Origin of the sequence: Microbulbifer discodermiae, assembly GCF_040742695.1 — a bacterium.
In the GTDB taxonomy this organism is placed as follows: Bacteria; Pseudomonadota; Gammaproteobacteria; order Pseudomonadales; family Cellvibrionaceae; genus Microbulbifer.
This window is the reverse complement of record NZ_JBFLAB010000027.1, coordinates 1-57671: the sequence shown is the minus strand read 5'-3', so window position 1 is coordinate 57671 and position 57671 is coordinate 1. Positions and strand designations below refer to the sequence as shown.

46 protein-coding genes and 2 tRNA genes are annotated in these 57671 nt (G+C 55.4%); 41 read left to right on the top strand and 7 right to left on the bottom strand.

Annotated elements, in window-relative coordinates; translation table 11 throughout:
- The first annotated feature begins 298 nt into the window (after window positions 1-298).
- The 10 genes from cysC to AB1S50_RS11380 all read left to right on the top strand — a co-directional run bounded on the left by cysC (window position 299) and on the right by AB1S50_RS11380 (window position 9677).
- On the top strand, window positions 299-925 hold the full coding sequence (gene cysC, locus AB1S50_RS11425; RefSeq protein WP_367150828.1) for an adenylyl-sulfate kinase: 627 nt from the start codon (window positions 299-301) through the stop codon (window positions 923-925).
- A 276-nt stretch (window positions 926-1201) separates the two neighbouring features.
- Window positions 1202-3565 carry a DUF6351 family protein gene (locus AB1S50_RS11420; protein WP_367150826.1) on the top strand — a complete coding sequence of 788 codons (2364 nt, stop codon included), beginning with the start codon at window positions 1202-1204 and terminating at the stop codon, window positions 3563-3565.
- 117 nt (window positions 3566-3682) lie between these two features.
- Window positions 3683-3758, top strand: a tRNA-Val gene (locus AB1S50_RS11415).
- 28 nt (window positions 3759-3786) lie between these two features.
- Window positions 3787-3863 (top strand) — tRNA-Asp (locus tag AB1S50_RS11410).
- 197 nt (window positions 3864-4060) lie between these two features.
- On the top strand, window positions 4061-4426 hold the full coding sequence (locus AB1S50_RS11405) for an antitoxin Xre/MbcA/ParS toxin-binding domain-containing protein (RefSeq protein WP_367150824.1): 366 nt from the start codon (window positions 4061-4063) through the stop codon (window positions 4424-4426).
- Window positions 4423-5208: an RES family NAD+ phosphorylase gene (locus AB1S50_RS11400; protein WP_367150823.1), complete on the top strand. Its 786-nt coding sequence runs from the start codon at window positions 4423-4425 to the stop codon at window positions 5206-5208. Before AB1S50_RS11405 ends, AB1S50_RS11400 begins: the two co-directional genes overlap by 4 nt.
- 5 nt (window positions 5209-5213) lie before the next feature.
- The gene (locus tag AB1S50_RS11395; protein ID WP_367150822.1) at window positions 5214-6161 is read left to right on the top strand and encodes a 1-aminocyclopropane-1-carboxylate deaminase/D-cysteine desulfhydrase; all 948 of its coding nucleotides are present in this window, start codon (window positions 5214-5216) and stop codon (window positions 6159-6161) included.
- Window positions 6162-6716: 555 nt separating this feature from the next.
- A complete protein-coding gene (locus tag AB1S50_RS11390; RefSeq protein ID WP_367150820.1) occupies window positions 6717-7541 on the top strand; it encodes a hypothetical protein in 825 nt (274 codons plus the stop codon).
- A 411-nt stretch (window positions 7542-7952) separates the two neighbouring features.
- On the top strand, window positions 7953-8423 hold the full coding sequence (locus tag AB1S50_RS11385; RefSeq protein ID WP_367150818.1) for a phytanoyl-CoA dioxygenase family protein: 471 nt from the start codon (window positions 7953-7955) through the stop codon (window positions 8421-8423).
- A gap of 204 nt (window positions 8424-8627) precedes the next feature.
- The gene (locus tag AB1S50_RS11380; RefSeq protein ID WP_367150817.1) at window positions 8628-9677 is read left to right on the top strand and encodes a Kelch repeat-containing protein; all 1050 of its coding nucleotides are present in this window, start codon (window positions 8628-8630) and stop codon (window positions 9675-9677) included.
- 232 nt (window positions 9678-9909) lie between these two features.
- Here AB1S50_RS11380 and AB1S50_RS11375 read toward each other — a convergent pair whose 3' ends face one another.
- Window positions 9910-10869, bottom strand: a complete 960-nt coding sequence (locus AB1S50_RS11375; protein WP_367150816.1) for a hypothetical protein — start codon at window positions 10867-10869, stop codon at window positions 9910-9912.
- Between the two features lie 889 nt (window positions 10870-11758).
- Between AB1S50_RS11375 and AB1S50_RS11370 the strand changes: the two genes are divergently transcribed.
- Together AB1S50_RS11370 and AB1S50_RS11365 are read left to right on the top strand one after the other, a co-directional pair.
- On the top strand, window positions 11759-12040 hold the full coding sequence (locus AB1S50_RS11370; protein ID WP_367150815.1) for a type II secretion system protein GspG: 282 nt from the start codon (window positions 11759-11761) through the stop codon (window positions 12038-12040).
- Between the two features lie 95 nt (window positions 12041-12135).
- On the top strand, window positions 12136-13044 hold the full coding sequence (locus tag AB1S50_RS11365; RefSeq protein ID WP_367150814.1) for a leucine-rich repeat domain-containing protein: 909 nt from the start codon (window positions 12136-12138) through the stop codon (window positions 13042-13044).
- 98 nt (window positions 13045-13142) lie between these two features.
- On the opposite strand, the gene AB1S50_RS11360 is transcribed toward AB1S50_RS11365, so the two are convergent.
- A complete protein-coding gene (locus AB1S50_RS11360) occupies window positions 13143-13430 on the bottom strand; it encodes a hypothetical protein (RefSeq protein WP_367150813.1) in 288 nt (95 codons plus the stop codon).
- A gap of 172 nt (window positions 13431-13602) precedes the next feature.
- Here AB1S50_RS11360 and AB1S50_RS11355 point away from each other — a divergent pair, with 172 nt between their 5' ends.
- The 5 genes from AB1S50_RS11355 to AB1S50_RS11335 all read left to right on the top strand — a co-directional run bounded on the left by AB1S50_RS11355 (window position 13603) and on the right by AB1S50_RS11335 (window position 18819).
- Entirely contained in the window at window positions 13603-15234 is a 1632-nt protein-coding gene (locus tag AB1S50_RS11355; RefSeq protein ID WP_367150811.1) for an alpha/beta hydrolase, read from the top strand.
- Window positions 15235-15309: 75 nt separating this feature from the next.
- Complete coding sequence (locus AB1S50_RS11350) at window positions 15310-16551, top strand: lipoprotein-releasing ABC transporter permease subunit (protein ID WP_367150809.1); 1242 nt, start codon at window positions 15310-15312, stop codon at window positions 16549-16551.
- 15 nt (window positions 16552-16566) lie between these two features.
- Window positions 16567-17322, top strand: a complete 756-nt coding sequence (lolD, locus tag AB1S50_RS11345) for a lipoprotein-releasing ABC transporter ATP-binding protein LolD (RefSeq protein ID WP_367150808.1) — start codon at window positions 16567-16569, stop codon at window positions 17320-17322.
- Window positions 17315-18577 (top strand): lipoprotein-releasing ABC transporter permease subunit, encoded by a 1263-nt coding sequence (locus AB1S50_RS11340; protein WP_367150807.1) that lies wholly within the window; start codon window positions 17315-17317, stop codon window positions 18575-18577. The genes lolD and AB1S50_RS11340 overlap by 8 nt, the downstream gene beginning before the upstream one ends.
- A gap of 47 nt (window positions 18578-18624) precedes the next feature.
- Window positions 18625-18819, top strand: a complete 195-nt coding sequence (locus AB1S50_RS11335; protein WP_367150806.1) for a hypothetical protein — start codon at window positions 18625-18627, stop codon at window positions 18817-18819.
- Window positions 18820-18983: 164 nt separating this feature from the next.
- Here the strand turns inward: AB1S50_RS11335 and AB1S50_RS11330 are convergent, their stop codons facing one another.
- Window positions 18984-19511 (bottom strand): DUF2062 domain-containing protein, encoded by a 528-nt coding sequence (locus tag AB1S50_RS11330; RefSeq protein ID WP_367150805.1) that lies wholly within the window; start codon window positions 19509-19511, stop codon window positions 18984-18986.
- Between the two features lie 356 nt (window positions 19512-19867).
- Between AB1S50_RS11330 and AB1S50_RS11325 the strand changes: the two genes are divergently transcribed.
- The 6 genes from AB1S50_RS11325 (at window position 19868) to AB1S50_RS11300 (ending at window position 28267) form a co-directional block, all read left to right on the top strand.
- Entirely contained in the window at window positions 19868-20539 is a 672-nt protein-coding gene (locus tag AB1S50_RS11325) for a GntR family transcriptional regulator (protein ID WP_367150804.1), read from the top strand.
- 3 nt (window positions 20540-20542) lie between these two features.
- Complete coding sequence (gene prpB / locus AB1S50_RS11320) at window positions 20543-21421, top strand: methylisocitrate lyase (protein WP_367150803.1); 879 nt, start codon at window positions 20543-20545, stop codon at window positions 21419-21421.
- Window positions 21422-21458: 37 nt separating this feature from the next.
- On the top strand, window positions 21459-22589 hold the full coding sequence (prpC, locus tag AB1S50_RS11315; protein ID WP_367150802.1) for a bifunctional 2-methylcitrate synthase/citrate synthase: 1131 nt from the start codon (window positions 21459-21461) through the stop codon (window positions 22587-22589).
- A 144-nt stretch (window positions 22590-22733) separates the two neighbouring features.
- On the top strand, window positions 22734-25346 hold the full coding sequence (acnD, locus tag AB1S50_RS11310; RefSeq protein WP_367150801.1) for a Fe/S-dependent 2-methylisocitrate dehydratase AcnD: 2613 nt from the start codon (window positions 22734-22736) through the stop codon (window positions 25344-25346).
- Window positions 25346-26530: a 2-methylaconitate cis-trans isomerase PrpF gene (gene prpF, locus AB1S50_RS11305; RefSeq protein ID WP_367150800.1), complete on the top strand. Its 1185-nt coding sequence runs from the start codon at window positions 25346-25348 to the stop codon at window positions 26528-26530. Before acnD ends, prpF begins: the two co-directional genes overlap by 1 nt.
- Window positions 26531-26770: 240 nt before the next feature.
- Entirely contained in the window at window positions 26771-28267 is a 1497-nt protein-coding gene (locus AB1S50_RS11300; RefSeq protein WP_367150799.1) for a bifunctional 2-methylcitrate dehydratase/aconitate hydratase, read from the top strand.
- Window positions 28268-28613: 346 nt separating this feature from the next.
- Here the strand turns inward: AB1S50_RS11300 and AB1S50_RS11295 are convergent, their stop codons facing one another.
- Complete coding sequence (locus AB1S50_RS11295) at window positions 28614-29546, bottom strand: CsgG/HfaB family protein (RefSeq protein WP_367150798.1); 933 nt, start codon at window positions 29544-29546, stop codon at window positions 28614-28616.
- Between the two features lie 1651 nt (window positions 29547-31197).
- Window positions 31198-32145 (bottom strand): porin, encoded by a 948-nt coding sequence (locus AB1S50_RS11290; RefSeq protein WP_367150797.1) that lies wholly within the window; start codon window positions 32143-32145, stop codon window positions 31198-31200.
- A 286-nt stretch (window positions 32146-32431) separates the two neighbouring features.
- Between AB1S50_RS11290 and AB1S50_RS11285 the strand changes: the two genes are divergently transcribed.
- From AB1S50_RS11285 to AB1S50_RS11225, 13 genes are all read left to right on the top strand, one after another.
- The gene (locus AB1S50_RS11285; RefSeq protein ID WP_367150796.1) at window positions 32432-34927 is read left to right on the top strand and encodes a DNA internalization-related competence protein ComEC/Rec2; all 2496 of its coding nucleotides are present in this window, start codon (window positions 32432-32434) and stop codon (window positions 34925-34927) included.
- Window positions 34928-35260: 333 nt separating this feature from the next.
- A complete protein-coding gene (locus AB1S50_RS11280) occupies window positions 35261-35881 on the top strand; it encodes a MotA/TolQ/ExbB proton channel family protein (protein ID WP_367150795.1) in 621 nt (206 codons plus the stop codon).
- Window positions 35882-35896: 15 nt separating this feature from the next.
- The gene (locus tag AB1S50_RS11275) at window positions 35897-36316 is read left to right on the top strand and encodes an ExbD/TolR family protein (RefSeq protein WP_367150794.1); all 420 of its coding nucleotides are present in this window, start codon (window positions 35897-35899) and stop codon (window positions 36314-36316) included.
- 70 nt (window positions 36317-36386) lie between these two features.
- Window positions 36387-38216, top strand: coding sequence for a lipid A export permease/ATP-binding protein MsbA (gene msbA, locus AB1S50_RS11270; RefSeq protein ID WP_367150793.1), 1830 nt, complete (start codon window positions 36387-36389; stop codon window positions 38214-38216).
- A gap of 9 nt (window positions 38217-38225) precedes the next feature.
- Complete coding sequence (lpxK, locus tag AB1S50_RS11265) at window positions 38226-39251, top strand: tetraacyldisaccharide 4'-kinase (RefSeq protein WP_367150792.1); 1026 nt, start codon at window positions 38226-38228, stop codon at window positions 39249-39251.
- Window positions 39248-40012, top strand: coding sequence for a 3-deoxy-manno-octulosonate cytidylyltransferase (gene kdsB / locus AB1S50_RS11260; protein ID WP_367150791.1), 765 nt, complete (start codon window positions 39248-39250; stop codon window positions 40010-40012). Before lpxK ends, kdsB begins: the two co-directional genes overlap by 4 nt.
- A 3-nt stretch (window positions 40013-40015) precedes the next feature.
- Complete coding sequence (murB, locus tag AB1S50_RS11255; protein WP_367150790.1) at window positions 40016-41032, top strand: UDP-N-acetylmuramate dehydrogenase; 1017 nt, start codon at window positions 40016-40018, stop codon at window positions 41030-41032.
- A gap of 132 nt (window positions 41033-41164) precedes the next feature.
- Window positions 41165-41809 carry an alpha-ketoglutarate-dependent dioxygenase AlkB family protein gene (locus AB1S50_RS11250; protein ID WP_367150789.1) on the top strand — a complete coding sequence of 215 codons (645 nt, stop codon included), beginning with the start codon at window positions 41165-41167 and terminating at the stop codon, window positions 41807-41809.
- Window positions 41810-42039: 230 nt separating this feature from the next.
- Entirely contained in the window at window positions 42040-42693 is a 654-nt protein-coding gene (locus tag AB1S50_RS11245; RefSeq protein ID WP_367150788.1) for a response regulator, read from the top strand.
- A 79-nt stretch (window positions 42694-42772) separates the two neighbouring features.
- Window positions 42773-44596 carry an excinuclease ABC subunit UvrC gene (gene uvrC / locus AB1S50_RS11240; protein ID WP_367150785.1) on the top strand — a complete coding sequence of 608 codons (1824 nt, stop codon included), beginning with the start codon at window positions 42773-42775 and terminating at the stop codon, window positions 44594-44596.
- 102 nt (window positions 44597-44698) lie between these two features.
- Window positions 44699-45259, top strand: a complete 561-nt coding sequence (gene pgsA / locus AB1S50_RS11235) for a CDP-diacylglycerol--glycerol-3-phosphate 3-phosphatidyltransferase (protein WP_367150783.1) — start codon at window positions 44699-44701, stop codon at window positions 45257-45259.
- 613 nt (window positions 45260-45872) lie between these two features.
- The gene (locus AB1S50_RS11230; protein ID WP_367150781.1) at window positions 45873-47921 is read left to right on the top strand and encodes a ricin-type beta-trefoil lectin domain protein; all 2049 of its coding nucleotides are present in this window, start codon (window positions 45873-45875) and stop codon (window positions 47919-47921) included.
- Between the two features lie 560 nt (window positions 47922-48481).
- Window positions 48482-50062, top strand: a complete 1581-nt coding sequence (locus tag AB1S50_RS11225) for an arylsulfatase (protein WP_455363750.1) — start codon at window positions 48482-48484, stop codon at window positions 50060-50062.
- A gap of 67 nt (window positions 50063-50129) precedes the next feature.
- Here the strand turns inward: AB1S50_RS11225 and AB1S50_RS11220 are convergent, their stop codons facing one another.
- On the bottom strand, window positions 50130-51155 hold the full coding sequence (locus AB1S50_RS11220) for an HAD family hydrolase (protein ID WP_367150777.1): 1026 nt from the start codon (window positions 51153-51155) through the stop codon (window positions 50130-50132).
- A gap of 228 nt (window positions 51156-51383) precedes the next feature.
- Here AB1S50_RS11220 and AB1S50_RS11215 point away from each other — a divergent pair, with 228 nt between their 5' ends.
- Window positions 51384-53063, top strand: coding sequence for an NAD-dependent malic enzyme (locus AB1S50_RS11215; RefSeq protein ID WP_367150775.1), 1680 nt, complete (start codon window positions 51384-51386; stop codon window positions 53061-53063).
- Window positions 53064-53147: 84 nt separating this feature from the next.
- Here AB1S50_RS11215 and AB1S50_RS11210 read toward each other — a convergent pair whose 3' ends face one another.
- Entirely contained in the window at window positions 53148-54452 is a 1305-nt protein-coding gene (locus tag AB1S50_RS11210) for an MgtC/SapB family protein (RefSeq protein ID WP_367150773.1), read from the bottom strand.
- A 422-nt stretch (window positions 54453-54874) separates the two neighbouring features.
- Between AB1S50_RS11210 and AB1S50_RS11205 the strand changes: the two genes are divergently transcribed.
- Genes AB1S50_RS11205 through AB1S50_RS11190 form a run of 4 tightly spaced genes read left to right on the top strand, consistent with a single transcriptional unit; the run spans window position 54875 to window position 57378 of the window.
- Window positions 54875-55315 (top strand): MarR family winged helix-turn-helix transcriptional regulator, encoded by a 441-nt coding sequence (locus AB1S50_RS11205; protein ID WP_367150771.1) that lies wholly within the window; start codon window positions 54875-54877, stop codon window positions 55313-55315.
- A 33-nt stretch (window positions 55316-55348) separates the two neighbouring features.
- Complete coding sequence (locus tag AB1S50_RS11200; protein WP_367150770.1) at window positions 55349-55723, top strand: antibiotic biosynthesis monooxygenase family protein; 375 nt, start codon at window positions 55349-55351, stop codon at window positions 55721-55723.
- A 30-nt stretch (window positions 55724-55753) separates the two neighbouring features.
- Window positions 55754-56299 carry a cytochrome b gene (locus tag AB1S50_RS11195; RefSeq protein ID WP_367150769.1) on the top strand — a complete coding sequence of 182 codons (546 nt, stop codon included), beginning with the start codon at window positions 55754-55756 and terminating at the stop codon, window positions 56297-56299.
- Window positions 56296-57378, top strand: a complete 1083-nt coding sequence (locus tag AB1S50_RS11190; protein ID WP_367150767.1) for a CDGSH iron-sulfur domain-containing protein — start codon at window positions 56296-56298, stop codon at window positions 57376-57378. The genes AB1S50_RS11195 and AB1S50_RS11190 overlap by 4 nt, the downstream gene beginning before the upstream one ends.
- Window positions 57379-57671: the final 293 nt, after the last annotated feature.

Sequence of the window (57671 nt, the reverse complement as noted above, 5' to 3'; positions counted from 1 at the left end):
TCTGTCAGGCCGCTGAAAAAACCTTTACCAGCCACCTGTTGGTCGCCCCGCGACTATGGCTCCGGGGCAGCGGGCGATGGGCACCGGCCTTTACCGACAGTGCCTCATATCGGATAATGTCGCCCCTGGTTCCCTGCGACTGACCTGGCAACCCGGCCCTAACCTAAGGGGTGGTGGCCATCGGGATTTCTATGGATAGGCCCACCATTTGTTTCCAAATGTCTGTCTCAGGTTATTTATAGCGGTTGGTTATATTTGTATGCCCTATGGGCATAAATAATAGTTTTGGGAGTTGTCGGTGACATTATCAGCGGTAGAGCGCAAAGCCACCAATATCCATTGGCATAAGGGTAAAGTGACCCGCGAGGATCGCGCGGGAATATTGGGTCACAAGGGGGCGACCCTCTGGTTTACCGGCCTGTCTGGCTCCGGCAAGAGCACCGTGGCTGTAGCACTGGAAAAGGCATTGATGGCCCGCGGTGTTCTCTGCTATCGCCTGGATGGCGACAATATCCGCTTCGGGATCAATGCCAACCTGGGTTTTTCCGCCGAGGACCGCAAGGAGAATATTCGCCGTGTGGGGGAGATCTCGCGGCTGTTTGCGGACGGTGGTGTGGTGGTGCTGAGTAGTTTTATCAGCCCCTATCGCGAAGACCGCGAACTGGTGCGGCGTATGCACCTGGAGAGTGATCTGCCGTATCTGGAGGTATTTGTGGACTGCTCCCTGGAGGAGGCGGAATCCCGCGATCCGAAAGGTCTCTATAAGAAGGCCCGCGCGGGTGAGATCCGCGGTTTTACCGGTGTGGATGACCCCTACGAGGCACCGCTGGCGCCGGAATTGCACCTGCATACGGACCAGATGAGCCTGGAAGAAGAGGTGGAGCTGCTGCTGGAAAATCTGCGCTCCGGCGGCATTATCGACTGACGACCGCAAAGCCGGTTCCCGCTTCCCGGGGAACCGGTATCTCCCCATTCCCTTTCTCTAAAAACCCACCCTTTACCACAACCCTATAGGCCGGCACTCCCACCCCAAAAGCGCTGGCTTGCCGTTGTGCCGGCTGGGCAAGCACACCCCGCCGAGACTGGGCGACTCTCAATTCTGCACTGATGTCTAGTTAGCCGCCATCTGGCGTCCGGTCTGAATATCCGCACATATACTCAATCTATACCTGGATCGCATCTTGCCAGTTTGGAGGCGGCTATGTCGGGAAGGGGAGCGCGGGTTCTCTATGCAGTTGTAGTTGTAGTTGTGGTGTTGGTTGGAGTTGGTGGCTGGTCCGGCTATAAACACCTCCCGAGAATCCCCGGCATTCCCCCGGCACCGGTGTTGGGAGTGCCCGATGGCGCGCTGCTGCATCAGCCATACCCGGCTTATAGCGGTCCCCATCCGCGGGTTCTGGAAAGGCCTCCGGAGTATTTCCCCTTTCCGATTTTGAGCGGCGAGGTGGGACCGGTGGAAACACTGTTCGCCGGGCCCTCCAGCTATCCTTTCTATTGCGGGGAAAACAAGATCAGCGGCCGGCAACCAATGGTCGACAATCAAAAGGGTGAAGGCGTTCCGGTTTTCGCGCTGGATGATCGGGGGGCACAAACCCAGCAGATCATTGGTTTCAGCCGCGACTGCAGTCATGGCACCCGGGTCAATTATTTTTACCGCAGTATTACCGACGGCCGTTTTCATCCCCTGGAAAAGGCCAGCGGTGATATAGACCAAGTGACAGTCAACGGCAAGACGATCGACTTTGTGGTGCGGGTGGAAACCGGCACTATCAACCGCTATTTCTACGCGATTGCTGTTTTGCGTGGCGAGGGGGAAACCCCCGAGCGGCCCACCGCCACTAATTGGAATAGGCGCTTGATCTACCAGTTCCGGGGCGGAGTGGGCATTGGCCGTCGCCAGGGGGATATCAGCAAGGGCGACGTGGTGACGCGACGCCTGGACCAGCTGGCGCGGGGCTATGGGGTTGTCTACTCCACGGCCAACCAGACCAGCAATCACTACAATATCTGGCTGGCGGAGGACACGGCGCGGCGACTGAAAAAACAGTTTGAATCGCTCTATGGCGAGCCGATGTATACGGTGGGTGTGGGGGGCTCCGGCGGTGCCATTCAGCAGTATTTACTGGCGCAAAATGCCTCTGACCTACTGGACGCCGCCATTCCCCTTTACTCCTATCCGGATATGGTCAGCCAGATCATCTATGTATTCGACTGCGAGCCGCTGGAGTATTTTTTTGATGTGATCGACGCGGACAATCCGCGTTGGCGCGAGGCGTCGGAGCGCTCGGTTATTCAAGGGCTGGCGGCGAGTTCGGATACAGAGAGCCGCTTCCGGGTCCTGAAATTGGTGGCGGCACTGTTCGATGGGCGCTACCGGGATGGCGTCAAAGGGGCGACGGAGTGCACCCAGGGCTGGCGGGGTCTGGTGCCGCTGATCAACAATCCCCGCTTTACCCACTTTATAAAGAATTACGCGGATGAGGTGGCGGCCAACACCCACTGGACCCACTGGGAGGATTTGCGCCAGTTTTACGGGGTCGGGGAGAGTGGTTTTGCCAACAGTGTCTGGGATAACGAGGGGGTCCAGTACGGACTTGAGGCGCTGGTGGCCGGGCAGATTTCCCTGGAGACTTTTCTCAAACTGAACGCTTCCATCGGTGGTTGGAAAGCGCCTGAGAATCAGGACGATGAAAAGCTTTGGTTTCTCAACGGGGACCTGGTTCCCCCCAGGCTGTCGGTCTGGAGTGAGCACAATATGAATCTCGGCGGGCTGGATAATCCCGCCAAACGGAGCCGTGCCAGTATTGAGGCCATAGAGGGTATATACCGCTCAGGGCATGTGTTCCTGGGAGACGTGGAGATCCCGATCATCGATCTGCGCCACTATCTGGATGGCGAGCTGGACATGCACCACAGCCTGGCGTCGTTTACCAGCCGTGAGCGTATTCGCGCCGCCCGGGGGCATGCGGACAACCAGCTGATATGGGTGAGCCACAAGAAATACACCCCCCTGGATGAGGCATTGGATACCATCGATCAGTGGATGCAGAATATCATGCGCAACCCCGGGGCGGGGGTGGCCGCCAACCGGCCGGAGGAGGCTCGCGACCAGTGCTTTGACCGGGACGGCAATATCCTTGCAGCGGGCGCAGGTGTCTGGAATGGAGGCTGGAACCGGGAGCCTGCCGGGGTTTGTATGCAGGCATTCCCCATCTATCGCACTTCGCGCCAGGTAGCCGGCGCGCCCATCTCCGATGATATTTTCAAGTGTGCGCGGCAGTCGGTTGCGCGGGCCCTGGCCAATGGGGTCTATGGTGCGCTGACGGAGGCGGTCGGCGAGCGTATCGAGGATATGCAGAGGATTTTCCCCACCGGTGTGTGCAATTACAACCGGCCGGACCTGGCGCGGCCGGCTGAGGATTTGATTCCATCGCCGGGCCCGGTGCGTATCGCCGGCCAGTTGGTGGAACCGGACTACCGGGTGCCTCTGGATCAGCTGGCGGAACAGCCACAACCGCCGGTGGAGGTACCGGTGTCCGTATCCCTGGGCGGGGAGGGCGACTGATTTGATGCAATGGCGCCTGGCAAAACGGGGGTTGGCGTCTATTGGGTTATTGTTGACAGGTCCCTTCAATCCGGTATTATGCGCGTCGCCCGGGAGCCAGGCCCCCGGTGCTCTGAGGGGTGGTTAGCTCAGTTGGGAGAGCGACGGCCTTACAAGCCGTAGGTCACAGGTTCGACCCCTGTACCACCCACCAGCTCTCCATAGGGAGAGGCGTTCACTGCGGACCGGTAGTTCAGTTGGTTAGAATGCCGGCCTGTCACGCCGGAGGTCGCGGGTTCGAGTCCCGTCCGGTCCGCCATATACGCGAGGCTCACACGAAAGTGTGGGCCTTTTTCGTGCCCGCTCGATTTTCCGCCCCGGTTCGGTCTGCGGTAGCGGGGTTGGGAGCCGGCCTCAGGGGAACTGGCGATTTAGCCTGACTTGGCCCGATTGAGCCTTTGCATGATGTCCGATAAGAGTGTATATTCGGACATATAGGCAACTCCTGGAGGCAAAATGACTGCGCCATGTTCCAATCAGGTTGAGCCGAGTGATGGGGTGGTGCTCCTGGAAGCGCTGATGAATACGGGTGCCCAGCTGGGATTGCGCAAGCGGGAGCTGGGGGAGATTGTCCATTTGGATGATCGCACCCTGCGGCGCAAGAGTGAGCTGGACCCCTATAGTGCCCCGGGGCAGCTGGGGCTTTTACTGGTCCGGGCCTACCGCTCCGCATTCGTATTGATGGGGGGCGCAGAGGGCGCCCGCCACTGGTTCCAGACCGAGAACCGCGCCCTGAATGGTGTGCCCAGGGAGCTGGCGACCCGAATAGATGGCCTGGTGCGTATCGTGACCTACCTCGATGCCATGCGGGGCAAGGTGTGAACCCTTCCCACATCGACCGTATCCGAACTACTTCACGGCGCCTGCTGGGCAAGCTTTACCGGATTGTCGAATCCCAGGAGGAGGTGGCCACCCGCAGCCTGGTGGACAATCTCCACAAGCAGGAGGTGTTGGAGAGCCTGTTGGAGTGGAGTAAGCCGGCGAGACTTCCCGGGTGCGAATCCCTCCATTATCTACTGGCGACACCTTTCCGCTATCCCCCCTTGCCCTGGGGCTCCCGCTTTGGAACAGTGGCGGAGAGCGGGATTTTTTACGGCAGCAAAACAGTTCCCACAGTGCTGGCAGAAGCCGCTTTCTACCGACTCCGCTTTTACAGCGATATGGTGGAGCCGCCCCCCAATGCGTTGACCAGCTACCACAATATCTTTTCGGCCAAATACCGAATTCCCCATGGAATCCGGCTGCAGGACTCCGCCTGGCGGGATTGCTGGACATCGTTGGCGGACCCGGCCAGCTATGGTTTTTGCCAGCAACTGGGAGTTCAGTTGCGGGGCGAGGGAGTCGGCGGTATTGAGACATTGTCGGCCCGCGCCATTCAGTCGGGGCTGGCTGCGCCTCCACTGATGGGGGCGGAGGGAATCAATATCGCCCTGTTTGACCCGGATTCACTACTCAACCGGCCTCCGGCGCAGGAGGCGGACGTCACCGCCGAAACCTCTGCCGAAGGTGTCACCTTTCTGGTAAAAAGCGCCGATACCGTGAAAACCCATCCCTATGAAGCGGAAGCCTTCGCGGTGGGTGGCTGTCTTCCGGAACCGGCGTAGCTGTATTGGAAACCTCTCTGCCCATCCGCTACCTGGATCGCCTTGACCTGGATGCCTTGAGGGAGCTGGCGGGGGCGGTTCCCTACCAGCTGTTGGCGACTGATCTTTTCCCCAGGATAGAAGTTTGGATACGACGTGACGACCTTCTGGACCCATTGATCTCAGGTAATAAAGCGTACAAATTACTGTTTAATCTGATGGACGCGCGGGACCGGGGTATTGAAAAAATAATCACCTGCGGTGGTGCCTGGTCCAATCATATTCACGCCGTGGCCGCTGCCGGTCGCCGGTTCGGCTTTCAGACTGTGGGGATTATCCGCGGGGAGCGCCCCCGAAACCTGAGCGCGACACTCAGGGATGCGGAGCGCTTCGGTATGGAACTCAAGTTTGTATCGCGGGACCTGTACCGCAGGCGAGCACAAGGGGATTTTCTGCAACTTGTCGATATCCGGTACCAGGATGCACTCTTTGTGCCGGAAGGCGGCGCTAATCTCGCAGGTGTCCGCGGGGCAAAATTTCTGGGACAGACAATTGCCGCAACTTTACCGAGGAAATTTGACCAGGTTTGGCTGGCTTGTGGGACGGCGACAACACTCGCGGGTGTTCAGTGGGGCTTGAATACTGCCAAAGTGATCGGGGTTCCGGTACTCAAGGCTGGAGCTTCATTTTTTTCACAAATGGATGACTGGATGGCCGCACTGGGAGAGGGCCCGGGGTCCGCCAGCCTGTGTGAAGGGTATGAATGCGGGGGCTATGCCAAGTTCCCGGATTACTTGCGTCAATTTATGTTGAACTTCGAACATCAATCCGGAGTTCCCCTGGACCCTGTCTATACCGCAAAGCTGGCTTTCGCCCTGCATAGTGAGAGCCGTAAGGGCAAGGTGGCTGCGGGTTCCCGTGTTTTGCTGTTGCACTCCGGAGGGTTGCAGGGGCGGCGGGGGATGGCGCTCTGAACTGCCTCCCGGAGCTTTTGAGGGGCCAATTATCAGTCTGTCGCTCAATTCTACTGAACCGCCCAGCCCGGCAGCTGTCTGGACCAACATCGGCTTCAGTTTTGAATCAGGTGTTCTATTCCCGGCAACTTTACTTCCTTTAGATCCACTGAGTGCAGTGATACCGCTTACAGTCAGTAATAGCTATATGGATATTTCCCGGCTGCTCCTAGCAGGCTGTTGAAATTCGAAGAATTTCGACGCCTGGTACCGGAATATGGATGGTCCGGCAAAATCGGCGACGCCTAAGTCGTTGATTTTGGGTGAAAAGTGAAAATCACATTTTTCACTTTTCGTGTGTTGGAACAGGCAGGATGCTTTTTTCAACAACCTGCTAAGTTGTCAGTTGGGTTGATATAACCACCTGATTCACAACAGCTTTATTCCAGTTTCTCAATCTGGTTAGGGTTGGTGAGACATGTTTGACGGGAATGCAGTTCACATTTGAAGTGATAATCAGCATAATAGAAATGCAATGGAATATCATATAACGAAAGAGAAGAGCGGTTTTGTGCGGTGAAGAACCTTAAAGAAAAACTTTCATCATCAGTGAAAGATTTTGCATGTCGGGTGAAATCAGGAGATATGGGTGTTACTGAAATGGCTGCACTTGTTGACGCCACATCTCAACTCCCTATGTCAAAGTTCAATTATTGGGAAAGGTTAATTCGCTCTGAATATGAGATGGCTCTGGAACGTAGTGCTCAGAAAAGACTTAGATTCTGGTTAAAGCGAGGTGAATTACTGACTTGGCTAGATTTGATTAGCTGGGATGGTTACAGACGCGAGAGGACCCTAAGAGCAATATCAGAAGGGGCGCCAAACGCGTTTTTCTTTTCTATGGCATTGCGCAGGTTAAATGATTGGGTCCCGCAGGTGCGCAAGGCTGCGATAGAAATGCTTCCTGCAATAGCTAAAAAAACGAAACCAAGTTACGTTGTAGAAGCTCTTTGTGTTGCCTTTTTAAATTGGAATTCATGGGGAAGGATTGAAGAGGCTGGCAAACGTGCTCTATTACAAATAGCTTCTGCAGAAGAAGTATCAGAACCATTTAAGGAAAAACTGATATTTTCTACTTCTGGACCAATGATGTCTATATTTGCTCAGCTTGGCCGGACAACAACTCTTGATAGTAATCTTTTCGAAATTGCAGAGCGTGCAATTCAGCCCTCAGTTAGGGCTAAAGCATACCGCTGTCTTTTTGAAGGACGTATGGTGTGGATTGAGGGTTGGAAGTGGGAGTGGAAAGATATTTATCGCAGTGAATGGAAGCGGAAACCGATCCTTTCTAAAAAAAGACTGGATATATCCGTTTCGCTAATGGACTTGCTGGAAAAATAATCAGAAGACCGATCCTCTTTTGTGCGGCGTATCTCAGCGGAATTGCTTATACGGAACCTCGAAAAGCTTGGAGAGGATGCCTATTACTTTGCGCAAAAATTTGCTTCAGATGGTTCAAGCCCAGTATCAGAAAGAGGCAGATTTGCGTTAAAAAAAATCAGAGAAATTAATTGCCATAATTTAGCTTGTCTGAATTGATAAAAAAATTGGGTGAAATTTGAGTGTAAAAGAATATGGATTCAGGTTTCACCAGGATTTTCTGGATGAAACATCAATTCAGAGAATTATCTGTGAAATAACTGCTTTGCAGTCAGCTGGCCTAGGCATGGAATTCGCAATGCGGAGAAAAAACTCCTCTCTGTAAATGAACTCGTAACCTCAAGTGCGCTTAGGGATAAGGCTGCTATTTATTTGTCAGGTGACCCTGAGGTTGTTCGGGTTATTTTGTTTGACAAAACTCCAGAAAAGAATTGGCTTGTAACCTGGCATCAAGACAAAACAATCGCTGTTAGCGGCAAGGCTGAAATTCCGGGATGGGGGCCGTGGACTGTTAAGGATGGAGTGCATCATGTTCAGCCAAGCTTAGAAATTCTGGAAGATATGCTTACCTTTCGAATCCATCTTGACGACACGAACGAGAAGAATGGGTGCTTAAAAGTCATTCCGGACAGTCATAGATTGGGTATTCTTTCGAGAGATGCGCAGGACCAGATTGTAAAAGAATCACCAGAATATATCTGCTCCGCTCGATCCGGTGACTTATTAATCATGCGACCGTATATCCTTCACTCCTCCAGCAAGGGGATTAATCCAAGTCATCGGCGCATTCTTCATGTAGAGTACAGTGGGGCCATGTTACCCAAAGGGTTAAGGTGGGCTTAAATACAATACGATCTTCGGCAAGCCTGCAGTGGCTACTGAGAGCTGATCAAATAAGCCGAAATAAACTAACTGATGACAAACATGGCTAAACTTTGAGATAGTGAATTGAAGGCTCCATTACAATGTAGATAATCAAGGATAGACTGTATAATAAATGAGCGTTTCCGTGTGCTTAGCCCACATAGATTAACAAAGAATAGCATTGTGAATTTTTCCAGAAGAAATTTTATCAAGTTTGCTGGATTGGCCCCCCTGCTTTATGGCGGCATTGTCGGTATGGCAGAGCCTGGGCGAAAGAAATCTAGAATATCCCTAACCAGTCTGACTGGATTGGATTCTCCCATTCAGGAAATATATCCTGCGGTATTTAAAGGGGAAGCCTATGTGGCTGGTGGTTTTTCCCCATCACCAAAACCGATTTTCTATGGCCTCTCGCCAACCAAATACACTTATATATTCTCTCCGAAAACTAAAACCTGGAGAAGCGGTCCAGCTCTACCGGAAGTTAGGCATCATCTGGGTATGGCTGCAAATTCTAAGTACCTGTACGGTATTGGTGGCTTTTATGGGCAAAAAGGTAGTGTTTGGCAAGCCAAAGGCACGGTGCATAGATTTTCTTCTGGAGGAAGTTGGGTATCAGCGCCAGATTTACCGCAGCCAATGGCTGAGAGTGTATATGCTAATATTTCAGAAGATATCCATGTCATTGGAGGCAAGTCTCCTGACGATCTGTCAAGAAATGCCGACACAAAAAGCCACTATATATTAATCGACAATACCGATTGGGAAATGGCAGCACCAACCGCTATTCGCAGAAACTCTGCCGCAGGTGCTGTAGTCGAGAACAGGATTTATGTTGTCGGTGGCCGTCAGGTTAGTAGCGATGGGCGTAAAGCCAGGAATCTATCTTATTCTGAGGTCTACGATCCCCGGATTGATAAGTGGGAAAAAATACGACCTTTACCGGAAGCAGTTGCTGGGCTTACAGCGTCTTCGCTTAATGGAAGAGTAATTGCGATCGGCGGTGAGGCTTTTGGTCCCAATGGTAATTGGAAAACAGGCACTGCATATAGCGTCGTCTGGGTCTATGATCCCATAAGCGACCAATGGTGTAAGGAGGCTTTGTTAAATGAGGCTCGACACGGTCATGGTGCTGTAGTCATAGATGATACTCTTTATATTATTGGCGGAGCCTCTCAAGTAGGGCCTCAGAATACACTTGCTTCAGTTGTGCAATTGCGCTGGAACAAATAACCCAGTTCTGCAAGGCCAGGGAGTTGTGCCTGTAAATGGAACTGTTTAAGGGGGGCGCCAATATATACAGAATATACAGACGACCTGAAGTACTATTTTACTTCACCACACAAACCCGCTTAGGCGGGTTTTTTATGCCTGGAGATTGACCCATGAGCTTGCTTGTCGCCCCGCTGTTACAGCGGGGTGACAAGTGGGGCCCGCTGCGCTACTACGGGATCGCGGGGAAAGGCTAAAAGGCTAGCGCATCGATGTCGTCGCCACCACCGACTCCCGGCGGGGCTGGCACGAGGCCCATCGCCGCCGCGGGAATCAGCAGTGCGAAGGGCCCCGTTCCGCCGGGGGCGACGAAGACGTCGGCTGCGCTGCACGAGCCCGGCATGGGAGGAGGGGCGACGCAGGTCGGGTTGGGTATGGTGCCGAGCGACGGTGAGGCGGGCGTGAGCGAGAAGATGATGTCGCCCGTGACGGTGTCGAAGTGCAGCGCGTCAATGTCATCGGTGGGCGTGAGGCCGAGCGTCGCAGCCGTGGTTACCACACCGACACCGGGCGCGAGTAGGTCGGCGCCACTGACTCCGAAGGAATTGGCGGCCTGCACGCTAAAAAGCGGGAAACCGGCACCCGGCGGCGTGGTCGACAGGTCGAGCCCGTCGATGTTGTCGTTCGCAAAGCCCATGAAGGGTGCACCCGCTGGAATCGCCGGGATCAGGCCGAGGGCATCCTGGTTGATGAACAGCGGGTTAATCGGCGGCCCGACGGGTGAGGTGAAGATATCGGCGGGCGCCTGGGCGGCGAAGAGTTCGCTCTGAACGTCTGGCGGGGTGCCGGGCGTGCCCGCAGCGAACCAGTCCACCGAAAAGTGGATCGACCCGAGCGAGGTGACAGGGCGGCCGTAGGTGAAGGCGTCGAGGTCGTCGGCGGGACTGGGGTAGCCGGCTGGCGGGAAGCCGAGCGAGACACCGGTCGCGAAGACGGTCGGCAGAATTCCCAGACTGCCGGGGCTCAAGATATCCGTGTCATCGATTGCGGGCGGCCCGAAGCCGATGGTCGGTGAAGCGAAGGGAGGCGCCGTGGGGCTCGGCCCACCATGGAGCGAGAAAGTCATGGCGCTCACTTTACCGGCACAGAGGAGCAGACCGAGGAGCGGGATTCGGAGGGCGCTGGCGGAAGCGGCAAGGGAATGGAAAGACATTGGAACTCTCCTAGTTTATTTTTTTTCTTGCCCAGAATATAGTAAGGAAAGAGGGTAGTGTAAATATTTTTCGCACTTTTCTTTGAGCGGCTTCTTTCAAGCTGCGTGTTGAGCTTCCAGTTTCTGTTGTCGTAACCAGACTTTCGAGACGTACTTGCGGTCTCTCCATTTTAAAGAGCGTATTGCGCAGCACTTGCCGCTGGAAACTGCCAAAATATACGTAGCGTTATCTCGTGAAATTCTAATATCGCTTCAACCGCAGATTCGATATTTGTGCGTTCATTCCACAGCTTGTCTATGTCTCTCTCCGGACACTATTTCTACCGGAAATATTTCTGATACTTGACTTGGTTTAAGCAACAATTGGGAAGCAATATAGAAATAATGCAATGTCAAATAGATCTCGCTATTAATTAAATAATATTGGGAAAGGGTTGCACTCTTGCTTTATCAAAGTGTAAGCAAAGACGAATCAGATCTGAGATAGGTGTGGGCAGCGATAATTTATCAGTGGCTATCGGAGAATAATACAGGTAAACACGTCCAGGTTTGCTATTACTTGTATTATCCCGAGGGAGCACTGCAGGATAGGTGCTGGGGTGACTTTTCTGAAGAGGAAAAATTTAATTGAGGCTCTCTGTGGGACTCTAAAATAGCAGTCGCAAACTATGAAACTTGTTCTTGTTACTTTTGTAAGAATTTGTGGGTAATGGCATTTCAAAGGTTCATAATTCAGATGCTAAGAAATATGCTTGCTTAAGGGCAAGGGTGATAGCTGCATGAGGAATATTAAAAAGATCATAAAAATTTCAGTTTTTTGATATTTTTTATTGGGGTTTCCATACTGCTCACGCCTTCCGTTATAGACGAAGAACCTGCTGAAGTTGCAATGCAAAGGCTTGACCGAGTGAGCATGAGGGTGTTGTCCCAATTTATAAATATCTACAGTGAAGAAAATGGGAGATTGCCCTCCAAAGTTAATTGGCAAAAGCAATTGCTGAGACTGGAAGGCTTAAAAGGGAAAGATCAAGCAATATTCTTAGATGCTTGGGGGAGGGAATTTGAATTTAGCTCTGGAGTAGATGGACCTCCATCCAAATTATGGGCATACGGCAGGGATGGAAAGCCTGGTGGTGAGGAGCGAGACAGTGATTATTATATTGGATTTTAGCGTTCACGAAATGTGGTTGGCGATTGTGATAATCTGGCGGCGCTGGGTACTGATGGATTTTCGGGTTTATTGCGGGTGGGGTTGGAGACTGAGTAATGGATACTGATATCGTAGTGAATCCCTATAATGATCCGCTCTCAAAGGGGAGAAAGGGGATTTTTGTTAAGACCGCCTGGTCTGATGAGTACAGGGGCTATATCAGAAAGCATGCGGTCAAGGCTTTGTATTTCAACTCGGCAAAGGGTTGGGACCAAAGCAATTTCGATTTTTTGAGAGACCTCGACGGAATTGAAGAGATTGATATCCTCTGCCCGAAACTGGAAAATTTCAAGGCTATCGAGGGTGTCCGCTCTCTGCAACAGCTCAGTGTGACAGGTGTTGTGACTGATGCGGTGGACTTTACCGTATTTTCGGAGCTACAGCGTTGCTATCTTTATTGGTGGCGGGGGGCGGAGAGTATTTTGCAGTCGTCCAGCCTGCGGCAGGCATATTTCGATAAGCTGAGGTTAAAGGACTATGGCCTGCTGTGTAAGTTGAAAGCTGCCCGCTCCCTGACCATCGGTAATTCGCCCATGCCGTCCCTGGCCTGGATGGAGGATTTCGAAGGGGAGCTTGTGGAATTCAGTCTTTTGAATTGCAAAAAGCTGGAGGATTTTGCCGCAATCACTAGCCAAAAAGGGCTCAGAAAACTGGTGATTTCCGGCTCACCAGAACTTTATGAACTGGACTTTTTGGCGTCCTTTCCCGAGTTGGAGGTTTTGGATTTGAGTGATAGCGGCCCCTTGAAAAGCCTGGCACCCCTGGAAAATATCAAATCCCTGAAGGTGTTTTCCTTTGCGGGTACAAGAACGGTGGTTGAGGATAAGGACCTGTCGGTGCTGACGAAACTGCCGAAACTCTCCATGCTGATGTTTGGACCGCGCCGCGGATATACGCATAAATTAGTCAAACAGTGGAGTTGGCAGAATTTTGATCATCCGGACAAGCTGCTGGATCCTGTATAAGGCAGTGCGCCCTTGTCCGGAATCCCGGTGGATTGGGCGCTGCTGTGATTCGGGGGCATGTCGAGGCGGGCCGGCGGTCTCTGTTTTGCTTCCTAAATTCAGCCGCGGTGTTTTTTCACGGTGTGCAGCGCCATATCCCGCTCGAAGTATACGTAGAAATCGGCATACTCCCACCGGGTGATGGCCGGTTCGCCGATCGGCCCCTGGATAGTCACTGGTTCTCCCAGGCGCGCATTGACCTGGTGCTTGTTTAGGCCGCGCAACTGCTCAACGGGGATGTCGTCGCCCTGGGCGCCCACCGGCACCTCGATGGTCTCCGCCTGGGCGCCAGCCGCGAGAAGCAGGGCGGCTGTAGCGGCAATAAGGGTTCCGGGTTTGCTGAGCATCTTTTCTTCTCCGGATAGTATTTATTGACGAGTGGGCCATTAAAGCAGATTTTTCACAATAACACCTGGAATTCTTCACGTTCTTTTATTTCCAGTGCAGTGATTCCGACAACAGGCAGGCGCCAGCAGTATGCTAGGCTGAAGATCAGTCTTCAACCTGGGGCAGTCGCGGATGCGTGTGGGAATCCATTTTTCCATCCTTGGACTGTTGCTGGGCGGCATTTTTTTTGCGCTTTCCCTGACCCCTTCCCTTATTCCCCGCACCGGCATGGTTCAGGGAGTCATATCCGGCTTGTCCTGGGTGGCGGGTTACGGTGTTGGCGCTCTTTTGGCCTGGCTGTGGTCTTACCTGCAGATGCCGGTGCCCGGCGACCGTACCCGGCAGTGGCTCTGTATCACGGTAGTTGTCGTCTGCGGCGCCTTGGCGTTGGGTTTTCTGGTGCAGGCCAGTAACTGGCAGAACTCTGTGCGGGCCCTGATGGGCATGGAAATGGCGTCCAGCGTACGGCCCCTGACCATCGCCTGGGTTGCCCTGTTGGTGTCTGTAGTGTTGCTGCTGATCGCACGGATGTTTCGACGCACATTTCTATTCTTGTCCGCCGTATTAGAGCGATTGATTCCCCGCCGTGTTGCGTTACTGGTGGGACTGTTGGCGGCTTTCTCTTTATTCTGGGCTGCAGTGAGTGACCTGCTGCTGCCGGCGGCGCTGCGGGGGGTGGATTCCGTCTATAAACGTCTGGATGCCCGCCAGGAGCCGGACCTTCCCCCTCCGGCGGACCCGGGGCTGTCGGGCGGGGCCGACTCCCTGCTGCGCTGGCAGGATATGGGACACCAGGGGCGGCGCTACCTTGCTCTGGGGCCCACGGTGGAGGACATTGAGGCGGTGGCGCCGGGAGCTATGGCGCCGATCCGGGTGTATGTGGGGCTGAATGCGGCGGCTACGCCCGACGAACGGGCCCGGCTGGCGCTGGATGAGCTGAAGCGGATAGGGGGCTTTGACCGCAAGTTATTGCTGCTGATCACCCCCACAGGCACCGGCTGGGTGGATCCGGGGGCGATCAATTCAGTGGAGTTCCTGCATAGAGGGGATATCGCCAGTGTCGCGGCACAGTATTCCTATCTACCCAGCCCCATAGCCCTGATGACACAGGGGGCCTATGGTGTTGAGACAGCGCAGGCTCTGTTTCGGGCTGTTTATGGTCACTGGCGGACTCTGCCGGTACAGCGACGGCCAAAGCTGTATCTGTTTGGGCTCAGCCTGGGTGCACTCAACTCGGATCGTTCCTTCGATCTGTATGACATCATCGATGAGCCGTTTCAGGGGGCACTCTGGACCGGCCCGCCGTTTCGCAGCGATACCTGGCGAGAGGTCACCGCGCACCGGGATCCGGGCTCGCCGGCCTGGCTGCCACAGTTTCGTGGCGGGGCGGTGGTGCGCTTCGGGAATCAGTATGGCGGCTATAAGTCAGGCAGAGTGCCCTGGGGCAATTTCCGTATCGCCTACCTCCAACACGGCAGCGATCCGATCGTTTTCTTCGCCCCGGAATCGCTCTATCGCAAGCCGGCCTGGATGCTTGAGCCGCGGGCCCCGGATGTTTCACCGGATCTGCAATGGTATCCCATAGTGACTATGTTGCAGCTGGCGGCAGATATGCACGCGGGCATAGCGCCGGCCGGATTCGGCCACAGCTATGACCCGGCTGATTATACCCGCGCCTGGCGGGCATTGACGGACCCTGTCGGCTGGACTCCGGACTCGTTGGCGCGCCTGCAGGCGAAGCTGGGCGAATACAACCGCAAGTGAAGTTTGGCCGGCAGAAGAGCTACGGGAACAACAAATATTTGGATTTCTTGGCACTTTTCCGCTTAAATCGTCTTTATGTTAAAGCCTGTTTCTCTCTACATTGGCCTGCGCTATGTTTCCGCGCGCCGTCGACAGCAGTTCATCTCCTTCATTAATGGTTTTTCCCTGCTGGGTATGGCACTCGGCGTAATGGCACTGATCGTCGTCACTTCGGTGATGAACGGCTTTGACCGGGAGCTAAAGACGCGCATCCTCAGTGTGGTGCCGCACGGATTTGTGCAGCGGGAGGGCGGCTTGCGGGACTGGCGCACTCCGGCCGCTAAGCTGGAGCAGCAGCCCCATGTGGTGGCGGCCAGCCCATTCGTGCGCGGTTTTGCCCTGCTGGGATCCGGCGCCACCAGCCACGGGATGGAATTCCAGGGGGTGGACCCGGAAGCTCTGCGCAAGGTGTCTGCGGTGGGCGACAATATCGTTATGGGAGATCTCGACGCCCTGCAACCCCGCAGCTACAACATAGTGCTGGGCCGTCTCCTGGCCGGCCAGCTCAATGTTATCCCCGGAGATTCGGTAGTGCTGACACTTCCGGAGGTGACGGTGACGCCGGCCGGTATCTTTCCCCGCACAAAGCGCTTTACCGTCGCGGGCATTTTTTCCGTTGGCGCCCAGGTAGATCAGAATATGGCGTTGATGCACATTGACGATGCGGCGCGCCTGTTGCGCATGCCCGGTAAGGTGCAGGGGCTGCAGTTGCGCTTCGACGACATGGACAATGCGCTGGGCCGGGTGTCATTGTACGCCAGTCAGCTTGGAGAGGGTTTCGAGGGGCAAGACTGGAGCCTGTCCCAGGGAAGCCTGTTCCAGGCGGTAAAAATGGAAAAGACGGTGGTGACACTGATGTTGATGATCATCGTCGCGGTGGCGGCCTTCAACATCGTATCGGCGCTGGTACTGATGGTGGCCGATAAGCGCTCCGATATCGCGGTGTTGCGCACCCTGGGAATGACGTCGCGGCAGATTATGGCGGTGTTCGTGGTGCAGGGCAGTGCCATAGGTATTATCGGTGCGGTCAGCGGGGCTTTGCTGGGCATCCTCATCGCCTTCAACCTCACTGACATGGTCAGTTGGGTGGAGAACCTGCTGGGTGCCAAGATCTTTGATCCCCGCGTGTTTTTTGTCAGCTTCCTGCCATCGGAATTCCGCGCCGGCGATGCGCTTATGGTATTGAGCGCGGCGGTATTGATGAGTCTGGTGGCAACCTTGTTTCCCGCCTGGCGGGCGGCGCAGATAGCACCGGCGGAGGCCTTGCGATATGAATAGACAACAGGTCTGGAGATGAACAGCCAAGTGGAATTGGATACCGAAAAGGCAGCCCCGGTTGAAGCACAGGCGGATGCGGGGGTGCTGGCATGCCGCGGACTGCGCAAAAGTTACCACCAGGGCAGCAACGAACTGCGGGTACTGCGGGATGTGGAGTTGTTGGTGCAGCGCGGCGAAAAACTGGCCATTGTGGGCGCCTCGGGATCCGGAAAGTCGACCCTGCTGAATCTGCTCGGGGGACTGGACACCCCCACTGCAGGAGAAGTCTGGGTGGCGGGGCACAATCTCGCCAGCTTGAATGCAAATGAGCGCGGCTGGTTGCGCAACAGCGAACTCGGCTTCGTATACCAGTTTCATCATCTGTTGGGGGAGTTTACCGCGCTGGAAAATGTCGCCATGCCGCTGCTGATCGGCAAGGCGCCGGTCGCGCGTGCGCGGCGGGAGGCGGCCGAAATGCTGCGATCGGTGGGTCTGGGCGAACGGCTGGAGCACAAGCCGGCACAATTGTCTGGCGGCGAGCGCCAGCGGGTGGCGATAGCACGCGCCCTGGTCACAAGGCCCGCCTGTGTATTGATGGATGAACCCACGGGTAACCTGGACCGGGCCACGGGCCGCGAGATACACAGTTTGATGGAAGAGCTGAATCGCGAGCTGTCGATCAGTTTTGTGATAGTGACTCACGACCCGGAACTGGCGGCATCTCTGGACCGGTGCCTGCACCTGGTGGATGGCCGGCTGGAAAGCAGCTGGCACGAGGGTGACCGTGTTTAGGCCACTGCCGGCCTTTGTCGGCCTGCGTTATGCGGGTGCCCGACGGCGGGGGGATGACTCGGGCGGGCTGGTTTCCTTTATCTCCGGTTTGTCCATGCTGGGACTGGTGCTGGGGGTGGCGCTGATGATCGTGGTGATGTCGGTCATGAATGGTTTCGATCGCGAGTTGCGCGATCGCATCCTCGGGATCATGCCCCATGCGACCATCTATAACGCCAGCGGGGAGGTTGACTGGCCATCTCTGCGACAGCAGCTGGCCCTGTCCCCGGATGTGGTTGCCGCTGCAGAGGTCTGGCAGGTCAATGCGCTGGCGCGCAAAGGCAGCCAGGTGACGCCACTGCTGGTGCAGGGGATCAATCCCGACACTATTACCGGGGTTTCCAACATTAGCCGCTTCCTGGCACCGGAAAGCCTGGCAGGTCTGAAAAGTGAGGCAGATCCGGGTGTGATCCTCGGGCGCGGCATTGCCGACAAGCTGAGGGTGGAGAAAGGTGAGCATCTATCGCTGATAGTGCCGGGTGACGGCGGTGCAGGTAGCGGGCGACGCGCTGCGCACCTGGCCGGGTTTCGCGTTGTCGACATATTTCACTCTGGCACTGCACTGGATCAAAGCCTCGCACTGGTGGAATGGTCCCAGGCCCGGTCGCTGGCCGGTGGCGCTGCCGGCGCCGGTGTGCAGTTGCGTCTGCAGGATATGCTGGGCTCCTACGGGGTACTGAGGGAACTGCTGCGCGAGCTTCCGCGACAGGATTTTTATGGTACCGACTGGACCCGTACCCACGGCAACCTCTACCAGGCCATTCAGATGTCGCGCAATCTGGTGAGTCTGCTGGTGTTGCTGATCATCGCTATCGCCGCATTTAATGTGGTGTCGACCCTGGTCATGGTGGTTATCGATAAACACAGTGATATCGCCATACTGCGCACCATGGGCGCCAGTACCGGCGAAGTCCTGCTCACTTTCGTCAGCCAGGGTGCACTGGTGGGTTTGGTGGGCGCGGTGGTCGGTGGATTGCTGGGCATACTGGGATCTTTGACTGTCACAGACCTGGTGGCGGGGCTTGAGTCCCTGTTTGGTATTCAGTTCCTCAAGTCGGATGTGTATCCGGTGGATTATCTGCCGTCGCAGCTGCACTGGGGCGATGTCGCACTGGTGGTGGGGGCTGGCTTTCTGCTGAGCCTGATCGCGACCATTTATCCGGCACTGCAGGCGAGCAGGGTTCAGCCGGCGGTGGCGCTGCGCAACGAACAATAACGCTGTGCGGAGGAAAACTGACTTGCGTTGGTATTGGGGGGAAGCTGATGCAATTTGCGCGATTTATGGCGGTAGTACACAGGGTTCAGGTATTCTGGTGGCCCTTTCCCTTTCTGCGCCCGGATGAGGGCAGGGCTTTTGGCCGTTTTCGCCTGTTTAGCTGCGCGCTGCTCTATCTGCTGTTCTTCTGGTCCTGGTTATCTATCGGTGCTGTTGTTTTTGAAAAAAGGCGTGCAAATTGATGCGCTGATCCTGTTGCTTGTGGCTATGGTATTGTTCTTTTTGCCTTATTACGCCCTCGTCGCCCACTCCTGTAACCGAGTGCATCTGCACCAGTCCAATCACAGCGGCCACACTTAGGCGGGCAAATAGGGGACCCCTCGGCGGCACGCACTTGCATGCCGGGTTAACAGCCTGCGGCAGCACGCCGCTTCAGGCGCAGCTTCCAGCGTTTAATCACCTGCCAGCGCCAGAGTGCCTGCATCCCCAGGTAGGCCAGGGTGGAAAAGAAGACCCCCGCCAGAAGTGAGCCGAAAAACAGCGGTAACCAGATTTTTCCCACCTCGTTGGTCAGCCACTCCAGAGAGAGTTCCAGCCGGAAATCCAGTGGCGGGGTGCCCAGTATCCAGGCACCCAGCTTGTAAGTGCTGTAAAAAATCGCCGGTATGGTTACCGGATTGCTGATCCATACCAGCAGCATCGACAGGGGCAGATTGCAGCGAAACCACAGTGCCAATAGTGCCGCTATGACCATTTGCCCGGGCAGGGGCAGAAAGCTGGTGAAGACGCCTACGGCAAAGGCCACGGATACCGAGTGGCGGTTCAGGTGAAACAGGTTTGGATCGTGCAACAGGGCGCCGAGAAACCCCAGGCCTTTGCTGGCCCGGACCTGCTCGGGAGTTGGCAGCCAGCGCCTGATAACACTTTTCGGCATAACGTCACTGATTCCGCGAAACCGACGGCCAATATCATTGGTGTTCCGGGCACACAGGGCAGGCGTCCCTGGGATCGTCTGCCTCTCTCCGGCACTCCACCATCACCCCGCAATGTTTGAACACGGGATTTATAGGATAGATTGCGGCTGGCCACCCGGTGGGGGTGGCGCTGCGGGCGCTATTATGCCCACATGGTCGGGATAAAACTACTATTCCCCGGCAAGTCACTCCCAGCCCCTTTTTGTCAACAATTAGAGCGATTTTTTGCCATTGACTGGACAAATTTTGTGGATTATTGTCCGTTCCCCTGAATATTGTCGACAATTTCATGAAAAGTCTGGAGAGACCCCAGTAGATGCAGGAGCTGTCACAGGCGCAGGGAGGGGAGTCGAGTCTCGCGGACCGGCTTTTCGTCACACTGCGCGGCGAGATAGTGGAAGGGCGTATTGCCGCCGGCAGCAAGATCAGCGAGCCGGAACTGGCGCGCAGGTACGGCGCCAGCCGCGGCAGCCTGCGCGAGGCACTGATGCGCCTGGAGTCCCTGGGACTGCTGGAGCGCCGGGTCAATGTGGGTGCCCGGGTGGTGACTCTGAGCGAGCGGGGCCTGCTGGAGCTCTACGAGGTGCGCGAAGCCCTGGAAGGTATGGCCTGTCGCCTCGCCGCCGCTAAGCGCACCGCAGAGGATCTGGTTGATCTGCACCATATGCTCGCCCGCCATGAACAACAGGAGGAGCTGCAGGCCGGCACCGCCTATTTCCAGCCCGAGGGCGACTTTGATTTCCATTTTCGTATAGTGCACGCATCGCGCAATGACCTGTTGGTGGACACCCTCTGCAACCGGCTCTATTACCGGGTCAGGATGTATCGGTACCAGCTGGGTATGGCCAGCCCACGCGCCCGCAGCGCATTCCGAGAGCACAGTCATATCATCGAGGCGATTGAGGAAGGGGATGGCGAATTGGCGGAAATTCTCATGCGCCGACATATCCGCGCCTCGCGTCAAAACATAGAACACAAATTGAGGTAGTTTATGAGTCTGCAATTATCCGCCGGTGCTCGTTTTCGGCGCGCTCTTGCCGAGAGCCATCCGCTGCCGGTGGTGGGCACTGTCAACGCCTACTGCGCCATCATGGCGGAACGCATAGGGCACAAGGCGATATACTTGTCCGGCGCCGGAGTGGCCAACGCTTCCTATGGGCTGCCGGACTTGGGCATGACCAGCCTGGACAATGTACTGGAGGACGTGCGCCGTATTACTGCTGCCAGCCCTCTGCCGCTGCTGGTGGATATCGACACCGGCTGGGGTGGCGCCTTCAATATTGCGCGCACTGTAAAGGAAATGATTCGCGCCGGCGCCGCGGCGGTGCATATCGAGGACCAGGTGGCGCAGAAGCGCTGTGGTCACCGCCCCAACAAGGAGATTGTTTCCAAAGGGGAAATGGTGGACAGGATCAAAGCGGCGGTGGATGCCCGCACCGACGATGACTTTTTCGTTATGGCGCGTACGGATGCATTCGCCCAGGAGGGACTGGAGGCGGCCATAGAGCGCGCCCAGGCCTGTATCGAAGCTGGTGCCGATGGAATCTTCGCCGAGGCGGTCACCGAACTGGAGCACTACCGCGCCTTCAAGGATGCCCTCGGAGTGCCGATTCTGGCCAATATTACCGAGTTCGGTAAAACCCGGCTTTACAACTGCGAAGAGCTGGCCGGGGCCGGAGCCGATATCGTGCTCTACCCGCTGTCGGCTTTCCGCGCCATGAGCCGCGCGGCGGAAAATGTGTATGCCGAAATTCTGCGCAACGGGGACCAGCAGGCGGTCGTCGATGCTATGCAAACCCGGGAGCAACTTTACGATTATCTGAACTACCACGAATTCGAGCAAAAACTCGACGAGCTGTTTTGCAAGTGAGTGCTTCACAGGAATCAATGGAAAAGGGGAACTAGAGATGGCTGAAAAAAAACTGGAGGGAGCGGGCCTGCGCGGCCAGGTTGCCGGCAAGACTGCCCTGTCGACAGTGGGGAAAAGCGGCTCCGGTCTCACGTACCGCGGCTACGATGTGAAGGATCTCGCTGAGCACTGTGCGTTCGAAGAGGTCGCCTACCTGATTTTTTATGGCGAACTCCCCACTAGCGCGCAATTGGCGGACTACAAGAGGATGCTGAAAGGGATGCGCGGCCTGCCTGCGGCGCTGAAGGATGTGCTGGAGCGCATCCCGGCGGATGCGCACCCGATGGATGTTATGCGCACTGGCTGCTCCATGCTGGGCAACCTGGAGGGCGAGGAGTCTTTCGCCCAGCAGCAGGAAAAAGCCAACCGGCTGTTGGCCGCATTCCCGTCCATCATCTGTTACTGGTACCGGTTTACCCATGACAATGGTGTGCGGATAGAAACCGAGACCGATGACGACTCCATCGGTGGCCACTTCCTGCACATGCTGCGTGGCGAAAAACCCAACGCCCTGCACGAACAGGTGATGAATGTCTCCCTGATTCTTTACGCTGAGCATGAGTTTAACGCCTCTACATTTACCGCGCGGGTGTGTGCCTCGACCCTCTCAGATCTGTTCAGCTGTATTACCGGTGCCATCGGTTCCCTGCGGGGCCCGCTGCACGGCGGTGCCAACGAGGCCGCTATGGAACTGATCGAGCGCTTTGCTTCCGCTGACGAAGCGGAGCAGGAGCTGCTGGTGATGCTGCAGCGCAAAGAAAAAATCATGGGCTTCGGCCACGCGATTTACACCGAGTCCGACCCGCGCAACGCCATTATCAAACAGTGGTCGGAAAAACTGGCGGCGGATGTGGGCGATGAAGTTCTGTTCCCGGTTTCGGTGCGCTGCGAAGAGGTGATGTGGCGGGAGAAAAAGCTGTTTTGCAACGCGGATTTCTTCCACGCCTCCGCCTACCACTTTATGGGCATCCCCACCAAACTGTTCACCCCGATTTTCGTCATGTCGCGAGTCACCGGCTGGGCCGCCCATGTGTTTGAACAGCGTGCCGACAACCGTATTATCCGGCCGAGCGCCGAGTATATCGGACCTGAGTTGCGCAGAGTGGTACCGATCGCCGACCGGGGCTGAGAGATTCCCTACAGGGCGTTCATCGCAAACCGGTGAAGACCATTCCGCCCGGCCATGTTATTAACCCGGCAACTAATGCCGGGTTAATGTTGGCAGAAGTCCCCGACTCGCCTACCTTCCAGTACTCGACTGATTGACCAACTTATGAATAGCAAATATCGCAAATCCCTGCCCGGTACGGAGCTGGACTATTTCGACACCCGTGCCGCGGTGGACGCCATTCAGCCGGGGGCCTATGCCAGACTCCCCTATACCGCGCGCATACTGGCGGAAAATCTGGTGCGCCGTTGTGAACCGGATGCACTCACCGCCAGTCTGCGGCAGATTATCGAGCGCCGGCGCGAGCTGGATTTTCCCTGGTTTCCGGCCCGCGTGGTGTGCCACGATATTCTCGGGCAGACGGCACTGGTGGATCTCGCCGGCCTGAGAGACGCGATTGCGGAGCGGGGTGGCGACCCGGCCAAGGTCAATCCCGTGGTACCCACCCAGTTGATCGTCGACCATTCCCTGGCGGTGGAATACGCCGGCTTCGATACCGACGCCTTCGAAAAAAACCGCGCGGTGGAGGAGCGCCGCAACGAGGACCGTTTCCACTTTATCAACTGGAGCAAGACGGCGTTCGAGAACGTCGATGTAATTCCGCCGGGCAACGGCATCATGCACCAGATCAATCTGGAAAAGATGTCTCCCGTAGTGCAGGTGCGGGAGGACGGGGGTGGCAAGCGAATTGCATTTCCCGACACCTGCGTGGGTACCGACAGCCACACGCCGATGGTGGATGCACTGGGCGTGATCTCCGTCGGTGTCGGCGGTCTGGAGGCCGAAAGTGTCATGCTGGGTCGCGCTTCCTATATGCGCCTGCCGGATATTGTCGGGGTGGAGCTGAGCGGCAGGCTGAGGCCCGGTATCACCGGAACCGACCTGGTACTTGCACTAACGGAATTTCTGCGCCGCCAGCGGGTGGTGGGCGCCTACCTGGAGTTTTTCGGCGAGGGCGCCGCCAACCTGTCCCTGGGTGACCGCGCTACTATTTCCAATATGACCCCTGAATACGGGGCCACAGCGGCCATGTTCGCTATCGACGAGCAGACCATCGATTACCTGCGGCTGACCGGCCGGGACGATCAACAGGTAGCACTGGTGGAAAGGTTCGCCAGGGAAACCGGTCTCTGGGCGGACACGCTGGCGGGGGCGGAATACGAGCGCCTACTCAAGTTCGACCTGTCCTCTGTAGAGCGCAATCTGGCCGGTCCCTCCAACCCCCATGCGCTGCTGCCGGTGGCGGAGCTGGCAAAGCGCGGCATCGCCCAAGCCTGGGAGGAAAAGCGGGATCAAATGCCGGATGGTGCCGTGATCATTGCCGCCATTACCAGCTGCACCAACACCAGCAACCCGCGCAATATGATCGCGGCCGGTCTTATAGCGCGCAACGCTAATAAACTCGGCCTGACCCGCAAGCCTTGGGTAAAATCTTCCCTGGCGCCGGGTTCCAAGACGGTCAAACTGTATCTGCAAGAGGCCGGCCTGCTGCCGGAACTGGAGCAACTGGGTTTTGGTGTGGTGGCTTTTGCCTGCACCACCTGTAACGGCATGAGCGGCGCGCTGGACCCGGACATACAGCAGGAAATTATCGACCGTGACCTCTATTCCACCGCGGTGCTGTCCGGTAACCGCAATTTCGATGGCCGTATCCACCCCTATGCCAAGCAGGCGTTTCTGGCCTCTCCACCCCTTGTGGTGGCTTATGCGATTGCCGGCACTATTCGCTTCGATATCGAAAAGGACCCGCTGGGGCTGGATGCGGACGGCAAGCCGATCACTCTGAAAGACATCTGGCCGAGCGACGAAGAGATAGATGCAATCGTCGCGCAGAGTGTCAAACCGGAGCAGTTCCGCAGCGTCTATATCCCCATGTTCGATCTGGACAAGGGCGGGGAGGAGCGGGGCGAACCCCTGTATGACTGGCGCCCCAGTAGCACCTATATCCGCCGCCCGCCCTACTGGGAGGGCGCCCTGGCCGGTGCCCGCCATCTGAAGGACATGCGCCCGCTGGCGGTGCTGGGTGACAACATAACCACTGACCATTTATCGCCATCCAATGCGATCCTGGCCAGCAGTGCCGCCGGTGAGTACCTGGCGCGGATGGGGCTGCCGGAAGAGGACTTCAACTCCTACGCCACCCATCGCGGCGATCACCTCACTGCCCAGCGCGCCACCTTCGCCAACCCCAAACTGTTGAACGAAATGGTGCGCGACCACAAGGGTGGGGTGAAGCAGGGTTCCCTGGCGCGTATCGAGCCGGAGGGTCGAGAGGTTCGCATGTGGGAAGCCATCGAAACCTATATGGAGCGCAAACAGCCGCTGATCATCGTCGCCGGCGCCGATTATGGCCAGGGTTCTTCGCGGGACTGGGCCGCCAAGGGCGTGCGTCTCGCCGGTGTTGAAGCCATTGTGGCCGAGGGATTCGAGCGCATTCACCGCACCAACCTGATCGGCATGGGAGTCCTGCCGCTGGAGTTTGAGCCAGGCACTAGCCGCAACACGCTGGCCATAGACGGCACCGAGACTTTCGATGTTATTGGTACCCGCGGGCCGCGCGCACGCCTCACCCTGGTGATCCGGCGCCGGGATGGCGAAAGAGTGGAAGTGCCGGTGATCTGTCGTCTGGATACGGCGGAGGAGGTTGCCATCTACGAGGCGGGCGGCGTACTGCAGCGCTTTGCCCAGGATTTTCTGCAAGCGGAGGCGCAGGTCTGATGTCACAATTCACCCCGCAAATTAGAATTCCCGCCACCTATATGCGCGGTGGCACCAGCAAAGGCGTTTTTTTTCGTCTGCAGGACCTGCCGGAAGCCGCGCGCCGGCCGGGTCCGGAACGGGATGCATTGCTGCTGCGGGTGATCGGCAGCCCCGATCCCTACGGCAAGCACACTGACGGCATGGGCGGTGCGACATCCAGCACCAGCAAGGCGGTGATTCTGGCGCAGAGCTCAGAGCCAGACCACGACGTGGACTACCTGTTCGGCCAGATCGCCATCGATAAGCCGTTTGTGGACTGGAGCGGCAACTGCGGCAATCTCACCGCGGCGGTGGGCGCTTTTGCCATCAACAGTGGCTTGGTGGATGCGGCGCGGATTCCGCAGCAGGGTATATGCAGTGTGCGTATCTGGCAGGCCAATATCGGCAAATCGATCCTTGCCCATGTGCCCATCAGCAAAGGTGAAGTGCAGGAAAGCGGAGATTTTGAACTGGACGGCGTCACTTTTCCGGCGGCGGAAGTGAAGATCGAATTTTTGCGCCCGGCGGATGGCAGCGGCGGTATTTTCCCCACTGGCAATCTGGTGGATGAACTGGTGGTGCCGGGGCTCGGCAGCCTGCGGGCGACGATGATCTCCGCCGGGATACCGACCATTTTTATTAATGCGGCGGATATTGGCTGTGACGGCACTGAATTGCAGCAGGACATCAATGGCAGCAAACAGATGCTGGCGATGTTCGAAACCATACGCGCCCATGGTGCCTTGCGCATGGGGCTGATCGATTCGGTGGAAGAGGCGGCCAATCGCCAGCATACCCCCAAAGTGGCTTTCGTGGCGCAACCGAAAACCTATGTGGCATCCAGCGGCAAAAAAGTGGCTGCCGAGGATATAGACTTGCTTGTGCGCGCAATGTCTATGGGCAAACTGCACCATGCGATGATGGGCACGGCGGCCGTGGCTATAGGCACGGCCGCCGCCGTACCCGGCACTCTGGTGAACCTTGCTGCTGGCGGTGGCGAACTCAGCTCGGTACGCTTTGGACATCCGTCGGGAACCCTGCGCGTGGGTGCCGAAGCGGAAGAGCAGGGTGGCCGATGGACCGCTACCAAGGCTGTGATGAGCCGCAGCGCAAGAGTGTTGATGGAGGGCTGGGTGCGGGTGCCGGAAGGTAGCTTCAGTTAAGGCGGCAAAACTTATTTTAGTTGCCGGGTTAACAGCTGCTTGTTGAGCGCCCAGGTTTTCTCAGTCTGGGTTTGTGGGGTATGCCCGTAAGCCCACCACAATAAATCAAGTTTGCGAACCGTATCTTCCTGTCCGGAGCAGCCATTTGCCGGTCAGCTCTCGGCAACAGGCCCTAAGCCGGCAGTTTGTTGAGCTGCCAGGTTAATAATACCTTATGGATGATTTCTTGCGGGGAAAGCTATGGACAGCAGTGCCGATCAAAACATCCGCCCAGCCTATGATTGGGTGATCCAGGCAATCGCCGACTATGTGGTGGCTTGCCAAATCGATTCCGATGAAGCCTTTGCTACCGCGCGCCTCTGCCTGATGGACAGCATCGGCTGTGGCCTGCTGGCCCTGAATTTTCCCGAGTGCGCCAAACTGCTGGGGCCGGTGGTAGAGGGCACAGTGGTGCCGGGTGGCGCCAGAGTGCCCGGCACCCGGTTCCGGCTGGACCCGGTCAAGGCCGCCTGGGACATCGGCTGTACTGTGCGCTGGCTGGATTTCAACGACACCTGGCTGGCAGCTGAGTGGGGACATCCCTCCGACAACCTGGGTGCGATTCTCTCTCTCTGTGATTACCTGGCACAAAAACAGGTTGCCGGTGGGGACCAACCGCTGATCATGCGGGACCTGTTGGATGCGATGATCCGGGCCTATGAAATCCAGGGAGTACTGGCGCTGGAAAACAGCTTTAACCGGGTCGGGCTGGATCACGTACTACTGGTGCGGGTTGCTTCAGCTGCGGTGTCGGCCAGGTTAATGGGGGGCGATCGGGATCAGGTGATGGCGGCGGTCTCCCAGGCCTGGGCGGATGGCGGCGCGTTGCGCGCTTACCGCCACGCCCCCAACACCGGCTCGCGCAAATCCTGGGCCGCCGGGGATGCCAGTGCCCGCGGCGTGCAGCTGGCAGATATAACCATGCGCGGGGAAATGGGAATTCCCACAGTGCTCTCCACAGAGGCCTGGGGTTTTTACGATGTCCTGTTCAGCAAAACCAATGCCGACCAGAAAATAAAGCCAGTGCCGGAGCGGCAATTCGTATTTCCACAGGGTGCCTCGCTGAACTTCGGCAGCTATGTGATGGAGAACATTTTATTCAAAATTTCCTTTCCGGCGGAATTCCATGGCCAAACTGCTTGTGAGGCCGCTGTCAGGCTACATCCGCAGGTTAGAGACAGGGTTCGAGACATCGACAGGGTGGTTATTACCACACAGGAGTCGGCGTTGCGAATCATCTCCAAAGAAGGTCCTTTGAGTAACGCCGCTGACCGCGATCACTGCCTGCAATATATGACCGCTGTATCCCTTTTGTTTGGCGACCTCACCGCTGAGCACTACGAGGACAGCTTCCATCAGGCGCATCCCGAACTCGACCGGTTGCGGGAGAAAATCCAGGTCGTCGAGGACAAAGGATATTCAAAGGCGTACCTGGACCCCCAGAAGCGGTCTATCGCAAACGCCGTGCAGGTATTTTTCAGCGATGGTAGCGCAACCGAAAGGGTGGAGATTGAATACCCCCTGGGCCACAGGCGGCGCAGAAAGGAAGCTATTCCACTACTGCACACCAAGTTCCGCCGCAATCTTGCCAGCCGCCTGCCCGGGGATCGCTGTGAGAAGATCCTTTCCCTATGGACTGAGCCGCGGCGTTTCGACCAATTGTCAGTGAATGAGTTTATGGATAGGCTAGTTATTTGAATGACGACTGGCATGTTTGTGTCAGGAAATAAGTCAGGCTGTTCCTCACATAGTTCCTGATATTAGCACTCGAAAATTAGTTGTACCTTCTACCACTATGTACGTTTCAGCTACGTTTATCGCCTACTTGAGCAATATGGTTGGCACGTTTAGTATTCTAGGGTTTGTACCGAAGTGCTTTGCTGTATTTCTGATTTAAAATCTGGACTATTCGGGATTTTGCGACTTAACCTTGTAAACTAGAGTGAGGTGCCCCTGCTTTATTTTCCTGAATCACTCTCACGAACAATAAAACTGTCCATGAAAGTGATTAAAGCTCAGATTTTATCTGTTTTATAGATTTTTTTTACCAAAGTTTTTTTGTTTTGGCCTTCTTTTTCTTAGGCTTGTCCTTGCTGACGACTCTGGCAATCATTCCCTTTTCAATATCCCCTGTTTTTTCGGTTATTCTAGCTTTGGAATACTTGGCTTGTGCACTAAAAACTGAGACTTTCCCTACTAATATTTCTTCGCTGCCAAGTTCTTCACCGGTATCAGGATCAATAAAAGATTCTCCTTGGTTATAAATTTCTAGTTGGTAGCCATCTTGCAGGTAACCGTCGCCGTAATTTAACATTACATCCCCATTTTTTGTCACGGCAACAACTTTAATCGGATATATTGTGGAGACAATTAAATTTGTAATATTTGTTGCGGTTTCTCGCATAACTTTACCTAATAATGCTCCGCTGCTATTGTCACCACCACTAGCAAACCCTGTTACATTTAAAGAGTTGCTTCCCGTTGATTCTGCCCTAACTGTTTCGGCAAATCCTATAGAGCCGTTTGCAACATCAAGTACCCTCACATCAACGGCCATGCTGGCTATTCGTTTACCTGTTGCAAACCCCGCGACTTTCATTGCCTTTGCTGTTTCGCCATATTCTGTAACAGCACCAGTAAGAATATAGTCTACGCCCTTTAAATTGAAGCTATTACCTTCATACCCGCCATTTACTACGCCTTCCATGCTGAGGCCTTGCTCTTTTAGTATTTCAGCCATTCTGTCTCGTTCGATAACATCAAATTTTCTGGTTTTTACTAATGCGGTTGTAAGCATGTCAACAAAAGCACGGGTGTCTTCCCTAGAACCTTTTCCATAGGCTCTGTACATCTTATTTTCACTGCTGTCTTTTGCCCTGTATTCGATATCACCAATTGCGATTGTGACCTTTTCAGCAAAACTGGGATTGCTAAATAATCCCATGAAAGTTAACAAAATAATAACTACATTTTTCATTCTGATATTCCTTATTTCGACAATTTTGTATTTTCTTAGTAATTGTTCTATACGCACAATATGCGACTATAATTTAGCAGTTAAATTACAAATTGGAGTGCCAGTCCTTAAACAGCGATATTCCTTGAATAGTTATATATCTTCCACCTGCATATTTTTATTTTAAATAATTATTGTGGCTTGTATTCTTTGAAAAAAATCTTTTCTTTAAGCCATATGGAAAAACATGGAAATTCTCAAACCTTATTAAAATTTAATTCTATAAAAATCTATGATTATGCTTTGTATGCTTATCTTCGGGAGTCTTTCTGGCAATGGGTGGGAAAGTAATTATTGTCACAAAATAGAAATTCATAGATAAAAAGAATTCTTAATATTTAACGTCAGATTTTTTTTGGAAACTTAAAAATGGTTAAAAATATCCTAGAGGAATTATTTGTAAAACAAATCCAAATCTGAATAGTATTTTTTTACTGAAGCACCTAACGCCTTGTTTGACCATAGTCAAGCCATAAAATTGATTGTTCAGTTAAGGACTTCATGCATTAGATGAATTTCAGACATGTTCAATTGATTTACCCTATATAGTACAACCAAGAAGAGAGCGTTAATTTATATGTGTCATATGAATCCGTTCAGCCATTATTTTTCTATAGCTTAATCTGCCTTGGTGTCTAGTTAATTTTTGAGTCGCCGAAAATAAATAATTTCAGAAGTTTTTGCGTAAATTTTTTCCTGGCAATCTTAGTCGTTAATCACTTTAGCATCGGGCTGAAAGTTAATAGCGAGTCATTCCGTGTCTCTTGTTTCTTCAATGCCTACAGTATAATTAAAACCCAATTGAAATACTTACTTCGTCCCCGATTAATTCAACGTAAAGCCCCCTAGGGCGGACCTGTGGAGCTACTTGAATTGCGTTGCTCTGCTCCTCAAGGATAGCCAAACCTGTTCTTCGTGGAGCACTTTTTCCATCTGACCTCACAGTTTTCGCCAAGGCATCGCTAAATTCATCAGGGAGGCCTCTTTAAAGTGACCACTATTATGCTGATTATACTTTCGTATGCAACTCTACGTGAGTTCTTGAAAATTTCTCCAGATGTCAAGTTATCATGCTAATTTGATACATTCGTGCTAATTAGAAATCCAATTCCTCCATACCTGAATATTTATACTTGCAACAGGTGGCGTACTTCTTTGATCTGGCTACCAGCGGTAGCGGACGGTGGGAGTGGTCCGGCTGTAAGTTCTTAGCAGGCGTCTTTATATCGTTGTAAGGGAACCTCTGATTAATTCGAGGCAAAGCCCCGCTTGTGACGCTAATTGGGCTGTGCTGCGGAACTGGTTAAAAACAGTCAGCCTTGTTATTCAACATTCCTGCAAGCTACGTATATCAGCTTATGCACCTTTCGAAACGGTGGATGTGGGCGCAATCCGAATTGGTTCCCAGATAAACTGGGATTGTTAAACCGGTAATCTATTTAGTTGCCGGTTTAATAAGAGAATAGGGGGATAGAGGGGGACGGGTTTGCGGGCAAAGTGCACTGCAAACCCGTGTTTAAACCGGCCTGGGTGCCGTTGGCCGGTAGGATTTGACCGGTTTTCGGTCGGTTACTGTTGTTTCTTCGTCAGTTTTTTAGAGCCGGTTTTAATTTTAGAACTTCAACTCTGTACCGATGCCAAAGTAGGAACGATCATAGTCGTCGGCGGCGGTTTCATCGGTATAGAAACCAAACAGCTTGGCGGCGCTGGAGAGTTTGTAGTCCAGTCCCAGGCTGTAGGTTTCGCCGTCGTTCCTGACGATGTCGGACTGGCCGTACTGGGCCTTAATGGTCCACTGATTGATCTTGTAGGCAGCCGAGGTCAGCCAGCCGTTCTGGGTGCTGCCGTCAGCCTTTTCCTGCTCTTCAAACAGGGCTCCTACCTGTACCGGGCCCAGGTTGTACTGAGCCACCATACGCTGTACGTCCCAGTCATTGGCTTCCACATTCTGGTCATAGGCGTAGGCGAGATAGAAACCTTCGTTGTCGTAAGCCACAGAGACAGAGGTGCCGTCGCTGCGCGTGCCGATGGGCTCACCGTCTGCGTCGAAGAGTTCTTCATCCTGGTGGCCTATGTAGGCAGCGGATACTTTGACGCCGGCAAAGGCCGGTGTGGTGTATTGCAGGTTGTTGGATTCGCGGTTGTCGCTTCTGCTGATCAGGCTTTTGATATCGCCTTCCAGGTCGTTGAACAGATCGACTTTTTTCTGTGCGACTTTCAGCGGTGTATCGAACTTGCCGCCGATCACCTGGCCGAAGCCACCTTCCAGGCCGGCGTAGATATTGCGCTGCTTAAAGACGTCCTCTTCGCCGTCGACGTCTACCTCATACTCCATTTTGTAGATACCCTTGAGGCCGTTGTCCAGGGGCAGCTCACCTTTGACGCCCAGGCGCGAAGCGTTGCTCTTAACATCCGTATTGGCGCCATCGCCTTCGTCCGCGGATTGGAAGGTGACATTGGCTTTGCCGTACAGCTGAACCGCTTGTGCGTCATCTTGCGCATACGCCAGTGAGGACGGGACCGCGGCAGCGATCGCCAGGGAGATAGCAGTCTTTTTCATCGGTCATCTCGCAAAGTTTATGGTGTTGGAATCGGGCTGGTGGTTTGTCTTTCAAATTCCCACCATGGCTCGAATGGCTGCGGATTTTCCGGGTGAAATATTACAAACACGTTAAAAAAGACAATTTTCTTAAGTCTTTATGACCATGGGGTATTACTTTGGACAGCTAAGACAGTTGTTGGGGCCCTTTCGCACGTAAACTGTGCTCACCGGTGGCTTTACAAGTCATTGCCTCTTCTGGCACAAGGAAGCAAAAGAATGGACAACATCAGGGCCCTCTCAGGGCATGAATCCAACAATTTCCAGGATTGGTTTTGGTATTGAAAGGGGCTGGTTGCTGCGTTGTGGCCAGCTGCTGTGGTGCTATGCGGCGGGCATAGTGGCGGCGGGGTCTTTGCCGGCGTTGCCGGAAATCCAGTTGGCGCTGGCTATGGGGCTGGTGCTGGGGATTGTGGCCCTGCTGTTGCCGTGGCGGCGGCAAACTCTTCCTGTCGTACTGGTGTTCGCCGCTGGCTTTTGCTGGAGTGTCTGGCACAACCAGCGGGCCCTGGACCAGCGCCTGCCTCCCAGTCAGCACGGCTCTGATTTCACGCTCTCTGTACGCCTGGTATCCCTGCCCGGTCACCACTACGGTAAGGCTGGCGCTGCGCCGGAGAACGGTGCGCAAAACCCGGATCTGCGTTTTAGCGCACGGGTCCTTGGCATGGACGTAGAGGGTGAGCAGGTGCTGCCTCCGGGAGCCCTGCTGGACTTGACCTGGTACCGGGCGCCGCACACGGTGCTTCCCTCGATGCGCGCGGCCAGTGTATGGCGGATGACTGTGCGATTGAAGCGGCCGCGGGGCAGTGTGAACCCCCAGGGGTTCGATTATGGGGGCTGGTTGTTACAGCGGGGTGTTTTTGCCACCGGCTATGTCAGAGCTGGGGATAAAGCGCCAGAGCTGATGGCCGCCGGATCCGGGTTGGATGATTTTAGGCAGAGGATCCGTGATCGGTTGTGGACGCGCCAGCTGCCGCGCAGTGATCTGCTGGCGGCGCTGTTGCTGGGGGACCGCAGCGGCGTTGGCCAGGAGGACAAAATGCTGTTGCGTCACACGGGCACGGCCCACCTGCTGGCCATCTCCGGGCTCCACGTGGGTATGGTGGCGGGACTGTTCCTGGCACTGGGCACCCTGCTGGGTCGCTGTTTCGGCCTTGTGACCGGCAGAGTGGCGGTGGCGTGGCCCCTCGGGCTGGCTCTGGCTGCGGCCGGGGGGTACACCTTGCTGGCGGGTGCACCACTGTCCGCGCAGCGGGCACTGGTGATGACCGGGGTGTTATTGCTGGGATGGTGTTGGCGCCGTCGTCTCTCTGCGGGGCTGGCTTATGCAGCTGCGCTTGCCATGGTGCTGACCATTCAGCCATTGGCATTTTTCAGCGCGGGTTTCTGGCTCTCTTTTCTGGCGGTGGGTGCGCTTTTACTCAGCTTTGTCGGGCGCTGGAAGATCAGTGCCGCTCTGGTACCTTACAAGATCCCCTGGCGGGGGCGGCTGCGGGAGAGTTTTTTTGGGTTGTGCCGCAGCCAGTGGGTGGTGGGGCTTAGCCTGCTGCTGCCTTCACTGGTCTATTTTTCCGGTTTCAGCTTCAACGGTTTGCTGCTCAACCTGGTGGCGATTCCCTGGATGGGTCTGTCGATACTGCCGTCGATCATGGCAGGCACACTGCTGGGAGACACAGCAGCGGGCAATGTACTGCTCGGTTTTGCCGGTAAGCAACTGCAGGCACTGATGGATCTGCTGAGTGCCGGTCGGGAACTGTGGCCCGGCTGGCGGGTGATGGTTGCGCCACAAAAGGGATTTGTATTGTTCCTGGCGGCGGTGGCCATTCTTTTATTGCTGTTGCCGCGGGGGTTTCCGGGGCGGGTGATGGGCTGGCTGGGAATAGTGCTGCTGGTGGCACCTCTGGTGCCGCAGCTGGCTGCGGGCGTGCGGGACAGTGACCGGTTTGCAGTGACAGTGCTGGATGTGGGGCAGGGCCTGGCAGTGGTGCTGCGCGGCGGCGGAGACCTGTTGGTCTACGACGCGGGACCCAGCACCGCCGGCGGCTGGAATTCGGGCAGCGCCATAGTGGCTCCTTATGTTGTTGGTACCGGCTATACGGCGGTGGATACGGCGATCATCAGCCATGGGGACAATGACCATGCGGGGGGTGCCGGGGGGCTCGCTGCAGAACTGCGATTGGACCGGCTGGTGGCGCCCGGTGCCCTTGGCCATAAGCTGGCCCGCCAACTGGGGGTCGGCGGCTCCCAGTGCCTGGCGGGAAGGACTGAGCGGCTCGGTTCGGTGTCCATCCAATGGCTGTGGCCGCGATCGGCTGAAATAAGCGGTGAAATCAACGATCACAGCTGTGTGGCATTGGCACACTGGAGGGGTGTTCGCGTGCTGCTGGCCGGCGATATTTCCGCGGCGGCTGAACGAGAGATGGTCCGGCGAATTCCACCCCCGGGGCCCGTGGATCTGCTGGTCGCTCCCCACCACGGTTCCCGGACCTCATCTTCCGATGGATTTATTCAGTGGGCCAGGCCGCGCAATGTGGTCTTCAGTGCCGGTTTCCGGCATCACTTCGGTCACCCCCACCCGCAAGTCGTGACGCGCTATGTCCAGGCCGGGGCGCGGGTGTTCAACACTGCCGACAGTGGTGCGGTGACATTTCTCTGGAGTGACGACTCGGGGCTCCGGGTCAGTGAGGCCCGCGACGGCGGCCGTTTTTGGTATCGGGACAATAAATTGCCTCGAACCGACTAAAGCGATAAGGCCTGTTTTTCACCCGCTTTCGCACCGCATAGGGATTCCTGTACCCACGTTGGCTGATTGATACCTGATTCAAAGCGCTGAGAAGGGAATCCGGTTTACGGGTTTCGACTCTGTTCAGATACTGGCGGTGCTTTTTTGAGCGTTGGGCACAACGAGCTCTGATAATGAGAAAAAAGTTTTGCAGTTTGGTCTTCCCGCCCCCTGGATATAAGTGGTAGATATCAACTGGGTGAAAAAGATGTCCCCATGGCGCTTAGTTGGCGGGACCAGCTGTGGTAGAGTTTCAGCGCAAAATTCCCGTTCCGCAGTCTGGGGCTTAGAAGAGTGTTAGAAATAATAAAATCTGGTGGCTGGCTGATGCTGCCGATCCTGCTTTGTTCCGTTGCCGTGATCGCCATTACCATCGAGCGGCTGTGGACCCTCAACCCGCGCCGCATTGCGCCCAGACACCTGCTAGGGGAGGTCTGGAACTGGTTGAAGAATAACCAGATCAATGGGGATAAGATTAAGGAGCTGCGTGACTCCAGCTATCTCGGGCGCATCTTTGCCGCCGGGTTGTCCAACTCCCGCCATGGCCGGGATGTGATGAAAGACAGTATCGAGGAGGCGGCCAGCCAGGTGGTCCACGAGCTGGAGAGGTTTGTGGGTGCTCTCGGCACCATCGCCGCCGTGGCCCCCCTGATAGGACTTCTGGGTACAGTGGTGGGAATGATAGAGGTGTTTACCGCCATCATGTTGCAGGGCACCGGCAATGCCGGCGTCCTGGCCGGGGGTATCAGTCAGGCACTGATTACCACTGCCGCCGGCCTGACGGTGGCAATTCCCGCATTGATGGCACACCGCTACTTTCAGCGCCGGGTGGACAGCATAGTGGTCACCATGGAGCAGGAAGCGGTGAAGCTGGTGGACGCGCTGCACAGCGACCGTCGTATCGAAGTGGCCTGAGCGGGGTAACCAGGGATGCAATTTCGCCGCCAGCCAAAGGAGCAGGAAGGGGTTAATCTGACGCCCCTTATCGACGTGGTCTTCCTGCTCCTGATATTTTTCATGGTGTCCACCACTTTCACCAAGGAGAGCCACCTCAACCTCAATCTACCGCAGGCCGCCGGCCCGCAGGCGGAGGATCCGCCGGCTGGTATCGAGATACTGATCAACGCGGACGGCTCCTACGCGGTGGATGGCCGTGCCCTGATCAATAAAAAACTGACAACCCTGAAATCGGCGCTGTCGGAAGTTTCTGCGGGCGAGTACAATCGCCCACTGATCATTACTGCCGATGCCACCGCCCAGCACCAGGCGGTGGTGCGTGCGATGGACGCCGCGGGACAGCTCGGATTCGTCAATCTGAGTATCACCACGCGGCAGCCGCAACCAGAGTAACCCATGGGATGCCCAGGGATCGCCGCCAGGCGTGTCGGAGTATCCGCAACCGGGCACTGTAAGACAACTTATGGACAGAGCCGCCGCATCACCGCGTAAACCCCTGCACGGTGCCAAAACCTACCACCGCCTGTTGCAGTATGCTCTGCCTTACTGGCCCATCTTCCTGCTGGCGGTGTTTGGCTTTCTGTTGTTTTCCGCTATGGGCGTGAGCCTGATCGCGGTCACCGAACTGCTGCTGGATGCGGTTGGGGCCGGTATTCAGGAGGGTCGTGGATTCCTGTCCAGGTTTGTCGCCGGCTACTTTCCTGGCGGCGTCATGCCCCGGGAGACTGCCCGCTGGCTGATCCCGCTGGCCATGCTGCTGATCATAGTGCTGCGCGCCTGCGGCAACTTTGTTGGCAGTTACGGCCTCGCCTATGTGGCGCGCTCCGTGATTCACCGCTTGAGAACCGAGCTGTTTGTTAAAATCAGCGAACTGCCCAGCGCCTATTTCGATCGCTATACCGGCGCCTACCTGATTTCCAAGGTTTCCTACAATGTGGAGCAGGTGACCAATTCAATCAGCAAGGCGCTCAAGGTTCTGATCAGGGAGTCGTTTACCACCATTGGCCTGTTGATTTATCTGCTTCTGGTCAACTGGAAACTGACCCTGACCTTTTTTCTCTTTGCACCAATTATCGCCACCATAGTGCGGGTGGTGGGTAAGAGGTTTCGCAAACTCAGCCACCGCATACAGAACACCATGGGCGATGTCACCCATGTGACCCAGGAAGCCATCAACGGCTACCAGGTGGTCCGCATGTACGGCGGCCGCGCCTACGAAAATGCGCGCTTCGAATCCGCCAGCGATAAGAACCGGCAGCAGTTTATGAAGCTTGTGGTGGCGGACAATGGCAGTGTTTCGGTGATCCAGATTCTGGTGGGGCTGTCCACTGCCACGATTGTGTGGCTGGCGCTGGCACCGGGCATAGTGGAGTCCATGACCGCTGGGGTGTTTGCGGCCTACATAGGTGCAGCCGCCTCACTGGCAAAGCCGGTGCGCAGCCTGTCGGAGGTTTTCGCCGATATTCAAAAGGGCATTGCCGCGGCGGAGAGTATTTTCACTGTGTTTGACGCGCCCAAGGAACCGGATACAGGTATGGCGAAACTGACAGAGCCTGTACGCGGCGCGGTCACTTTCGAGCACCTGGGTTTCCGTTACGACGATGCGGCACCGGAAGTGTTGAGCGATATTCATTTTCAGGTTTCGCCCGGGGAAACCGTGGCGCTGGTGGGGGCCTCGGGTTCCGGCAAAAGCACGCTGGTCAGTTTACTGGCGCGCTTTTACCAGCCCACAAGCGGGCGCATCCTCCTGGATGGCATGGATATTGCGGAACTGTCCCTGAGCGATCTCCGCCACCAGATCAGTATGGTGTCGCAAAATATTGTGCTCTTTAACGATACCGTATATCGGAACATCGCCTACGGCGAACTGGAGAACTCGACACCTGAACAGGTTGAGAGAGCGGTGAGGCTCGCCCATGCAACGGAATTTGTGGAAGAGCTGCCCAAGGGCCTGCAAACGGTGTTGGGTGACAATGCGCAGATGCTGTCCGGGGGGCAGCGACAGCGTCTGGCGATTGCCCGTGCACTGCTCAAAAACTCCCCCCTGCTGATTCTCGATGAGGCCACCTCAGCGCTGGACAATGAATCCGAGCGCCAGATCCAGGCGGCGCTGGAAGAGGTGATGAAGAACCGCACCACCTTTGTTATCGCCCACCGCCTCAGCACTGTGGAAACTGCGGACCGGATACTGGTCATGGAAAATGGCTGCATCATCGAGAGTGGCAACCACGAGCAACTGCTGCGCGCAGGCGGCCGTTACGCCACACTGTTACAGCAGCAAACCGCGCGCTAGGGTGGGGTGATGTCACTGGAAGACTGGTTCAACAGGCGCTGGTACCCGAACGGGAATAGTGGCTCTCCGCTGGTCCCGCTGGCGCCCCTGTCGGGGCTCTATGGTGTACTGGCCGGCCGGCGCCGCAGGCGATATCTCACCCAACCCCCGGAGCCGTTACCGGTACCGGTTATTGTGGTGGGCAACATTACCGTCGGTGGTGCCGGCAAGACGCCGCTGGTGGCGGAGCTGGCGCGCTGGCTGCACGGCCGCGGACTGAATCCCGGGATAGTGAGCCGCGGTTACGGCGGTCGGCCCCGGGCTTATCCCTATCAGGTCACCGCCCAGTCCCATGTACTGGAGTCCGGCGATGAGCCGCTTATGCTGCATCTGGTCACCGGGCGACCGGTGATGGTGTCGCCAAACCGTACTGAGGCCGCCCGGGCCCTGATCGATTACCATCAGTGTGACGTGATTATTGCCGATGACGGCCTGCAACATTATGCTCTCTGGCGCTCGCTGGAAATCTGTGTGGTAGACGGCGTCCGCGGGCTGGGCAACGGCAGGTTGCTTCCCAGGGGGCCTCTGCGGGAACCCGGTTCAAGGCTGCGCCAGGTGGATATGGTGGTGGTCAATGGCGAGCCCACAGAAAAGGTGCGGCAGCAGTGCGGCGACCTGTTGGAGTTTCAGATGCTGCTGGAACCATCCTGCTGGCACCAGTTCAACCTGGACGATACTTCAACCCTAGAGCTCTCTTCCGGCCCGGAGCCCGGCCCCTGTCACGCGGTTTGCGCCATTGGCAACCCGCAGCGCTTTTTCCGCGGACTGAGCGCTATGGGTTACCAGGCGAAAGAGCAGGCTTTCGGCGACCACCACCAGTTTACGCCCCATGAACTGCACTTCGATGGAGAGACCCCAGTCATAATGACGATGAAGGATGCGGTAAAATGCCGCGACTTCTGGCAGAGCCACTGGTGGGCGCTGGAAGTGCGGACAAAACTGCCAAACACTTTTTACCAGCGTGTCTACAGCCATCTGCAAGAATTTCAGCAATGAGTCAACACCCGCCCTTTGATGTGGTCATCCCGGCCCGCTTCGGTTCCAGCCGGCTACCCGGAAAACCGCTGGTGGATATCGGTGGCGAACCCATGATCCAGCATGTGTACCGGCGCGCCAGCGACAGTAGTGCCCAGCGTGTGGTGGTGGCTACCGATGATAACCGGGTGGCTGAGGCGGTGCGCGCTTTTGGCGGTGAAGTCTGCATGACTTCTGCAGACCATGTGTCCGGTACCGATCGCCTGCAGGAGGTTGCAGTCAAGCTGAATCTGGCGGCGGACCGGATACTGGTCAATGTGCAGGGGGACGAACCGCTGATTCCCTCGACAGTAATCGATCAGGTTGCAGCGAATCTGGCCGGAACCTCTGCGGGCGCTGCCACCCTGGCGGAGCCCATTGGCTCAGCGGAGGATTTCCTCAATCCAAATATCGTCAAGGTGGTCACCTCTGAGTCGGGCTTCGCACACTATTTTTCGCGTGCCCCAATACCCTGGCCGAGGGACGCCTTTTCCAGGGATCCGTGTCGTCTGCCGGACGGATTTCTCCCCAGGCGCCATATTGGGATTTACGCCTATCGGGTGGCCCTGCTCAATCGCTTCGTCGCCTGGCCTGTGGCGCCGCTGGAGGCCACGGAATGCCTGGAGCAGTTGCGCTTCCTGTACCACGAGCAACCCATCCACGTTGCGGATGCCTGTGAACAAGTGCCCGGCGGTGTCGATACCGAACAGGACCTGGAGCGCATGCGGGAAATACTGGCCTGACCGATGATTCACACCGACGTGGATTTACAGCCCCTGAATACTCTGGCTATAGCCGCCAAGGCGGATTTTTTTGCCCGGGTGACCAGTCTGGAACAGCTGCTGGAGGTGCTGGAGTTTTCCCGTCATCGGCAACTGCCGGTTCTCCCTCTCGGTGGCGGCAGCAACATAGTGTTGACGGGAGATTTTCCCGGGCTGGTGATTCACCTGCAGTTGCAGGGTGTGTCGATGGTGGATACCGGTGAGGACACGCTGGTGACTGCAGCGGCGGGGGAAAACTGGCACCAGTTGGTAATGCGGACGGTGGAGCAGGGTATTGGCGGGCTTGAGAACCTGGCGTTAATACCCGGCTGTATTGGCGCCGCGCCAATACAAAATATCGGCGCTTATGGCGTCGAGCTGCGGGATATTTTTTGGGACCTGACTGCAGTGCATATCGCCAGTGGCGAACAGCAAAAATTTTCGGCTAATGACTGTCAGTTCGAGTACCGTAGCAGTGTTTTTAAGGGCCGCGCCCTGGATCAGTTTGTCATCACTCGAGTACGGATGCGACTGCCACGCCGCTGGGTACCACGGATCGATTATCCGGCCCTGCAGCATTACTTCAATGAACATCAGCTCGACGCGGCAGAACAGAGGCCGGACCAGATAGCGAGGGCAGTAATTGCGATTCGCAGCAGCAAGCTGCCAGACCCGGCAGAGATTCCAAACGCAGGCAGCTTTTTTAAAAATCCATTGGTTAGCGAATCCTGCTATTTTGCCTTGAAGCAGCGCTACCCGGAACTGGTCGCCTTTCCCGCCGGCGAACGGTGGAAGCTGGCGGCGGGCTGGCTGATTGAGCGGGCCGGTTGGCGCGGTAAGCGTCTCAATAATGTCGGCGTGCACCAGCGTCAGGCATTGGTGTTGATAAACCCGGGGCGGGGCCCGGGGGCAGAAGTGACACGATTGGCAGCTGAAATCGCAACAGATATTTACCAGAAATTCGGTGTCGAGTTGGAGCCGGAGCCCCGCTACTACCCCTAGGGCCTGTTCAAACTGACAGAATTGGCCTCGTCCGGGACAGCGATCTGGCGGGTTGCGTGGCGCCGCTTTTCGATGGGCAGATTCCCGGCGACGTTTTGCAATTGGTGGATAAACAGGGCTCCACGACCAGCCATGGTGAATGAGAATATTTTTACCTCCAGAGCACTGGCGGTGGCCGGGGCCAGTGAATCGGTCGAATGGTTGGCACTGGAGCCGGGCAGGGCACTGTTGATCAGGGACTGGTTATCGCCGGAGGCCTCGAGCGAACTCCTGCGGGACTGCCGCCAAAACCTGCAGTGGGACCAGCCGAAAGTGTACCTTTTTGGCCGTCACTACCCCATTCCAAGACTGCACGCCTATGTGGGTGATCCGGGCGCTGTGTATCGATGGTCCGGGCTGGCTTTGACTCCCCAGCCCTGGAGCCGGCCACTGACGGCTGTGCGGGCGCGGCTCGCCGCCGCCGGTTTTGATTTCAACTCCGTATTGGTCAACCGCTATAGGGGTGGGCGCGACAGCATGGGGTGGCACGCGGACAACGAGCGGGAACTGGGTACTTATCCTGTCATAGCGACACTCAGTCTGGGACAGTTGCGCAGGCTGAGTTTCCGGCGACGGGACAAGAGTCGGCGTCTGGCGTTGGATTTACCAAACGGATCGCTGCTATTTACTTCGGGTGCGGTACAGCAATTCTGGTTGCATCAGCTGGCAAAAAGTGCGCGCCAGATGGATGAAAGAATCAGTTTGACTTTTCGAAAAATCGAATTGAGTCCATCATAAGTCCGTATTCATTGTCGGGTTAATAGATGCTTTTCCATTCGCCGGTGCTGGCATCACTGGTATCCCTTTGCACCGACAGGATAGTCTGGTATGTTGCCCCAAGGCTTTGTGGCATTACTTTTACGAGGTCGGTTTCCTCGTCAGGTGAAAACTATAAAAACGGTAAAAGATTGCAGGCGGGACTGGGTTCCGCAAAACGCAACGTAGTGTATTCCGTAGTTGGGGCGAAATTGACTAAAGTCTTGGTGGTAGACGATCACGACCTGGTGCGTATGGGTATTTCGCGCATGCTCGCTGACGTCGATGGGATTGAAGTGATTGGCGAGGCGAGCAGCGGGGAGGAGGCCCTGGATTTCTGCCGCCAGACAGAGGTTGACGTTATTCTTATGGACGTCAAGATGCCGGGTATGGGAGGACTCGAGGCCACCCGCAAGTTGTTGCATCGCTGGCCCCAGATGAAGGTAATCGCAGTCAGCGCTCTCGACGACGATCTTTTCCCGGGGCGCATGCTAAAAGCCGGAGCCTGGGGTTATCTGACCAAGGGTACGCAGCTCAAGGAAATGATCGTGGCCATTCGCACCGTAGTTGCCGGAAAGATGCATATTACCAGAGATGTTGCGGTCAAGTTGGCAGTGCGCAATATGGGCGGGAAGCTGGCAAATGCCTCCCCATTCGATAAGCTTTCCGAACGTGAACTCCAGGCGGCTGTCATGATCGTCAACGGAATGAAAGTGGCGGAGATTGCCAATACCATGTCGGTCAGTTCCAAGACTGTCAACAGCTATCGCTATCGTATTTTTGCCAAGCTGGATATTCAGAGCGATGTGGAGCTGGCGCTGCTCGCGGTAAAGCACCAACTGCTCGATCCGGAGGCCGCCCTGTAAGATCTTGTTGTCAGACCGGGAATTTTGATGTAATTCCCGGCACCAAATGACGGATCCCATAGCAGATAGCTGTACCACTATGAGGCAACCTTTCGACAGCAAGCGCTTTTTGCAGAGTCTGACCCGCAGCCCCGGTGTCTACCAGATGTTTGACGCCGAAGGGCGCATATTGTACGTCGGCAAGGCCAAGAATCTTCGCAACCGCCTCTCCAGCTACTTTCGCGCCGCCGGGCTCACAGCCAAAACCATGGCGCTGGTGGAGCGAATCAACAGCATTGAGGTTACCGTCACCCGCAGTGAGACCGAGGCCCTGGTGCTGGAGCAGAGTCTCATCAAGTCCCAAAAACCTCCCTATAATGTGATGTTGAGGGATGACAAGAGTTACCCTTATATTTTTCTCTCCAGCAAAGACACCTTTCCCCGCATTGCTTTGCACCGGGGTGCAAAGCGCAAAAAAGGGCAGTATTTTGGCCCTTATCCCAATGCGGCCTCCGTAAGAGACAGTGTGAATTTTCTGCAGAAGACATTCCGCATCCGCTCCTGTGAGGACAGTGTCTTTCGCAACCGTTCACGGCCCTGTTTGCAGTACCAGATCAACCGCTGCACCGCACCCTGCGTCAATTTTATCAGCGAGGAGGACTATCGCGCTGATGTGCGCCATGCGGAAATGTTTCTCAGCGGCAAAAGCGACACTATCATCCGCGAACTGGCAGATGAGATGGACAAGGCGTCCAAACTGCTCGACTTTGAAAAGGCCGCGCGCCTCCGCGACCAGATCGCCGATTTGCGGCGCCTGCAGGCAGACCAGGTGGCGGAGAGAAGCAGCGGCAATGTCGATGTGATCGGAGTGGCCGTCCTGGGCGGTAATTGCTGCGTACACATTCTATTTATCCGGCAGGGGCGGATACTGGGCAGCCGCAGCTATTTCCCAGCGGAGCGGCTGGGGCTTTCCGCTGCCGAATTGCTGTCCGCTTTTATTCCCCAGTTCTATTTGGGGGGACGGCGTGAGGTGCCGAGGGAAATCCTCACTGCGGAGGCTGTCGGCGATACTGAGCTTTTGCAGCGTGCCCTTAGCGAACACAGTGGGCGGGAGGTGACACTGGCGCACCGGCTGCGCGGCAACCGGGCGACCTGGGTCTCTATGGCACAGCAGGCCGCGGAGCAAAATCTCAGCAGCCGCACCGCAGCCCAGCAAAAGTTGCTCAGCCGCTTCGGCGCCCTGCAGGAGAGCCTGGGCCTGGAGCAGCTGCCCGAGCGGCTGGAGTGCTTTGATATCAGCCATTCCAGCGGGGAGGCGCCAGTGGCATCCTGTGTCGTCTTCGATACCGGCGGCGCAGTAAAATCCGACTATCGCCGATTCAATATTGAGGGGGTCCAGCCCGGAGACGACTATGCGGCGATGGCCCAGGCACTGAAGCGGCGCTACACACGCCTTGCCAGCGGGGAGGGTAAATTCCCCAATATACTGCTTATCGACGGTGGCAAGGGCCAGGTGCGGCAGGCGGTGGACTGCCTGAATGAATTGGGTGTAGTGGGTGTGCAGATAATTGGCGTGGCCAAGGGCAGCAGCCGCAAGACGGGACTTGAAACCCTCTATGTGGTGGCGGGGGACAAGACCCATGTGCTGGCATCAGATTCCGCTGCACTGCACCTGATTCAGCAGGTGCGGGATGAAGCGCACCGCTTTGCCATAACCGGCCATCGTGCACGCCGCGATAAAAAGCGTCGTGAGTCGCCCCTTGAGGGCATCCCCGGGGTTGGGCCGGCACGCCGCAGAGCCCTGCTGCGTCATTTCGGGGGACTGCAGGAGATACGTCGCGCGACTGTGGATGAGCTGGCGGGTGTGGATGGTGTGAGCGGAAAGCTGGCCAGGGAAATTTACGACGCGCTGCACAGCCACTGACCCGCGCACTGTGTCACAGAGCCAAAAAGCCGGGTCGCAGGCAATGTTTCTTTTTCTTCCATGACTTGGTAAGTTACACCCTCATTAGAGACAGGGGCAAGCATGACACTCGCCAACCAGATAACGCTACTGCGCGTCGCGTTGATACCGGTATTCGTATTGGTATTTTACCTGCCCTACAAATGGAGTTATCTGGCTTCGGCAGTAATTTTCTCCGCAGCGGCCATCACCGATTGGCTGGACGGCTACATAGCCCGGCGAATGAATCAAAGCACGCCTTTCGGAGCTTTTCTGGATCCCGTAGCGGATAAGCTAATGGTTGCCACTGCGCTGGTTTTACTGGTCGGTCTGCATCAAAACAGTTGGTTCACCGTGGCTGCGGCGGTGATTATCGGGCGTGAAATTGCGGTATCCGGGTTGCGAGAATGGATGGCTGAACTGGGTAAGCGCAGCAGCGTAGCGGTTTCCTTTATCGGCAAAATCAAAACGACCGCCCAGATGGCGGCTATTATAGTGCTGCTGGCTTTCGATGTGCGGGAGTATCCACTGATGGAAGCCCTTGGCTATGTATTGCTCTATGTGGCCGCCGCGCTCACATTGTGGACTATGGTAGTATACCTTCGCGCTGCCTGGCCGACCCTGATGGGCGAGCCGGACGTCTGAATCAATTACTATTCCGGCGCCTGCGTCGGTCTCTGTTCCGCAGCAATACTTCCCTATACCGCACTTGCTAGGCACTTTATTTGGCTGGTTGGTTAATAGTTACCGGTATAAAAAGCCTCCCCGGCTTTTGGGCCGGAGTTTGCGAGACATCTATGCAAACCTTTCACCACGAAGAAAAACTATAATCTGCTGAGTTTTTGTGTGACGGTAAAAAATATTTATTTCTATTTTCGTTTGCTTGTGCGGCTCAATTTTATTCTATTCATCTTCACTTTTTAAACTTTATTGCTTAATTCCGCAAAAGCTTTTCCGGCTGAGATTCTCTATTTTAAAAATTAGTTTTGCAAAAATTGCATCTGGGTGGTGCCAGCTTTCATCCTGATGGGGTATGGCTTGGAAAGGTGTCCGCCATGAACTTATCTATTTTGTCCAGGGCCTGCTGCCAGAGCGGTAATTATTACATTTAATTGATACGTCTTTGATTGTCTGTAGGGCTTGTAAATGATGACGGCGAGATGTTATAAAAAATAGTATTGAAAAACGAAAGAGGAGAATTTTTGAATTAGAGTAAGGTTTTCTTATTTAGGATAAAAATCATGCAAGGATTCGTCATATGAATGTCATAAAGACACGCTCACTTTTTTTCGTCGTGCTGCTTTTCACATGTACAGTTTCTTTCTTTATTCCAAACAGCTCCCAGGCACATATCAGTGAATTCAGTTTTGCCACTTTTAATATGCAGGGGGCAAATAGCGATACTGATAGTACCTGGCAAGTGGATGTCCGGGCGATTTTGAGCGGAACCAGAGAGTATCTTGGTGCTCCACGGGATCTGGTAGCACTGCAGGAAGCCGGGGCAGTGCCCGCCTCGGCCGGTAATGCACTGAGAAGCTGGGAGGCTGCAGCGGCTCCCGGAGCCATCGTTTCAGAATACCTGTGGACTGTAAATCGACAGAGTTACTATATTTATCATCTGCCGGTATTTGGAGATCACGATACGCCTTCCGACGGTAGGCGCACCAACCTTGCCATTGTTTCACGCTATAGAGCCAGTGCAGTATCCATCCTTCCCGCGACACAGGGCACCAGCCGCGAAAGTTTTGGAATTACCATCAATACCGGTGCCCAGGGTAGTACCCCTACCACGGTCTACACTGTTCACGCGGGCTCATATGGGCGCACCAGGAACAACAATGCCGATACGGTGTTGGCGCAGATTGCGACAGCCAACTCCACCTCTTCGTGGCTGGCTCTGGGGGATTTTAACCGGGACCTGCAAAACCATGAATATCCGGATACGAATGGAAACCCTCTGCCGGATTTAACCCCAACACTCCCGGCCGGAAGCCACCTGTACCGGAGCTTTCAGCCAACCCATATATTTCCCACCAATGATACCAGGCCGGGTGAACTGGATTTTGCGGTGTCAAGTGATTTTATCGCTGGATTTGGTGGCAGAAATCTGTCGGTTTACTCCGACCATGCGGCAGTGGGGTTCGAGTTGGGTGGTGCTGCAGGTGAAGGCCATATAGCGCTTAAACTTCGGGATCAGACCAAATGTGTGGAAGTGGCCGGCGGGCAGCCAGTGGACAAAGCGAATTTACAATTGTGGGACTGTAAGAATCGTCCGTCACAGCGCTGGTCGTTTTATCCGGATGGCACTATTCGCTCCATGGGTTTGTGCATGGGCCGTGTCAGTGGTGACTACAACGTACAACTACAAAACTGTATATCCGGAAGCCTCCAGCAAAGGTGGGTGGTTGATCATGTCGAAGGGCATATTGCCTCTTCATCGGCCACAGGTCTGTGTCTGGACGTCAATAGGCAACAAGGTGGCGATAACTCAAATGGGGCCAATATTGATCTCTACGATTGCGGCGGCCTTACCTATGATGCGGATTTTTCCTGGGTAATTCCGGCGCGTGAGGGAAACCTGGTGCCCAGGAAAGACTATAACAAGTGTGCTGAAGTATCCGGTGCTCAAACTGCCAACGGAACTCAGATCACAATTTGGGGCTGTGAAGATTTACCCAATCAGACGCCGGAACAACTGTGGACCTTTTCCACAGATGGCACAATTCGGTCTATGGGGAAGTGTCTCGACAATGCCGGAGGGGGTAGTAGCAATGGCAATATGATCCAGCTGTGGGATTGTAGCAATAACGGTGCTAACAATAATCAGCAGTGGGTGATAGCAAATAATCAGCTAAAAAACCCTTTTACTGGCAAGTGCTTTGACCTCAGTCAGGGGGATACTTCCAATGGTAATGACGTCTGGCTGTGGGAATGCCAGGGGACAAATCTGAATCAGCAGTGGTTCTATCCGGAAGTTCAGGGTCGTCTGATGCTCGTTGATAGTGGGGTTAGTGACTGTTTGGATGATGACGGAACTCAATTCCTGGACGGCGTCTGCAAGCCATATAATGATCCGGAAGCAGGAAATCAATTGTTGCAAATCAATGCAGATGGAAGTATCTATAACGATGGGCAATGCCTGGGGGTCAACGCCAGTCAGTCCAACCGGGTAGAATGGATGAACTGCAATGGTTCTGACGCTCAGAGATGGTATCTTGACGATGATCTGCGCTTAAATAATTCCATCTACTGGCCCTTGGTTATCGATACCTACTCTCTTTCAGAAGCAGAATTTATCATATGGTAATCTGGTCGTAAGGCGCTCAGGGTTTCTGGCCGGTTTTCTTAGGGCTATGGATCGGCAATATTATGAGCCCGGCAACTTATTTGGTTGCCGGGCTCATAATCCCCTACCTCTCCCAGCTGGACAGCACAATATCTGGAGTTTATCCCAACGCGGCACAGCTGGCCCGATGCCTCGCAAGTTTCGCAGGATCGCTTGCGAATTGGGCAGATTTTGGGCTTTGAAAGGGACTGGGAAGCTTTACTTCTTAAGGTGACCTTCTGTTGCAGAAATTAGCGTTGAATAGAGTTCAGGGGGAGTACAGTCCCGAGGGTAGTGTAAGCTGGGCCCGTCCTCAAGGTGTATGCCAGTGCAGGACGCATTTATGTCCTCAGATGTGATGGTCAGAGGGGTAGGCTCGGCAGCAGCAGGCTGTTGAGCCGGTCCCATTAATTCGTATGTTTGTCGTCAAAGGTTGGTGACGCCAACTTCCTTTTCCGGATTTGAGCTGTTGATAATCATCTAGTCTTGAAGGAGGAATTGGCCAAAGTTGTCCTGGCCATACTGTGGCCGGAGGTAAATTGATGCACAAGCAAACTCTTTGGTGGATCCTTCCTCAACGCCTCGCTGCAAGCTGGAGATCTTTGGCGTCAATTGCCTTCTTAGTGATATCCAGCTCCGCCTGGACCCAGGAAAAGCCTAACATTCTGGTGATCTGGGGAGACGATATTGGTGTTTGGAATATCAGTTTCAACAATCGGGGCATGATGGGTTATATGACCCCCAATATCGATCGCATAGCCAATGAGGGGCTGTCGTTTACCGACTATTATGGCCAGCAGTCCTGCACCGCCGGTAGGGCCGCATTTGTAGGTGGCAATGTCCCCGTCAGGACAGGAATGACCAAGGTTGGACTGCCAGGGGCAAAAGAGGGCTGGCAGGAATCCGATGTGACCATTGCAACGGTGATGAAAGGTCTCGGCTATGTCACTGGTCAGTTCGGTAAGAACCATTTCGGTGACCGTGACGAGCATCTGCCCATCAATCACGGATTCGATGAGTTTTTCGGTAATCTCTACCACCTGAATGCGGAAGAGGAACCGGAAAACCGTGATTATCCTAAAAACCCGGAGTTCCGCAAGAAATTCGGCCCACGTGGCGTGATCCGAGCCAAGGCAAATGGAGAAATTGAAGATACGGGGCCGCTGACCAAAAAGCGGATGGAAACCATTGATGACGAAACTATTGCGGCAGCGATCGAGTTTATCAAGCGCGCACACAAGGACAATAAGCCTTTCTTTGTCTGGTGGAATGCCACGCGGATGCACTTCAGGACACATGTGCGGGAGGAGCACACCAACCTTGCCGGGCCCAACAGCAACGAATACGAAGACGGTATGGTGGAACATGACCAGCATGTGGGTCAGTTGCTGGATCTTCTCGATGAATTGAAAATCGCCGACAATACCATCGTCTTCTATTCCACTGACAATGGTCCCCACTACAATACCTGGCCAGATTCCGGAACCACGATTTTCCGCAGTGAAAAGAACTCCAATTGGGAGGGAGCCTATCGGGTGCCGGCTTTCGTGCGCTGGCCGGGTAAATTTCCCGCCGGCAAGACCTTGAATGGTATCGTTTCCCACGAGGACTGGCTGCCGACCTTTGCCGCCGTTGGTGGTGACCCGGACATCAAGCAAAAGCTGCTTGAAGGGGTCAAGCTGGAAGGTAGGAAATACCGGAACTATATCGACGGCAAAAACATGCTGCCGTATTTCACTGGTGAGACGGATAAATCGCCGCGCTCGGACTTTATCTATGTCAATGACGATGGTCAGATAGTGGCGATGCGCTACGATGCCTGGAAATCGGTCTTTCAGGAGAACCGGGGGCAGGCGTTTGGTGTCTGGATGGAACCCTTCACGGAACTGAGAGTCCCTCTGTTGTTCAATCTGCGCCGCGATCCATTTGAACGCGCGCAGCACAACTCCAATGTATATTACGATTGGCTGATAGACAGGGCGTTTGTGCTGGTGCCAATGCAGCAGATAGCGAGCGAGTTTCTCAAAACCATGCAGGACTATCCACCCAGCCAGAGCCCGGGCTCATTCAATCTGGAAAAGGTCCAGAAGCAGATAGAGGCGGGTGCTTCCGGCAGCAACTGACCTGTATATGGACGGGGTCCTGTGGACTTGGGGAGCCAGTCCCTATCTCCATTCGGTGTCCGTCTATCTATTGCTCGAGAACGAAGATCGTCTTCCAGTCGTTTTTCATGCTGATCACGATCCAGCCGGACTCTTCCGCCTCCCGCATTAGCTCTTTGGAGAAACTTCCAAATTGGGTGTCCGGCAGACCGCGGGCGGGGCCGTAGGCATATTCCCGTTTTGGATCGTCGTGGAGTACCAGCATCATCAGGCGCGCGCCCTTGCCGGCGGCGGTCCACTGCAGCATTTCTCTGTCGCCGTCGGAGTTTCCGAATGCGGCCAGGGGCCGTTTGCCAATGAAATTATGAATACCTATCGGCTTTCCGGCTTTGTCGTCCACAAAATTCAGCTCCGATAACCGCAGGAGCCGCGGCTTGCCATTCTCTATCTCATACTTGATTTTTACGCTGGAGCCAACCACCTGCTCCGGTGGAATTCCATAGACTGTCTGGGAAATAGGCCGGATGAAGTCAGTCCCGCCGCCCGATACTATATAGGTTTTGAAGCCGTGGCTTCGCAGATAGTTGAGCAGTTCCAGCATCGGCAGATAGGCGAGCTCTGTATAGCGGCGTTTGAAGCGTGGATGTCGCGCGGATGCAAACCAATCCTTGACTATTGTTTCGAACTCAGTGGTGCTCATACCGGTATGCGAGGCCATCACCAGTTCCAGGATACCCTTGGAGCCCAGTTGGCCGAGTGCATTGAAGTCCTTGTCGAGCGCTGCTTTAAATGGCTGCTTGTTTTTCCAGTCCGGATGCGCAGGTGCCAGAGCGTCGATTCGGTCCAATGCAAACGCCAATTGCGTGTAAACGGGGTGGGATGGCCACAGAGTCCCGTCGTTGTCGAAAACAACGATTCTGTCCTGGGGCTCCACATAGACCGCTTGAGACTGGTCTGTGACTGCTTGAACAAACTCCACTATGGCCTGCTTCGCCGCTCCCTGATTCCATGAGGGCAGTGGATCCTCGTCGGCGAAGACTGGTAAGGACAGTGTCAGCGCAGTCAGGGGGATGGTCAGCAGTAGCGCCAGTCTGGCGCCTGGCGAAGCGGCCATAGCTTGAATTCCTCCAAAGGGTGGATTTGGCCCCGAGCCTTTCTGTTCCCCATTGGGTGGTCGGGATCTGTAAATCAATACACAGTATAGATACAGCCTGGCAGTCTGGCCTCGTTCGGTATCCACGCTCATTTCACCCTGGAAGTGGGCCTGGGCTAAGCGAAAGCCGGGACATAATTTAGCGCAGTAGGGTAATGTGCATGCCGATTTCCGGGTATAATCCCGACGATGACCAATGAAGACAAACGCCCACTGTATATACCCCATGCGGGTCCATCCCTGCTGGAGATGCCACTGCTCAACAAGGGCAGCGCTTTTACCCTGAAGGAGCGCCTCGAGTTCAATCTGGCCGGGCTGCTGCCCCACAATGTGGAAACCATTGAAGAGCAGGTGCGCCGCGCCTATCACCAGTACTGCCAGTGCAATACGGATCTGGAACGCCACATCTACCTGCGGGCAATCCAGGACGACAATGAAACCCTCTTCTTTCGCCTGATCCAGGCCCATATTGAGGAAATGCTACCGATCATCTACACGCCGACGGTGGGTCAGGCGTGCGAGGAGTTTTCCAATATCTATCGCAACCACCGCGGCTTGTTTGTGTCCTATCCGGACCGCGAGCACATGGACGATATCCTGCGCAGTGCCACCAAGGACAATGTCAAAGTCATAGTGGTTACCGACGGTGAACGTATCCTCGGCCTTGGTGACCAGGGTATCGGTGGCATGGGCATTCCCATTGGCAAGTTGTCCTTATATACCGCCTGTGGCGGTATCAGCCCCGCCTACACACTGCCGGTCATGCTGGATGTGGGTACCAACAACCGCACTTTACTGGACGACCCCATGTATATGGGATGGCGCCACGAGCGGGTGCCCCAGGAAGAATATGACGAATTCGTTGAGGAGTTTATCGCGGCGGTGAAACGCCGCTGGCCCAGAGTATTGGTGCAGTTCGAGGACTTTGCCCAATCGAATGCCATGCCGCTGCTGGAACGCTACCGGGACCGGCTGTGCTGTTTCAACGACGATATCCAGGGCACTGCAGCGGTTTGTCTGGGGACGCTGCTGGCGGCGTGTAAGGCAAAAGGAGAGCCTCTGGGCTTGCAGCGTGTCCTTGTGGTGGGAGCCGGTTCGGCCGGCTGTGGTATTGCGGAGCAGATCGTAAAAGCCATGGTCGACGAGGGGCTGTCGGAGCGGGAATCCCGACAGAGAATATTGATGTTTGACCGCTACGGTCTGGTTACCGACGACGTCAAGGGGTTGCACGACTTCCAGGCGCGCCTGGCCCAGGAATCGGCGCTGTATCCCAACGCCAACCAGTGGAGTTTGCTGCAGCTGGTCCAGCAGGTCCAGCCAACCATTCTGATAGGTGTTTCGGGGCAGGGCGGCCTGTTCACTCAGGAGGTGGTCGAAGCCATGCACGTCGGCTGCAAGCGCCCGCTGATTTTGCCCTTGTCGAATCCCACATCGCGCGCTGAGGCCCGGCCGCAGGAACTTCTGGCCTGGACCAATGGCGACGCCATGGTCGCCACCGGCAGCCCCTTTGCGCCGGTGGAGCTGGAAGGGAAGAGCTACAATGTGGCCCAGTGCAATAATGTCTACATTTTCCCGGGGGTCGGGCTGGGTGTGATCGCCGCCGGAGCCACGCGGGTGACTGACGGCATGTTGATGGCGGCATCCAAAGCGCTGGCCGAGCATGCGCCGGTGGTCAGGACCGGAGCCGGTGCCCTGCTGCCGGCACTGTCCGATATTCGTGAAATTACCCGCTATATCGGCATGAAAGTGGGCCTGCAGGCCCAGGCCGACGGTGTCGCGCCGGGTATAACTGAGGACAAGCTGAAAGCGGCGATAGAGCGCAACTTTTGGTGCCCCGGATACCGGCGTTACCGTAGGCGATCTTTTTAGGGCTTGTCGACACTATTAACCTGGCAATCTAGTCGATGGGGAATCCTCCGCCGGATTGCCGGGTTAATGATGTGAAGGTGGCAATCATGGCTGAGGCCATAGAAAAACCACTGCCAGACCCGCGCAGAAAGGCAGCGCGAACAATAATATTAATCGCCGGAACAGCGCTCTTCCGCCAAGAATACCACCCACAACCGCCTTGAAGGCCAGGTTGGCGAGGGTGGCGATGACAATTGCACGCAGGGCGGTTGCGGGCTCCAGCAACCCCTCTCCAGCCAGATTGGCACTGGAAAGGGTGATGGCATCCACGTCGGCAAATCCGGAAATCATTGCCACCAGATAGGTGCCGCGGTTGCCAAGATACTCCTGGCCGGCGGCGATACCCAGCAGCACCGCAGCGTAGAGACAGGCGAAGATCAGCGCCGAGCCAAGTTCCGCCGGGTTGCTCTGCGCCGGTATGTCGTACTTCCGCCGGCTGATTGTACGATAACCGACGCCACAGACCGCGACGCTGACCGCCATTAGCGCGGCCAGCGGCGGTGCCAGCTGGCCCAGAATATGGGGCGCCACCACTGAGATCTCAACAAAGATACGCACAAACATGGTAGTGGAGGCGATCAGTATCACCAGGGCCGCCAGGTCGAGCGCAGTGTCATTGTTGCGGACGCGCTGGGCATAGCTGACGGTGGTTGCGGTGGAGGAGATAAGGCCGCCGATGACACCGCTCAACAGGGTGCCCGCCTGGGCGCCCACCAGTTTGTAAAGACCATAGCCTCCCAGGCCGATGCCGACGATAAGTACTACCAGCAGCCAAATTTTGAAGGGGTTCAGGACGTCGTAGGGGCCAAAGGTTTGATTGGGCAGCACTGGCAGAATAATGAGTGAAATTAGCGCAAATCGCATAATTGCGCGAAGGTCATTTTCGCTCAGCCGCTGTGCAAACCTGTGCATACTGGGTTTCAGGTGCAGCAGTACAGTAATGGTGCCGCCAGCGACCACCGCCAGTGTTTTGTCACCGACCACCAGCAGGACGCCGAGGAGAAACATCAGCAGGGCGGTGACTTCGGTGGTGACACCGGAGGTTTCCGCCTCTCCGCGAAGGCGTTCGAGATTGCCCAGTAATATTAAAACCACCATACACAGAAGGCCGATGGCCATCAGCCAGGCGGCGTCATAGATCTGGCTGGTGCGCGCCACCATGGCACCAAACAGTGCGATCAGGGGAAAGGTCCGGATTCCGCCGAGGCGGACTGCGGTGCGCTCCCTCTGCAGTCCAACCAGCAGGCCAAGTCCCAGGGCGATACCGAAAGCGACCAGAGTGTCCGTATCCAAAAACAGCTCCGGCCAGACTGCTCCAGTTGTGCCCGGCTTGGCGGGGGTTTCCGTCATTGTCAGGTCCGCTCAGTGGCAGTCAGTTTTGCTCGGTTGTTGCTGTGTCCTGGGCCTGTAACAGGCCGGTAATAACTCCACAATGCCGGCGACCCCACAGGGTGGACTGAATTAAGAAGTGGCTTGCCAGCTAAACAACTGCTTATTAATAATAAGGTAGGAGAATTTTCCCCTATTGGCGATCTGGACTGGTGTGTGCCTTTATTGTGTAGGGTGTTCCTGGAACCTAATTCCCGGTGTGGGTCATTGCGCCTCGATACGCCAACCTGCAAAGCTCGGATTTGACCTGGCATACACTGAAATCCCGTTTGCAGACACTCAATATGGCTTTATCAGCCTGTCGCCAATGTGGGCTTGGGCATTCAACGGTGGGCAGATAAGATAATTGACAATATATTACCATTATGACAGTATAGGGTCCTATGAGGCGAACAACAGAAGGCGAGGCTTTGACTGCCCTGATCCTTGAGACCTTTCGGTTGAACGGGGAGCTATTGGCGGCCGGCAACAAACTGACCAAACCGATGGGCATGACCAGTGCCCGCTGGCAGGTAATGGGGGCTATCGACGAATGGGGGCAGCCCCTCACGGTCGCCCAGATTGCCAGGAGGATGGGGCTCGCCCGTCAGGGCGTTCAGCGCATCGTCAATGATCTCAATGCCCAAGGATTGGTTACTTTGGAGGCAAATCTGGATCACAAACGTTCGCCGCTTGTCGCCATCAGCGAAACCGGAAGTGCGGTCATGGTCGAGATAGGCAAAGCACAGTCCACCTGGGTCAACACACTGGCCGAGGGGCTGAGTGAGCGACGTATCCGGGATGCGCTCCGGCTCTTGGAAATTGTTCGCGGCCGTATTGAGTAAACCAGTGTTATCAGCAACTGTTAGAGGATTTGAATGATGGCGAGGTTCGAAGAACTCAACGACAAAGTCAGCCTGGCTGACCAGATGCAAACCAACGAAGACGGCTCCATAGTGCTAATCAACGTCTTCACCATCGATCCAGCCGATGAGGAGGCCCTGCTTGCGGCGTGGAAGCACGATGCAGATTTTATGCGTGCCCAGCCCGGTTATATCTCCACACAGATGCATAAAGCCATAGGCGGCAGCGGAACCTTCGTTAACTATGCAATATGGGAAAGTGTGGAGAGCTTCCGCAACGCCTTCTCAAACCCGGAATTTCAGAAGCGCATCGGCGGTTACCCTGAAAGTGCGGTTGCCTCGCCGCACCTGTTCAAAAAGCTGGCCGTGTCTGGCCACTGTGTGGCCTAAGCCACTGCGCAGCGTATAGAGAGCAGCAAGATGTCATTCAAAAGCGCACCGGATCAGTACGGCAGGGTTGCTGTGGCTATCCACTGGTTCAGTGCTTTGCTTATGGTTGCACTGATTGGTTCGGGTTTTCGAGCGGCTGAAATGGAAGACGCGGCCGCCAAAGCAGCCGTCTTGCGCGTACATATCCCCATAGGCGTCACCATTCTGCTCCTTACCTTGACACGCCTCGGCTGGTGGTTATTTGTAGACAATAAACCTGCTTCCGTACCCATGCCCAGCTGGCAGCATGTTGCCTCTCGAGTTGTCCATATTTTGTTCTACGTACTTATTCTCGGCACGGCCGCCAGTGGCATTGGAACAATGATTTTGTCGGGTGCTGGCCCGATAATTTTTGGTGGAGAGCTGGTGACAACGCTGCCTGACTTCTTCGACTATCCACCGCGCAGGCCCCATGAAATAGGCGCCGGCGCCATAGTTGCGCTGCTGGTTCTCCATGCCGGAGCGGTGCTATATCACCAGCTATTCAAACAGGACCAGCTGCTGCAACGCATGTGGTTCGAAGAGAGGCAACGATGATGAAAACCAGAGTTCACGCAATTGCCGGTATTGTAAGTTTCTTAATGATTGCCAGCTTCTGGACCTCGACAGCGGTTTCAGAGCTGATAGGTAACGAAGCGGCCGTTACGGCGGTTAAGAATGGCATTCTCTGGGGAATGGCTGTGTTGATTCCGGCCATGATAATTACCGGAGGCTCCGGAATGTCCCTGGGGCGGGGCCGCAATGATCCCGGCGTTTTGGCGAAGAAAAAGCGGATGCCGATTATTGCATTGAACGGCCTGATCATTCTGGTTCCATGCGCATTTTTTTTGGCCTCGAAAGCCAACTCTGGCTCCTTTGATAGTGTTTTCTTTGCTGTTCAGGGGTTGGAACTGATTGCCGGCGCGATGAATCTGACATTGATGGGGCTTAACATCCGAGATGGCTTGCGTCTCACGGGTCGGATCGCATCCCCCAGCGCCGGGCCCGCGAAGAGTGCTGCATCGATCGAGTTAAGCAAGAACGGCCCCGCGATCACACATAGCCTGGAGGACTTGAAGGGAGTCGATGGTGCAGACATACCCACTCGGGCCACGATGGCTTTATGCCGCTGCGGTGCATCAAATAACAAGCCATTTTGTGATGGTTCCCATGCCCGCGTTGGATATTCGGATGAGAAATCCCCTGAACGAACCACAGACGAAATTTTGAGCTACAAGGGCAGAGACATAACAGTCCTTTACAATCGCCTGGTCTGTTCCAAGTCCTACGAATGCGGCCGGCGCCTCCAGGCGGTATTTGATACAGAGCGTGATCCCTGGATAGATCCAGACAAAGGTTCGGTCGCTGCAATAATTGACGTTATACGCGCTTGCCCCTCCGGTGCCTTGCGCTACGAAAGAAATGGTGAAGGTATCCACCACGAGATACCACCCGGGATTTCAATTCAAGTAGAGGCAAATGGACCCTATCGTATTCGTAATCTGGCACTGGTAAATGCGGATTGGTGTGAGGGTGCGTGCGAGAAAAAATATTCCCTTTGCCGTTGTGGTGCTTCGAAGAACAAACCTTTTTGCGATGGATCACACCTTGCGGCAAATTTTACGGATGAAACCTAGCAGGTTGTTGAAAAAGGCATCCTGCCTGTTTCAAAACACGAAAAGCGAAAAATGTGATTTTCACTTTTCTTCCAAAATCAACGACTTAGGCGTCGTCGATTTTGCCGGAACATCCATATTCCGGTACCAGGTTGTCGAAATTCTGCGAATTTCAACAGCCTGCTAGGGCCTGTTAACACTAATTAGCCGGTCAGCGATCAATGAAAAGTTGATGAAGAACTTAAAAACGACATCCAACTTATCAAATCGACTAAATATTCTTCGGAAACCTTTCAAGCGGCGAAACAGACGCT

Coding starts and splice junctions, on each gene's coding strand:
- AB1S50_RS11190 (WP_367150767.1), top strand. CDS start 56,296: ATGATGAAAACCAGAGTTCACGCAATTGCCGGTATTGTAAGTTTCTTA.
- AB1S50_RS11195 (WP_367150769.1), top strand. CDS start 55,754: ATGTCATTCAAAAGCGCACCGGATCAGTACGGCAGGGTTGCTGTGGCT.
- AB1S50_RS11210 (WP_367150773.1), bottom strand. CDS start 54,452: ATGACGGAAACCCCCGCCAAGCCGGGCACAACTGGAGCAGTCTGGCCG.
- AB1S50_RS11295 (WP_367150798.1), bottom strand. CDS start 29,546: ATGAAAAATGTAGTTATTATTTTGTTAACTTTCATGGGATTATTTAGC.
- AB1S50_RS11290 (WP_367150797.1), bottom strand. CDS start 32,145: ATGAAAAAGACTGCTATCTCCCTGGCGATCGCTGCCGCGGTCCCGTCC.
- AB1S50_RS11285 (WP_367150796.1), top strand. CDS start 32,432: ATGAATCCAACAATTTCCAGGATTGGTTTTGGTATTGAAAGGGGCTGG.
- AB1S50_RS11335 (WP_367150806.1), top strand. CDS start 18,625: ATGCAATTTGCGCGATTTATGGCGGTAGTACACAGGGTTCAGGTATTC.
- prpF (WP_367150800.1), top strand. CDS start 25,346: ATGTCACAATTCACCCCGCAAATTAGAATTCCCGCCACCTATATGCGC.
- AB1S50_RS11350 (WP_367150809.1), top strand. CDS start 15,310: ATGTTAAAGCCTGTTTCTCTCTACATTGGCCTGCGCTATGTTTCCGCG.
- AB1S50_RS11215 (WP_367150775.1), top strand. CDS start 51,384: ATGACCAATGAAGACAAACGCCCACTGTATATACCCCATGCGGGTCCA.
- msbA (WP_367150793.1), top strand. CDS start 36,387: ATGGACAGAGCCGCCGCATCACCGCGTAAACCCCTGCACGGTGCCAAA.
- AB1S50_RS11275 (WP_367150794.1), top strand. CDS start 35,897: ATGCAATTTCGCCGCCAGCCAAAGGAGCAGGAAGGGGTTAATCTGACG.
- AB1S50_RS11300 (WP_367150799.1), top strand. CDS start 26,771: ATGGACAGCAGTGCCGATCAAAACATCCGCCCAGCCTATGATTGGGTG.
- AB1S50_RS11360 (WP_367150813.1), bottom strand. CDS start 13,430: ATGCTCAGCAAACCCGGAACCCTTATTGCCGCTACAGCCGCCCTGCTT.
- AB1S50_RS11405 (WP_367150824.1), top strand. CDS start 4,061: ATGACTGCGCCATGTTCCAATCAGGTTGAGCCGAGTGATGGGGTGGTG.
- AB1S50_RS11200 (WP_367150770.1), top strand. CDS start 55,349: ATGATGGCGAGGTTCGAAGAACTCAACGACAAAGTCAGCCTGGCTGAC.
- AB1S50_RS11225 (WP_455363750.1), top strand. CDS start 48,482: ATGCACAAGCAAACTCTTTGGTGGATCCTTCCTCAACGCCTCGCTGCA.
- AB1S50_RS11355 (WP_367150811.1), top strand. CDS start 13,603: ATGCGTGTGGGAATCCATTTTTCCATCCTTGGACTGTTGCTGGGCGGC.
- lpxK (WP_367150792.1), top strand. CDS start 38,226: ATGTCACTGGAAGACTGGTTCAACAGGCGCTGGTACCCGAACGGGAAT.
- AB1S50_RS11365 (WP_367150814.1), top strand. CDS start 12,136: ATGGATACTGATATCGTAGTGAATCCCTATAATGATCCGCTCTCAAAG.
- AB1S50_RS11375 (WP_367150816.1), bottom strand. CDS start 10,869: ATGTCTTTCCATTCCCTTGCCGCTTCCGCCAGCGCCCTCCGAATCCCG.
- lolD (WP_367150808.1), top strand. CDS start 16,567: ATGAACAGCCAAGTGGAATTGGATACCGAAAAGGCAGCCCCGGTTGAA.
- AB1S50_RS11325 (WP_367150804.1), top strand. CDS start 19,868: ATGCAGGAGCTGTCACAGGCGCAGGGAGGGGAGTCGAGTCTCGCGGAC.
- prpB (WP_367150803.1), top strand. CDS start 20,543: ATGAGTCTGCAATTATCCGCCGGTGCTCGTTTTCGGCGCGCTCTTGCC.
- prpC (WP_367150802.1), top strand. CDS start 21,459: ATGGCTGAAAAAAAACTGGAGGGAGCGGGCCTGCGCGGCCAGGTTGCC.
- AB1S50_RS11220 (WP_367150777.1), bottom strand. CDS start 51,155: ATGGCCGCTTCGCCAGGCGCCAGACTGGCGCTACTGCTGACCATCCCC.
- AB1S50_RS11250 (WP_367150789.1), top strand. CDS start 41,165: ATGGTGAATGAGAATATTTTTACCTCCAGAGCACTGGCGGTGGCCGGG.
- AB1S50_RS11230 (WP_367150781.1), top strand. CDS start 45,873: ATGAATGTCATAAAGACACGCTCACTTTTTTTCGTCGTGCTGCTTTTC.
- pgsA (WP_367150783.1), top strand. CDS start 44,699: ATGACACTCGCCAACCAGATAACGCTACTGCGCGTCGCGTTGATACCG.
- AB1S50_RS11420 (WP_367150826.1), top strand. CDS start 1,202: ATGTCGGGAAGGGGAGCGCGGGTTCTCTATGCAGTTGTAGTTGTAGTT.
- uvrC (WP_367150785.1), top strand. CDS start 42,773: ATGAGGCAACCTTTCGACAGCAAGCGCTTTTTGCAGAGTCTGACCCGC.
- murB (WP_367150790.1), top strand. CDS start 40,016: ATGATTCACACCGACGTGGATTTACAGCCCCTGAATACTCTGGCTATA.
- AB1S50_RS11330 (WP_367150805.1), bottom strand. CDS start 19,511: ATGCCGAAAAGTGTTATCAGGCGCTGGCTGCCAACTCCCGAGCAGGTC.
- AB1S50_RS11370 (WP_367150815.1), top strand. CDS start 11,759: ATGCAAAGGCTTGACCGAGTGAGCATGAGGGTGTTGTCCCAATTTATA.
- acnD (WP_367150801.1), top strand. CDS start 22,734: ATGAATAGCAAATATCGCAAATCCCTGCCCGGTACGGAGCTGGACTAT.
- AB1S50_RS11205 (WP_367150771.1), top strand. CDS start 54,875: ATGAGGCGAACAACAGAAGGCGAGGCTTTGACTGCCCTGATCCTTGAG.
- kdsB (WP_367150791.1), top strand. CDS start 39,248: ATGAGTCAACACCCGCCCTTTGATGTGGTCATCCCGGCCCGCTTCGGT.